Source organism: Ruegeria sp. CDSB113 (genome assembly GCF_059611045.1).
In genome coordinates, this window is sequence record NZ_JBXWOU010000015.1 from 57,672 (window position 1) to 113,857 (window position 56,186).

A 56,186-nucleotide genomic window follows, 5' to 3' on the forward strand; every position below is an offset into this window, starting at 1 on the left:
TACACAAAGAACCGCCGACGCAACCTGTTCCCCGGCGGAATTATTACGGTGCACTTGGTCGTTGTTCAAGTACCTGTTGCGGATGAAAAGACTGATGACGAAGCCACGCCTGCAACTACGTCAGCCGCTTTTAAGAGGCGCAGCGGACACACGTGTGGGACGACACATAGTTTTGCCACTACCTCGTCGCTAAGTCTTTGATTTTGAATCAACTGGAATTTCTCTGGCGCACCAGTTTTACCTTTTGCGACTCAAAAATCTTCCATCTGATCAGAGCGGCCCGATAGCTGTCTTTGGTCTCAAGCGCAGAGAAAGCCTGAAAACAGCCCCGAAGCGACGGATGCTGCAGATCGCAGAATGTCTGTTTCATGACGCGGGCGCGGAGAGTTGCTTTCCTCAAGAGCGTTGCGAACGGTGATCTTAGGTTTTCTTCACCATTGGTGAATAGAATCTGTACCGCACCTGCTCGGAGGCTCCATGCAACACAGTTTCAGCGATTTCCTCAGACATGGCGGCGACGGCCAATATGTGCTCGCACGGTGCGACGGCAGCATCGTTGGTCGCCGCGCGGGGCTATCGCTCAAATCGAATTTCCCAAACTACTCTGCTTTACGCGCCGATTTGAACGAACGTCTCGACCAGGTGATTTCCGAAAACACTCGGATGCTTCTGAACGCCCTTACACCGCCTGACACAGTACCAACTGTGTCCGCATCCGATCTGAGGGATGTATCAGACGCAAAGGCAGAGGCATTTGGCTCGTGGGATGCGCACTTAAAGAATATTTTCAACGAATACCAAAATCATCCGCAGCGATTTCGGCCATTGCGAACAGCAATGGAGGAACGTCTCGTACGGGCATTTGCAGGACTAATCAATCAGCTCCGGCAGGAAAACCTCGGGATTGAGCAATATATCTGGCGCTCGCAAGATGATGCCAAGGTACGTGACAACCACGCTGCATATGATGACCGTGTTTACCGATGGGACAATCCCCCAGAAGGCGGTCATCCGGGCGAGGCGCACAATTGTCGGTGCTATGCCGAACCTGTTTTGCCGGGAGTACAGAGCAATGTGGTGCTCGCTGATTTTGCACCCGCGGCCAATGGTGTCCCTGCTCTCGACCCAACTGATGCGATACGCGGCTTGCGAGCTCTGACTGGAATTGGCGTGGCGCTTCTTGCATCTGACGCGTTGCAAGACTGGACGGAAGCTATGCGTGATCAGCGTGTCGACGCGGCGGGCGCGCGACTTGGGGTCGATGTGACTACTGTCGAAGGCCGTCTGGCCGCAACCGCATATGCCCTCGTGCAGGAAGGAATCAGTAGCGGCGGTTATCCAGTCCTTCCCAAGAACCCCGATTTTGCGCGTATCGGCGCAGAGGCCGCAGCGATTTACGAGTTGATGAATCCCGGCACCATTCTGGAAACAGGCGTTGGCGGCGACCCCGCCAAGCAGCACGATTTGCAGGATTTTATTGAAGCCGCTGGTGAAGCATTTACACAAGGTGAATTAAGGCTTCAGGACGGCGAATTGGCACAAGGCTGGATCGAGGTATTCCCCGAACTGACGGAAGATGAACGCCGCTTGGGGCAACTGCCGGGCTTCACTCTGGAACGGATCGAACAATGGCTCGAAACGTACCCGATTGAAGAGCTTGGTCTGCCTAATCACACCGGATCGCTGATCCCTGATGATCCGGCCGACAACATCATCTCGACTCCGATCCCCGCGGAAACAGGGCCGAACATCGTTGCAGTCAGGCCAGGTGACCCGACAGCAATCAATCCCAATTCAGATGAGTCGGCACAACGCGGGCATCGGCGAGAAAATGAATCTGCCCAGATTTGGGGCAAAATGGCTTTGACATCATTCAGAACCCGGCGGTCGACGGGCCAAAACGTCCCGATTATTTGATCAACGGAGAGATTTACGATCGCTACGCACCGTCAACGGACAGCGCCCGAAATATTTGGGATACGGTTAAAGAAACAATCGACAAGGGACAGACTGAAAACGTTGTCATCGGTCTGCAAGATAGCGATGTAGATGAAAACGCCCTTGGACAACAGTTTGAAAACTGGCCCATTGAAGGGCTTGGCGATGTGATTATCATTCGCCCTGACGGAACAATTGGGAGGCAGTGATGGCAATCGAGTATAAAATTTATACTGACCTTGACGCCGAAACGTTGAAACGCCTCGCCGAGATTGCAGCCAAAGGCACGCAGGACCTTTGGGAGGACTGGTGGATTCGTGATGATTTGGGGCCTTTCCACGAAGAGATCATGGAGGAGTACGGTGTCCAAAAAAGATTCAGCACTTCAATGGGTTCCCGGCATTCAAAGGATCGGAACGTCGAGGCGCGCGCTAGATTAACAGAGTTTTTTGACTCCTTGCCAGGAAGGAAACTCATTTTGAACGGCGACAGCTTCGTCGAATATCGGGAGAGCTAAGAGCAGAGAGCAGCCATTGGTGAGGTCGCAGCAAAAGGCGGGTTTGTTGCGCATTGTCGTCGTCGCCGAATGGAAACTCGAATGGCACTTTACCGCAACCTTGGCGTGATTGGCCAGATCATAACGAACTGAGAACATTGCTGAAGCGGTTTTATGTGAAGCGATCTCTGGTTGAGTGGTGGCCAGGTTCCAAAGCAGCGTATCGCCTGAATGTATGAACTTAGAAGAGAGGCTAACGGCAGGAATGGGCTCGCAGCCGACATTCGGTCATTTCACTCAGACAATTGACGGGCACCTAGGGGTCAAGGTCGGCAACGCCGCTCTCCAGGGCGCGAGTGATCAACGAAGTAACAGGCGGCTTCGCCGTCTGGTCTACAAATCAGCCCTGATTTCCGAAAGGGAAGTCAGATCAAACTAAACTGTCTGCGAGAGTATGAAATGCGGGCGGCGTGTTAGTTGATGACGTAAAGGTCAAAATCAACTGATATCCAACATCGGGGGTGCCTTACGATGTCGAACGTTCACCCCGTTTTTGGTCCAACTGTGACGGTTGGGTCAGGTTCGTGTGACGTTCAACAGGATATGTGGAACGTCACTGATATTTGACTCAATTGACGGCCAAAACCTCAATAAACAGGTCAATCACGTCATTCAATTTTGACCCAAACGTCAAGCATTTCTGGCCCAAGGTGATTAATGGCAATTCATCAATGCTGAAGTTGATGTCTCATTTCTTGCCTGCTCCACCCAGCGACTGACAAACGCGGATTTGACCATCATGGAGTTGAGAAGGTTACTAAGCTCGAGGAAACTACGTCACGACTGAACGCGCGTTGGATGTCTTATCCTGAGCCTCCAAGCCTTGCCGATGTATCCTCCTTGGCATTGCCCTCAGCCATTCTGCCAAAAGCTTGTCGCCAACCTTCAGCAAGTTCTTTCATCTGAGACAAAACCTCGGCATCTTCTGGCGATATGCGACGAGTCAGCCGTGCGCGTGTAACAGCCAATACAGACCAATTCGGATTTGGCCTTTCAGCCAAGGTGATCCGATCACCGGCGCCAACTTCGCCAGGTTCGAGTACACGATAGTACCATCCGGTGCGGCCCGTCTTCTGAAACTGGTAAGGCATTTCCTTGCGCCCCGTATGTAGCCCAAGTTTCCAGCACGGCTGCCGCCCCTGGCTAATTTGAACTACCGCCGTCCCGAGTGACAGGATGTCGCCGATGCAGAGGTTTTCCTCGGTCAATCCTGTCGTAGAAATGTTCTCGCCAAACGCCGCCGGCATTGTGCCGGGTGCCATTAGGTCCTCTGCATGCCAAGCCGAATAGTGATCAAAATCATAATGATGGATGGCTTTGTCTTCACCACCATGCACGGTCAGGTCCGCCTGAGCGTCCCCGGAAAATCCAAGCGAGGTAATGGCTTGCCGCCCGTCCACCCGGCCTTTCTGAATGGCAGACGGTGGTTTACCTTCCCAGCGATCTCTGATGGCTCCAAGGAAAATGCCGTCGATGTTTGCCGACAGTTCTGGATGGTTCATCTAGCTTCCTCGTGCTCAATGCAGATCTTGTCTTTTTCGCCGGGCTCCAATGAAACACCCAACAATTTGCAAAAACCGTATTCCGTCGTGACATCGTGATGGGCGCAGGATTTGCATTGGCCGAACGATCGGCCTCCATTTGCGGCCAAAGCCAGACTGAGGCTTTGCATCAGCCCCTGCTCAAGCATGGCTTGGTTTTCTAAGGGCATATCTCCAATTGCCTGAGCAACAGGATTTGGCTGACGTACGATCTCGCCCCCTTCCTTTGTGAGTTCGTAGGAAATCGACCGTTGATCATGTTCTTTGCGATGCTCTTCTACATAGCCTTTGCGCGCCAAAGCTTTGAGCGTCTGTGACATCGTTCCACGGGTTGTACCGATGTATTCTGCAACATGCGACGGCGAGCGCGAGAACAGGTTCGCCTCAGCGAGGTACTCAAGCGCCATTCTCTGTGTCGGGTTCAAATCTCCCGCCCATCCTTCGGAAGCATCAATCCGGGCCAGACGGTTGATCAGTGTGCGTATGCGACGATCTGTTTTCATAACACTTTTAGTAGCGACTCGAAATTATAGTTGCAATGTATTTCTCATTATAGTAGCGACTCGCTATCTTTTATTTGGAGGCACCTATGAAACTTTCAACGCTCACTTCCACTCTGGCCTTGTTCATCGGCAGCACGGCTTTTGCTGATGAGAACCATGCCATTCATCAGGATGGCGCGATCATATCTTCGGCAGACGCCAGTAAAGTCTCGGACTTTGACATTCTGGCCGCGCACGCGCACCGCAATGGAAACACCGTCACTTTTCACATGACAACGAATGGAGTGGCTGGCGCCTCGGTTCCGGTGGCAACCGGAGAGGTCGGTGGATCTGACGTCTGGTCATATGTCTGGCCTACTTCTTTGGACCCTTCGGCCGTTGGGTTCGAAGGCGGCACAGGCATCCTTGCAATGGCCGCAACCAGTCATCCAGATTTTGACGACACACCGCTTTTTGACGAGAACGGCGACGGAGATCCGGCCAATGACGGCATCGAATGGCACAGCCACTGGGTTGTGTTGACCCCGACCGAAGCGTGCGGACCCGACGCGCTTGCCGTACGGGACATCCCCGAAGGTTCCACACCCAAGCTACCTGCGACATGGCCTGGGTTCCCGATCTTTCTGGACAGCCCAGGGTTTACACCGCTGTTCGACGGGCCCGAAATTACGGTGAATGCGGGCTTCGCCAGCGACGTTGAACTGGATGGTGTCGCTTACGACGGCGTTACATCAGCTTTGAGGGTTAACGCGAATATCCATGCGCCCTTGCTGTGCGTCACAGATGTTTTCGACGTCGCATCTGGCGACCTGAGCCTGCCGGGCAAACTTCACTGAAATTCGACCGTGCAGCCGCCGATCCCAAGGCGGCTGCCTGCTAAAGAGGACGAGAATATGCAAACACCAGAACTAGACGTATCGGAATGGTTCAACACAGACACACCCCTGACTTTAGGCGGCTTAAAAGGACGGGTCGTCGTCATTGAGGCATTTCAAATGTTGTGCCCAGGATGCGTCCTGCATGGCATTCCTTTGGCGCAGTCGATTCAGAGGACGTTTCCTGAAGAAAAGGTAGCCGTGATTGGCCTGCACACTGTTTTCGAGCATCACAGTGCCATGACACCGGTATCTCTGAAGGCTTTCTTACATGAATATCGCATCACCTTCCCTGTTGGCGTGGACAAACAGGGCGCAGGACCATTGCCGAACACGATGTCTCGCTTTGGCATGCGCGGAACACCAAGCCTTGTCCTGTTGGATCAGACGGGGCGGATCGTTGCGCATCACCTTGGCCAGGTTTCTGAACTGCAATTGGGATCAGAGATTGGCGGCCTTCTGACACAGGGGGCCGTGTCGACCAAAAGCGGTCCCATCACTGTCGGTCAAAGTGAAGACACAGCAGGTTGCTGCAATGTGTGAACGGGCCATGGTGCCCGAACACGGAAAGACAAATCGCCATTCCCGGTCGCCAGAACCCGGTTTTGCCAACCACGGCGACAGGAAACCCAAAACCGCGTTGCGTCGTTCATCCATGAACGCCAATCGGTATCGCGCAAGTTCCCGAAGGTCGGGAACTTGCCAATTGATTTCACTCAGCGGGTTCACCCGCGATGCTCAAACCAAGAGCCTTTGCGACGCCGGCACCATATGCGGGATCTGCCTTGAGACAGTTCGATATGTGGCGGATCTGGATTTCCTTCCTTGCAGCTCCAATCGCGCGGGCAGTGTTTTTGAACAACACTTTTTGTTGCTCCGGCGTCATCAGGCGGAACAAATCACCGGGTTGCGAGAAATAGTCATCATCCTCGCGGTGGTTCCAATGATCCGCAGCACCTTCGATGGACAAAGGTGGTTCAGAGAAATCCGGTTGCTCGGACCATTCGCCATGCATGTTGGGTTCATAGCCAATCCGAGATCCGGCATTGCCGTCGACCCTCATCGCGCCATCACGATGGTAGGAATGATACGGGCAACGAGGCGCATTCACCGGGATCTGGGAATGGTTGACACCCAACCGATATCGCTGAGTGTCGCCATAGGAAAACAGACGTCCCTGCAGCATCTTGTCCGGCGAAAAGCTGATACCAGGCACGATTGTAGACGGCGCGAAGGCAGCCTGTTCCACCTCGGCAAAGTAGTTCTCGGGGTTCCGGTTCAATTCCAGTTCGCCAACCTCAATCAGCGGATAGTCCTCATGCGGCCAGACCTTGGTCAAATCAAATGGGTTGAGGTGATACGTACCCGCATCCTTCTCTGGCATGACTTGGACATAGAGCGTCCATTTGGGAAAATCACCGTCTTCGATAGCGTCGAAAAGATCACGCTGATGGCTTTCACGGTCACCAGAGATGATCTGCGCGGCTTCCTCATCAGTGAGGTTTTTGATCCCTTGCTGGGTTTTGAAATGGAACTTGACCCAGAAACGTTCGTTATCCGAGTTGATAAAGCTGAATGTGTGGCTGCCAAAGCCGTGCATGTGTCGGTAGGTTGCAGGAAGCCCCCTATCAGACATGACAATCGTCACCTGAAGCAAAGCTTCGGGAAGGCTAGTCCAGAAGTCCCAATTGTTGTCCGCACTGCGCATGTTCGTTCGCGGATCACGTTTGACGGCATGATTAAGATCGGGAAACTTCAGCGGATCGTGAAGGAAAAACACAGGGGTATTGTTCCCAACCAGATCCCAATTGCCCTCTTCAGTGTAGAACTTTACCGCAAAGCCTCGGATGTCCCGTTCCGCATCCGCTGCGCCGCGTTCTCCTGCAACGGTCGAGAAGCGCAGGAAGAGATCCGTCTTCTTGCCAACATCAGAGAACAATTTGGCGCGTGTATAGCGGGTGATGTCGTGGGTCACTGTGAATGTACCGTAAGCGCCGGACCCTTTGGCATGCATCCGGCGTTCGGGGATCACTTCGCGATCAAAATGAGCCATCTTCTCGAGAAACCAAACATCCTGAAGCAGCGCAGGACCACGCGGCCCCGCCGTCAGAGTGTTTTGGTTGTCGGGCACTGGCGCGCCAAACGCGGTGGTCAGTTTCGGTTTGCTCGTCATGTCAATCTCCTGAGTTGATATTGGCAGGACAAAACCGAAAACCGCCGAATTACTCCAACTTATATAAATTATCCGATCGATAATCAGAGGTGATGCATGGTCAGAAAAACCTCAGTCACAGGTCTTTCACTCAGAGATCTTGAGTACATTCAAAGCATTGCCGAAGAAGGTCATTTTGGCCGGGCGGCTGATATCTGTGGGGTTTCACAACCTGCAATCAGCCAACAGGTATTGAAGCTGGAGGCCCGACTTGGATTCTCGATTTTCGAACGACAGGGACGGCATGTCTCTTTGACCGCAAATGGCCGGATAGTTTTGCAAAAAGCAGAAACCCTTCTGACAGAGGCCCGTGAACTGTTGGAATTGTCGAGGAGCCTGAGTGACAATCTGGAAGGTGAGTTAAAATTCGGAGTGCTTCCAACGCTTGGACCATACCTGCTCCCGCTCATCTTGAAGTCTCTCAAATCGGCTTATCCCAAGTTAAGGCTGTCACTGTTCGAAGAACCCACGCATGTTCTTGAAGAGATGCTCACCAAACGGTCGCTGGACGCTGCGCTGATCGCAACCGACCCAAAACAGCCTGCACTAAGCGCGCTTGAGCTGTTTCATGAACCATTTGTTTTTGCCTGTCCCAAGGATATGGATCTCAAACCCAATGAAAAGGTTCGCTGGTCCAAGGTTTTGTCCTCACAGCTCGTTCTGCTTTCTCAAGAACACTGCCTACGGGATCAGACCGTTGCGTTTTGCGACCGGATTGACCGACCAGGACAAAGAGTGGCCAGCAGTCTTGAGATGCTCCGGCAAATGGTCGCGCTGGGAGAGGGTTGCGCGCTTTTTCCGGCATTGTCTGTGAGTGGCCCCGACCGTTTCGGCGGCCTGACAACAACACATCCCATTGCGGATGGGGTGTTTGGCCGTTCCATCAGACTGGCATGGCGCGACAGTGACCCGCGCATGGGGTCGCTTGAACATTTAGGGACTTTCATTCAGACCCTTATGGCTGCCCCGGAAATGACGCGGTATTTGAACGGAAAAGCTTAGAACCTGACCAACCACGGAGAAGGCAAATTAGCATTTCTTTGAGGGCAAGCATGCATGACGCCATCAAAGAAACGCCGTTGGTCTGTCACTGCAGGGATTTCAGATAGGCCAGCAGGTCTGAGATTTGCTCCGGTTTCTTTATTCCAGGGAAGGACATTTTCGTGCCCGGCAGGTACTTTTTGGGAGACGCTAGGAACCCGGATAAGTGTTCTTCATCCCAAACAAATCCGACTTCCCCCATCGCTTTTGAGTATTTGTAGTCCTCAACGGCACCAGCTTCTCGGCCCCAAACACCAAACATCGTTGGGCCCACTTTTTTCTTACCTTCGTCAACTGCATGACATGCGGCACATTTTTTGAAAAATTTTTCGCCTGCCGCCGCGTCGCCTTCTGCGGTAACGCTTTGAGCACCCGCCAGCACTATTGTGATAGCCACAAGAATACCTCTCATGAGATCGTTCCTTCCCTTTGGTTACAGATAGTTGAGAGTTCAGACTTGGACCGAAACTGCAGCCGGTCTTGTTTTTCGGAACAGGTTGCGCATTTCCCGAATGCCAGCCCAGAAAAGAAAACCGATCTTCAGCAGTTCAGCGGCGACGTAGAACAGATGCAAAGAGCTATCCCCGACCGGTTGGCCCGCGATGATCGATACCGTTCGCGTGTTCAGCAATGGTAGGAGCCAAAGCCTTTGAAACCCGAACACGCAAAGGGCGGCAATTAAAGGCAACGATGATTTCTGCCGGGACGACAGTAGAAGAACTGCAATCAACAACGCGCAAAACGCTTCGAATACCCCAATCCACAGAAACTGCATCCGCCCAACGTCCAAGGCGACCGGCAATGTCAATGACGGGGCTTGGAACTTGGCCGGAGCCGCTATCAAGTTACCGCTAATTGCAGCGCCCATCCAAACAGAGATAATCGCAATCAGTGCGATGCGGGCGGCCTCAAAAAGAGGCTCGGCATGGGGCTGGCGGTTATTAAAGACAGAGATTTTGACAGGTCGTGTCACGCTCATGATCGCGCCCTCACTAGACAGGGTGTTTGGTTGATGCTTGTGTTACGCAACCTTTAACCGTGGGTTTAGAAGCCGCTCGCCAGTAGCCGTAGCCCATGATCCCGGCACCGGCGAATGCGTTGCCCAAGGTGACATACGTCAAATTGTGGGCGGCTCCGGCCAGGGTGATGCTGTCGGGGTGATCTGAGAGCAGCGCCAGTGAAAACACGGTCATGTTCGCAACGCTGTGTTCAAACCCCGCAGCAATAAATGCATAAAGACACCAGAAGATGACGATGCATTTGGTAACGTCGTCTTTTGCGCGCGCCGAACACCACAAGGCGAGACAAACCAGCCAATTGCAGAGGATCGCTTTGGCGAACAGCTCCAACTCGGTGCCGTGCATCTTCTTGGTGGCTACCTTGTAAATCAAAGCGTCTTCGCCTGCTGCCAAGATAAGTCCACCGCCGCCCGCGACGAATAGCAATGCCAGCAATATGGCCCCGATCAGATTTCCTGCCCAACTAACGAACCAGCACCGCAGCACGTCCGACCACGCAGTACTTTTGGCAAGCAATCCGTGCGTCATGTACATGGTGTGGCCCGTGAACAACTCGGCCCCGGCAAAAACCACAAGTGTCAGGGCTATGCCGAAGCTAGCCCCCATGACGATGGGACGGATGGATGGGTCCACGCCTTGCCCAACAGAAAAGATCAGCAAGATGCCCGCCCCAACAAACGCACCTGCTTTCACAGCGAGGATCAGAAAGGCAATTGGATCTGCTCGCAGGTTGACGCCTTTCTTTTGCGCCAGTTCTGCGAACCCAATGACTGTGTCAGCATAGGTCATTTCGTATTACACTCCACAGCTTGCGCAACCGGTCGCGTTCGACCTTTGGCCACTTGGATTTCCGAACAGGATCGGGATAGCCCAGAGACAGCTCAAGCCAACAGCGAGGTAGAGAAAGGCCATGCCCAGATCCTTCTGAGCCGAGACCAGGTAAGAGTTGCAGATCCTGACAGGTGCATGCGTGTACAGAAATCCCAGCACGCCCAGCATCGACAACGCATTCGCCTTCAGAAACCCCCTCAGGACCGGGCCAAGCCTTGGCCAGGACACCCTTAGAGGAACGCCCAACAACAGCGGCAAGCTTAGGTATTTGGCAATTTCGCCCGTCGATGTCAGCGCCCAATCGACATTTCGCGGAAGCATCCAGAACAGAAAGACGGTTAAGGCGACAAGGAGCAATGGAACCGCCCATTCGCGCCGGACTTGCCTGTTCCAAACGATCAAGACCCCGGCAAGAACCAGCAATGGCATCTGAACCAAGACATGCTGGATCGGGCTTTCAATGACCGCATAACGAAGTGCGACAGCTTCGGCAGCCGCGAGTAATGCAAGGCAAAGCAACTTCATGAGCTGTGCTCCTCCAAATGGGTCAGAACAGCGTCAATCGCATCAGTGTCAAACACCGCCGAAAAGCGGCCGTCTCTGTCAATCACATGGATTGCGGCATTGTGCTGAAACCCACCCCATTCATCCGGGATGACGGTCACGTCAAACAGCTTCAGCAATGCCGGCAACTCTTCCGGCCTCGGCCGCGCGACGGTCCAGATTTTGCCGTCCGCCTCATGGGCATCTCCATAAACTGCCATCTGCTCTGGCGTATCCCGCACGGGATCGAAACTGACCGAAATCATCCGGACGGGCACTTCGCGCAGCTCCAATTGATCCCGGATCTCGGCAAAATCCGCCGCTGCAACCTGGCAGATGTCGCCGCACACAGTGTAGATAAACTCGACCAGAACCACCTCTTCCCCTTGCGGCGACAGGGGCAGCAACTGACCTGACATATCTTCCAATTGCAGGGCCGGAACTGGACGTGGTGCGCGCACCACGTCCAATCTCCGTGCGGCTTCGCTGGTGAAAGCCTGCCCTCCATCTGTGGCATGCCAGAGCATTCCCAGGCCCATGCTTGCGACCAGAACCGATGGAAGAGCGCGCGCCATCATCAGCCGTTACTCCGACCAAGTCGCAAAACAAAGCGCAGAACAAAAGCCAATGTTGCCAACACGATCAGCACGCTGAACAAAGTGCCTATACGGTCGTGCATCAGCCATTCTTCATAGTGCACTGCCCAGCGACGTGGGATCGAAGCCGCGCCAGAGAAAAGAAACACCGTCACAAACCCTGCGGCACCCGCGAGGTAGGTCACAAAGGCGACACGGTCCAGCCCGCTCATCTGGGCGATGGTTTTACCGCGAACCAGCCAGGCCATGAAACCAAAGGCCATCGCCACCTCGCCCAGCAGCAGGTAGGTGTGAAAATGCCCCGGGACCCACATAGTGTTGTGCATCACCTTGTTCACGCTGATCATTCCATCGATCGACGCGGGGATTGAGCCAACCGCCCAGCCTGCCACGGACAAAACCAGCAGCGAGGACGTCAGATCCCAGGTCATTTTTGAGCCGCGCACGTAAAGGAATGTGGAAAACGCCGTGACCGCGATGAGGGGAATGCCGCTGAAGTACGAAACCAATTGCCCGACCACCAGCATCCAGGGTGGCATGACGACATCTTGCAGCAGGTGGTGCCAGTAAACAGCCATCACGAAGATCAGTACCGCATTCCAGGCTATCGCAAACAGGCGGCTCGATTTCCATGGCTTGCCGGTGTATTCCGGCAGGATCTCATAAACCGCCGTCACAGCCATATAGATCGAGGCATTGATGAATACGTGGCCAAAGAAATAGATCAGATTCTTGGCCAGCAGCGCGTTCACCTCAAAACCCGGCACCAGCAGGTGGACAAGGCTCGCCACCAGCACTGCTGCGCCCAGGATGATCCCGATCGAATTGAATACGGTCACTGCAGCTGCTGCGACGATGGTTGGCTGTGGAGGGTTCTTGTCCTCACGCCCAAGGATCAGGTTCCAGCCCAAGGCCCGTACAAGGCTTCCATAGCGGACATGAATCTGGCGACCGAGCTCCAGATAGTACAACAAAAATCCTACGCCGATCGAAACATATCCAAGCATAAACGCAGCCGCTGCACCTGCCTCCCACGCTCCGCCGGATATTGCCGGTAACGGATACAGGAATGTCCATGCGCCGCCATATCCGCCGATGAAGATCGAGCCCAAGATCAAGGCCACACCCAACAAAAACAGGGCAAGGAATGCCCAAAAAATTCTTGGCGTCAGAACTATGTGACGGCCGCAAAAATACCACATGATTGCAGCGCCAGACAGCGCTGCTGTGCCCACCATTCCGGCGCCGTGGGCCGTCAGCAACTGATAAAACAAAGCCGGATCCACTTCGATCCATTGGCCCTGTGCCGCGCGCATGATCAAGCCAAAGACCATCATCAAGGCAAAGACCGCGCCAGAAAGAATCATGGTCAGCTTAACTGCCCCGGCCTGGGGTTCAGTGGCGTTTGATTTTTCTACGACAAGTTCAGATACAGCGCTCATTTATTCCTCCACCGCGACGACTTCGAATTCGTTGACCATGTCCTGATGCGCCACTCCGCAGAATTCCATGCACAGGACTTGGTAAGTGCCGGGTTCTTCGAACGTGTAAGAAACTTCGGTTGTGTAACCGGGGATCACCTGGACCTGCGTCAGGAGGCGGAGGTCTGAAGTGTAAATGCCCAATCCGTGGGTAACATCTTCGGTCGTGGCGCTGAAATTGATGGGCCTTCCCGCAGGGATCTCAACTGTGTCGATATCCCACCACCACTGCCCGCTGGTGATAGAAACGGTGATGGCATCGTCTGTACTGGCCAAAGCATGCGGCCATGGTCGCAATGAGCCGACTGCCACGACAACTCCGACAATCGTCATTGCCCAGATCAAGCCTGCACGTTTCGAGTTCGCATTGGGTCCGGGTTCCGGCCCGTTCGAGGCACGCGCGGCCAACCAGAAGACAAGTGACAGCGCAGCCATCAGGATCAGCGAGACCAATAGTACAACAGGCTGCATGAGCCATCTCCTTATTAGGTATTCTAAATACCTATTATTGGTGTTGAAAAAAGATGTCAACAAAATAGGCATTTTCAAAACCTATTTTTTATGGGAGATATAGCCATGCAAATTACAAAGTTCTCCGACTATGCCTTGCGCATCCTGATCCACCTCGCCACCCATGAAGAAGGGTTAATGTCGACCCGTGAAATCGCGGCGATGCAAAACCTGCCCTTCAATCACCTGGCCAAGATCTCCCAGTGGCTTACACACGAGGGCTACGTAGAATCTGTGCGTGGACGCAACGGGGGTATGCGTATGGCCTTACCTCCCAATGCGATATCGATTGGCGGCCTGCTGCGTAAATCCGAACGCGGAACCCCTTTGGTGGAATGCATGAAGGAAGACGGTGGCTGTTGTGTAATGACGCCCGCTTGTGGGTTGCTACCAATTCTAAACGAAGCTCAGGAGGCGTTTTTTACTGCCTTGGACAGCAAGACATTGCAGGACGTTTTAGAAGGAAATCGTGGAATGAAAAACTTGATCCGAGCGCTAGAAGTTAGTCATGCACTGGCTTCAGGTCATTAATACGCAAAATGAAATCGTATAAATCACGATTTTTATTTAGCAGCGCCCGGCAAGGCACCTACAATCGCCTGCCCTTCCCATGCCTCGAATGCCATGGAAAGGTGCCATGCCTTGAATCCGATGTATCCAATAAGCAAGAGCAGGAGCATCAGGTACATCGCCCTGCGGAATCGTGGGTTTTCTTCAGCTTGGCGCATCTTCTGCATTCCAGTGTAAGTACAGTGTAAGCATTCGGATCTGAGCGTCACTCAAACGTCCGTCCCACGCCGGCATCACACCCTGTCGACCAAAATGGATGCTGTGATAGATGGCGTCCCGATCGCCCCCGTAGATCCAACTTTCATCACCCAAATCTGGCGCGCCGATTTCATACCCCCCGCGGCCGTCATCACCGTGACATGCCGCGCAGTTTTCTTCGAAAACCAATCTTCCATTTTCAGCTGCCGTCGCATCATGTTGCCGTCCAGACAGGGACAAGACAAATTCCGTGACCTCCTTGACCTGCTGCATATCGATCATGCCATCCGCACCAAAGGCAAGCATCTGTGCAATCCGTGTATCGTCATGCTGCGCATTAATTCCATATCGAATGGTAGCCTCTATCTCTTCCGGCGAGCCTGACCACAGCCAATGACCGTCCAACAGATTGGGAAAGCCAACCTGTCCTTTAAGATCATTCCTGTGACAAGCCGCACAATTGTCGGCGTAAAGCTTGGAAATCGCCGCGCTATACCGCGCCTCAAGCGTAGGGTCGGCGGCCAGTTCCTCAATATCCGCGGAAGCGAAAGGCGCGAACGTCATCTCTCGATCTGCATCAGCTTGCAGAAGTGCCGTCGTAACTTCTGCGCGCGAGGAATAGCCAAGCATTCCCTTCGCGTAGTTACGCACACTCGGGAAAGATGGATAAAACACCCAATACAGCGCTGCTATGATGATACTAATCCAAAGCGCCCATCGGGCAGCCCAGGGAACGGGTGTGTCCAACTCTTTGATGCCGTCCCATTCGTGGCCTGTCAGGTCGGTGCCGGAAACGGGATCCTTTTCCTTCATCGACATGGCTGATCCTCTTCACGATCGAGTGGGGATTGGGCGGCATCGTCGTAAACCTTCCGGCGCGAGGGCCAATAGGTCCAAACAGTTGCAGCTAAAAAGACGACCAGCAGGTAGATTGCGCCCCAAGTCTTGGAGAAAACGAGAACCGTATCATGTGTCATCGTTGAACCTCCTCAAGGTTTAACGAGTCCAGATCGGCCAATGTGCCAAGAACCTGAAGATAAGCCACAAGAGCATCCATTTCCGTCAGCTTGCCCGGTTGTCCGTCATAATCCCGAACCTGAACGTTTTCACCGTAACTTTCTTGTATTTCTCCTTCAAAGTACTGCTCAGCATCCGCCTGCCATGCAGCGTCCTTTTCGGCGTTTTCGATCTGGGCGTCCGTATAGGGCACACCAGCCCGGCTGAGCGCTGTCAGCGAGGCTGCCAAATGTCCTGTCTCAAGGCGCGCCTCGGACAAAAACGCATAACCCGGCATGATCGACCCCTCGACGAGTTCTCGCGGCGCTTCCAGATGCGCCACATGCCATGCGTCAGAGTATTTGCCCCCAATGCGCGCCAAGTCCGGCCCTGTACGTTTCGAGCCCCATTGAAACGGATGGTCATACATGCTTTCGGCAGCCAGACTGTAATGCCCATAGCGTTCGATGTCAGACCGTAGGGTCCGGATCATCTGGCTGTGGCAGGCATAGCAGCCCTCGCGCACATAGATATCGCGCCCCGCAAGTTCCAGCGGCGTATAGGGCCGCATGCCTTCGACCTTTTCCACCGTGTTTTCGATTGTGAACAACGGCGCGATTTCGACAATGCCACCGATCGATGCAACCATCAGGATTGCCATGGCAAACCCAAGTGAATGGCGTTCGAGTTTTTGGTGCTGAGTGCTCATGAGGATTTACTCCGCCGGCTGCGGGACCAACGGGCCGGCTTCCCGGGTTTGGGCTTTCTTCGGCCCACTCACAGTCATGTAAATATTGTAGGCACCGATGCAGGCTCCGATCAGATACAACAGCCCCCCAATCGCACGGGCAACATAGTAGGGATGCATCGCGATTACACTGTCGAGGAAAGAAAAGAGGAAAGCACCGTCCGCATCATAGGTCTGCCACATCAGCGATTGCGTGATGCCGCTGTTCCACATCGCGCCGACGTAAATCAGCGTTCCGCTCAGGGCGAGCCAGAAGTGCCATGCCTCCAGACGCAAGGAATACACCCCGTCCCGCTTCCATATCCAGGGCACCAGTTTGTACAGGGCTCCAAAGGTGATGAAGGCGACCCAACCCAAGGCGCCGGCATGCACGTGCCCAACCGTCCAGTCGGTGTAGTGGCTTAGCGAGTTTACCGGGCGGATCGCCATGAACGAACCTTCAAATGTCGACAGCCCATAGAACAGAATTGCGACCATCATGAACCGGACCGCCGGGTCCGTCCGGACCTTATCCCAGGCCCCGTTGATCGTGAGGATACCGTTGAAAACTGAGGCCCAACTGGGGACCAGCAGAATGATCGACATGGTCATGCCAAGATACTGAACCCAATCAGGCAGGGCTGTATAATGCAGGTGATGCGATCCGGCCCAGAGGTACAGAAAAGTAATCCCCCAGAACCCTACAATCGACATGCGGTAAGAATAGATCGGCCGGTTCACAGCTTTGGGCAGGAAGTAATAGAGCATCCCGAGGAATCCTGCCGTAAGCAGGAATCCAACCGCGTTATGCCCGTACCACCACTGTGTCATGGCATCCTGCGTCCCCGAAAAAAGCGAGTAACTTTTGGGGTAAGCGATGGAGACAGGGACCGAGAGGTTGTTCACCGTATGCAGCATCGCGATGACGACGATGAAAGCCAGATAGTACCAGTTGGCCACATAGATATGCGGCTCTGCCCGCCGAGAGAGAGTCTTTAGATACAGTGCGAGGTACCCAACCCATACAACCAGCAACAAAAGATCCGCATACCATTCCGGCTCCGCATATTCCTTGGATTGGGTAATGCCCAAGGGGTAGCCGGTCGCCGCAAGGACCATGAAAAGGTTATAGCCCCAAAACACCATCCAAGGCAGTGTTTCACTTGCCAGTCTTGCCCGAGATGTGCGCTGAACGACGTAGAACGAAGTTGCGATAAGGGCATTGCCGCCAAATCCAAAGATTACCGCAGACGTATGTACCGGACGCAACCGGCCAAAATTCGACCAGAACACATCCCCGTTCAATGCCGGAAAGGCCAGTTGCCAAGCCAGAATGTCTCCGACGGTAAAACCGACCAAGGCCCAAAATAGCGCAGCTATGACACCGTAACGCGTGACCTTTTCGTTGTACTCAAGCGGAATGACCCGGGCTTCTTCACTCAATCGGGTAATCATCCAGATCAACCCCCAACCAGCAAAGATGGCGATCATCCAGCCATGCAGCACATAGGCAAGAGGTACACCCCAACCAAGAATGGCCACTCCGCCGACCAGAACTATGGCAAGGGCGAACAGGACCAAAACGTTTTCGACAGTATTGTTATTCAGCATCTGGACTCTCCTGCCGGTGAAAACGCACTTCGAATGCGACATCACCTATTGAGTTCACAGAGTGAGTTTCCTGGGGTGCAAAGACCGCCGTTTCGCCCGCAGCCAACACCAAATCTTCTTTGTTGTCTCGACGCAGCAACAGCTGACCGGATTGCACGGCCAACTGACCCCAGACACCGGCTTTCGTGCTGTGATCCTTGCGCAGTTTTTCTGGCAGAGTGTCGTGCGTGAATTGCGAGGTCGCATAATGCACCACGCCTTCTGGAAGGACTTCTGTCATTTTGCGTCTCCATGGAAAAGCTCGGCATAGGCATGCCAGGTTGAATATCCTAGCAATGGGAAAACTACGGCCAGTCCTAGCAGGCCCGTTAGAATCCCCAACAAAGTCAGCGCGGTAATCACACTGCCCCAACACAGGCAAAGTCGAAAATTGTGAGTGGTGGCATTAAAACTCAGCCCCATGGCTGAGAAGCCATCGATCTTGCGGTCTACAAGCATCGGTAGCGAAAAGGCTGAGACAGCGAACCCCAACGATGCAAACAATCCGCCGATCAAAGATCCAGAGATCAACAAAGCCCAGCCCGACGGTGTGCTGATCATCAGCAGTAGAGTGTCGGTGAAACCAGAGAACGGGCGCAGACCATAAACAATGGCGAACATGACTGTCGCGGCACGTATCCAAGTCAGGGCAAACACCATGAGGATCGCGCCGACCAAAGCAATCTGCCCTTTCGATACAAGTGGTCCAGTGTCACCGCTCGCGACCGAATACAAACCAACGGTTGCAATGGGCCCAACAAGCACGCCTCCAGCCAAAAGTGGCAGCAGAACCCAACCTTGACCGCTGAGTACAAGGCCTGCGACACACACCCATCCCAACAGAACAAGCGCAATGCCGTAACACAGGGAATACACAAGGTTCGCCTTGAAATCGCGCCATCCCGCTCGCAACCAACGCTTCACGACTTGGATTGGCGGCTCGGGAATGATCTGCGCTTTGGAATACACCGGCATGGTCATGACAACACCGGCGGGGCACCCGCCTCGCGACGAAAGTTTTCGATCCCAAAGGTCAAACCTTTTCCGATCCGGTTGGCCAAATGAGTAAAAGCTTGAGCGGTATCTGGCAGCAAAACCTGATGCGCGGTTTTCTCAAACAGGTCGAGCCACATGGGGAAATGCTCAGGAAGAACATCCGAATTCGCCAGATGAACCTGCATCGGATTTCCGGAATATCCAGGTTCTCTTAGGATCGCACCGCGCCAAAACGAAGCGATCTTTTCTTCGTGCGTCCGCCAATCCTGAATGACCTCATTGAACACAGGTCCCAATTCTGGATGCGCCCTTACCTGCACGTAAAACCGGCAAACCAATATCCCAATTTCCTCAGCGGAAATTTCAAACATCTGTGGTTTGGCAACCGTCGCAGCTGGCATCAGAATCTACTCCATTTCAGGTTCCCGCTTTTTGTCTTCTTTAATAGGTATTGTCAATACCTATTAAAGGGCCGCTGTTACCCTGACGGATACCAAACCGGCCTCTTAGACGGATCGTCTCGCCGCGGATTCCGCGTAAGCTCCGCTTCGCAGGGAAAAAACATCATCCAGGGGTACTCTAACTCCTTCAGGCATCCGGGTTGGGTCGAACACCTTTTTGGTGCTTTCAGAGCGATCATCAGGTAGCTCAACCTGAATTGTCCCAAGATCAACCATGGTATGTGTCTCACTCCAAGGCACAGTCGGATCAGACACATTGTCAGCGGCGTTCGCGATCACCAACTTCAACGACCAACGGGCGGGACCATCACAGAGCTTTTCCAGGAACCTGTCATGAAGGAAATCATCCGAGAGGGTTTCCATCTCTTCCTTGGTCAATCCCAATCGCCCACTCTCCGGCTCCAGCAGAATTCGGGCAGAGATTTCCCTTCCACTCCAATCAAACCGATAAGCATGACCAGAGTGGTATTGTTCGGACGAATAACAACGGCAGGGCGCAACAGACTTCAGATATTGTTGGTGTGGCACCGTGTTGGGGTTTGCCTCATTAAAGCCTTCTACCAACTTCGGATCCGGGGCACCGGTGTCCGGATTAGGAATACGAGCGGCAAGAAAAGCCCGGAATTGTGCCGCAGAGTTGGCAAAGAAAACCGGGTTCGAAATTAACGTCAGAACCCAAGAGTCTGATCCTTTTCCGATCTCCAGCCCAATCCCGCGCACCGTAGGGCTTTTGTCACTGATGCCCGGTTTTCCACCCCCAACGGAAAAGCGCGCCGTAGCCTTGCATTCATTGTTCAACATCGGGATCTGAACTCTCGGCTCTTCCGCCGCAGGACAGAAACGTCCCTGTGCTGTAAACCCCTTTGCGTGTGACGCGCGATAGCCATTGTGACGGCCAAACGTTCCATTCAAAGCGTCGATCAGCTTTACTGCCTGTGACATGACTTTCTCCTTGGTCAGTTATCGAGCAGGCCGGGAAAGCCCTCTTTAAAATAGCTCTATTGCCCATGCATTTTGCTCATTGAGAATACGTATTTCCGGCAGCGCAGAGCATCACAGGAAATCAATTGACCCGCTGGTTTAGCGGACCCGAAGTTATTCTTTTTCGGACAACCGCTTTCCCACGCCATGTGCGTAGATCAACGATCGCGCTTGCAACATGGGATCATTGGATGGCGCAAAGCCTTCGCTCAAGATCAGCGGGTCAAAGTTGATCTCGTCACACCGCCCGTCGGCCTCGGTCATCACAGCAAACGCTGTGAAGCGAGCTGAAACGATTTCTGTGTGATCGCCGGTCCACTGAACAGAGGGATCTTCGACATCGTCATCAGTGTTGGCCAGAACGATAACCATATCCCAGGACACGCCACCGTTGGCGATATTGGCTTGCATGTTTTCAATGAAGAAATCGGGGTGGGTGTCAACAACGATACCCTCCTGCCCTGATGGGCGGAAATAGAACCGCACCGCGGTTTCCTGGCCCGTGTCATTCACAAGGAGGAAGGAATTCACACTGTTGAACGTTGTGCCCTCAAAAGGGCGAAGCGTCTTATCCAGCGCGCCATGGTATTCGCTGTAGGTCTTCAATGAAGGGTTGGCTGCTGCAAAAGCCTTGGTAGCCTCAGCTCCCGACCCTTTGGCGCGCAAGAGCTCAATAAATGCTTCGCTAGTGGGTACAGGGAAGAAATGCTCGGTATTCATGGCGATCACGTGCAGGTCATCATCCGGCGTGGTGATCTCCATGGATAACCCAAGCAACCCGTATTTGTCGTCTGCCGGGTTTGCCTTACCGCCCTTGTGAGACACCCGGGCGATAACCGTCGATTCATTGGTAAATAAGGGGCTGTTGGAGTACGTTTTGATAGCCTCGTCTACTGGCGCAAGCGTGCCCTCAACGCAAAATCCTTTAGTGTGATTTCGACGTTTACCTTCAGACACGCCGAACAAGTCTTCGAATGCAGTGAGACCTTTCTCAAAATCAAAGTCCCCTTCAGCGACGGCAGGTGCCGCCGCCACAGAAAAGCCAATAGCAATTATGCTGCGTCTGATCATTACATCCTCCATATGCATTTACTTCGCTAGCTAATATTTAGCTTCCTAATTATTTGCAAGTAAAAACTTCAGATGCTAAAAGGTGTTCGAGATCAAAAAATGAAAGTCGCCATCGTGCCCAAGACAATAAAGCCTGAGACCGGCGAAGATGTTCGGCTGGACAATCAGTTGTGTTTTGCGGTCTACGCCGCCTCGCACAAGATAGAGCAGCATTACCAAGTACTTTTGAAGGCTCAAGGGTTAACCTACACCCAATATCTGGTCCTGATGGCATTGTCCGAAGAGGATGAAGTTTCCATTTCCACTTTGGCTAAACGGCTTGACGTTTCCGGGGCAACAATGACGCCGCTGTTGCGGCGCCTTGAGGAAAAAGATCTGTTACGGCGTGAGACCCGGGACGGCAACGAGCGTCAGAAGATTGTTACTCTGACCGAAACAGGGCGCAGCATCTGGATAAAAAGCTGCGGGATATCATCAGAAGTCTTTTCCCAAATTGGCCTTACTCAACATGAGGCAGACGACATCATCCGAATTTGCAAGAAAATCGCAGGCAAGTAATCCGTTGTCGAAATGCGAATGGCATCACAGATTTTCTCTAAAGTTTTCCAAATATTAACTCAGTACCTTCAAAACAGTGTCCGCTTTTTGCTTTGTGCGCCACAACCCTGACGAAAGCGCTCCTGCTACGCCAAATAATGAACATCAGCGGCGGAATGTTATGTGAAGCGATCTCTGGTTGAGTTGTGGCTATTCAGTGGGATCTTTTCGAAAGGCTGTCTCGCGGACTCAGCCGCCTTTTGCTGATGCAGATTTTGCTTACACAGAAACCGTTCGCGCATGCGGCACGCTTTCCGTTCCGGTGTAGCAAGCGTCGCCAAAGCAGTCGTTGGACGGGACCACCGGATCGCAAATTGAAACCGTTTTTTGCTGTGCGGTGGCGGAACCAACAGGGAGCGGGACAGAGCACGCAATCGCTGCAAATTTTCAAAGACTGCCTTCATCCGAATTTGACCCTTTGGATGTACGCCTGAAGCAAAGTAATTGAGATCGTTGCACTAGGCCAAAGTACTTATTTTGTGTTTAGGTTTGAAGCAGAAATTGGGTCTGCGTGATGCAACGAGGTCAAGACTGTATTGGTTTATCGACAACTTTATCGCCCAATATCTTTACCTCAGCACGCGCCCGACTTCGATATGTGCCATTCGAAAGCTGTTTGGAGACACCCCTGTTTTGGATTTGAAAAACCGCGTGAAATGGCCTTGTGCCGAAAACCCTAGAAGCTCCGATATCTCGGCAATCGTCACGCTCGGGTCACTAAGAAGATGTGATGCGCGTTCGCAGCACAGAGTATCGAGATAGGTGCGCGGCGAAAGTCCAGTACATTGGCGAAAGCGTGCATAAAACTGCGACCGCGATAGCCCGACCCCCTGCGCGACTAAATTTAGATCCAGTTCTTTAGAAGGTTCTTGCCGAAAGGCCTTAATAGCCTTGCGAATACGGTGGTCGCTTACAAACGAACGATCCGAACTATGCTCTGACATGACTTCGGTGCTTGAACATTGAAGGACCAACCAGACCAGATCACGCAAAAATGTATCAAACTCTTCATCATCACTGTGTAGGTCGGCCAATTGATCAGCTAGCTGGGCAGCCTTCTCTTGCAATTGAGAGCTTGTCGTTGCCGTTGCCCTGGCAAATGGCAGGTCCTTCGATCCTGTCAAGATTTGGTTTCCGTGTTCACCAAACCAAAGCGGATCAATATAGAGCGCCAAGAGGAGCGTTGGATCATTTCCTGAAGGGCGCTGATTTGAATGCACGACCCAAGGGTTGACCAGCACCAATTGCGCGTCCGTCAGCTTCGCACTTTTCCCTTCTACCTGATATGTCGTATCCGGGCCTGACAGTTTGATCAGCGCGTGGACTTGAGAATGCGCATGATCCAGCACCGGTTCCGTCGCGGACAACAAGGCAACGCGCCCAAACGCCCCCACGGCAATTCCCAATGCGTCAGCCATTTCTACCCCCACATGCGCCGCAAATAATCGGACAAAAAGGTAAATACCACGAAGCAGGGGCAAAGACCACTTTGGCTATATGTGCAACCCTGATGACAGCAACATTACTAAATCCATGTGCAGATACATGGAAATGATAAGGAAAAAGACCTTGGCCAAATTGCCTGAATTCTTGAAGACAGACTGTTACGTCGGCGGCGACTGGGTAAGCGCTGGATCGGACGCACGTTTTGACGTTTTGGACCCGGCAAATGGCGAGGTCTTGGCATCCGTCCCTCGTATGGACGACTCGGATACCGACGCCGCTATTGCTGCCGCGCAAGATGCCTATGAGGGTTGGAGCAACCGCACAGCTGCCGACCGGGCGCGCGTACTAAATGCATGGGCTGCAGCAATGCGCGACAACGCCGAAGATCTCGCCCGACTCATGACACTGGAGCAGGGCAAACCACTGTCAGAGGCGCGTGTCGAAGTCGAATATGCCGCCAGTTTCTTTAGCTGGTTCGCCGAGGAAGGCCGCAGGCTCTACGGCGATATTATACCGCCGCATCGTACGGATGCGCGCATTCTTGTCACCCGCAATTCGCTTGGCGTTGTTGGGGGTATCACGCCGTGGAACTTCCCTTCGGCGATGGTGACACGCAAAGCCGCACCCGCCTTGGCCGCTGGCAATTGCATGGTTCTGAAACCGGCAGAAGCCACGCCGTTGTCCGCGTTGGCGATTGCCGCTTTGGGCGAACAAGTTGGCGTCCCGGCGGGGGTTTTCAACGTCGTCACCGGTGATCGCGAAGATGCGCCGTTGATCGGCAAGGCTTTGATCGACAACCCTAGTGTTCGCAAAATCGGGTTCACCGGCTCTACCGCTGTGGGCAAACAACTGATGCGCGATTGCGCCGGTGATCTGACAAAGGTCAGTCTTGAGCTGGGTGGAAACGCCGCTTTCATCGTCTTTGACGACGCCGATATTGAGGCCGCCCTTGAAGGAGTTCAAATCTGTAAGTTTCGCAACGCTGGCCAAACCTGCATCGCGGCCAATCGCATCCTTGTGCAGGACAGTATCCATGACAAGTTTGTAGCCGCGCTTTGTGCCAAGGCATCAGAGATCGAAATCGGTCACGGACTAGAGGATAGCGTTTCACAAGGGCCGTTGATCGACACACGCGGGCTGGAAAAGGTTGAACGACTTGTCGCTGATGCAATGGGTAAAGGGGCCACGCTTCAACTTGGTGGACAGCGCCACGCAACCGGCGGAACCAACTATCAGCCGACCGTCATGACCGGTGTCACGTCTGCCATGGATATCGCGCATCAAGAGGTCTTTGGTCCCGTCGCGGCGATCACCAGCTTCAAAGACGAAGCGGAGGCTATCGCGGTGGCAAATGACACTCCCTATGGGTTGGCAGGTTATTTCTACAGTCGCGATGTGGGTCGGATATTCCGTGTCGCGGATACGCTGAAAACCGGCATTGTCGGCGTGAATACTGGTCTTATCTCAACCGAAGTCGCCCCCTTTGGCGGCGTCAAGGAAAGCGGCATGGGGCGCGAGGGGTCCAAGTACGGCATCGAAGACTGGACCGAGCTGAAATATATCTGCCTTGCCGGTCTGGGAGCTGCGTCATGATCGTCGAAGAACGCATTTACACCCTGCATGTAGGCAAAGTTCCTGAGTATCTGAAGCTTTACGAAGCCGAAGGTTTGGAGGTTCAAACCCGCATTCTAGGCAATCTATTGGGATATTACCAGGTCGAGTTCGGCCCACAACACCAGATCGTTCACATGTGGGGCTATGATGATCTGTCGGATCGCCAGACCCGTCGCAAGGCGCTGATGCAGGATTCTGAATGGACCAACTACATCAAGAAAATCAGGCCTTTGGTTCGACATCAGGAAAACAAACTGCTGCTGCCCGCACCTTTCATGCAGGCACGCGGATAGAGATTGGGGGGTAAGGCGATGGACTTATATTTGTTTGAAGACAACCTGTCGGACGGTCAGAAAGTTACTTTTGGCGACACGATTGCACGGGCAATCTATGTGACGGCAGGTGAAGTGCATGTCGATGGAACGCTGCACCCAGTGGACGAAGGTTTTGTCACCGATGGTTCCGTTACGCTGACAGCCGGATCGGAAGGCGCATCGCTGTGGCGTTGGGATTTGACCGATGCTGCGCCCCTTCATGCCCCGCAACACACCGCAGAGAAACTGTCGGGAGAGGTTCCCGGGCATCTGGCTGCGCCGGGAAACTTCCTTCGCCTCGACAGCGTGACCTTTCCACCCTCGGGCACAGCCCTGCTACACACGCATCAAGGCCCTGGCATTAGATGCTTGCGTGAAGGGAGCATTCGAATAGACACCGGTGGGATATCATCTGCATTCGGCCCCGGCGGCGCGTGGTTTGAAATTGGTCCGCAACCGGTGTTTGCGCAAGCCGATCACAACATGCAGAGCCGGTTTATCCGTGCAATGGTTTTGCCGGACGCGCTGCGCGGCAAATCTTCGATCCATTATGAGAACGAAGAGGATCGCGCCAAACCAAAATCCCAGAGCTATCGCAATTTCGGCGAGATCGGGTTGTCGTTGTGAACGCCTTGACCCAGAATAAGACCCTAACTGGGGCGCAGGTTCTGGTCGAGTGCCTCCGTCAGCAGGCGGTAGATCAGTGTTTTCTGGTGCCGGGCGAGAGCTATCTGGCGGTTCTGGATGCGCTCACGGATGCGCCAGAGATTGACTTGACCGTGTGCCGTCAGGAAGGCGGGGCCGCGATGATGGCAGACGCCTATGGCAAACTAACCGGCCGTCCCGGCATCTGCATGGTCACGCGCGGGCCTGGGGCTACCAATGCCTCGGCCGGATTACACATCGCCCGGCAGGACGCCACACCGATGATCCTGTTCGTCGGTCAAGTGGCTCGCGACATGCGCGAACGCGAAGCATTTCAGGAAATCGACTTTCGTCGCATGTTCGGACAGGTCGCAAAATGGGTGGCCGAGGTGGATACGCCTGATCGGATGGCCGAGATGGTCTCGCGCGCATTTCACGTTGCTATGTCCGGACGTCCCGGCCCGGTGGTTCTGGCCCTGCCCGAAGATATGCTGGTGGAGCAGACAGTGAATAATCCGCCGCGGCTACCAGTAGCGCACCCAGCGCGTGCGACCGTTACTGCGGGTGATGCCACCACACTGCTCGACGCATTGGAAACGTCCACCAACCCGATGATCGTCGTCGGTGGTGGGGCTTGGTCAAATCAGGCGCGGCTGGACCTTCAGGACTTCGCCACCAAATGGTCGGTGCCCGTTGCGGCGTCTTTCCGGTGCCAGGATTTCTTTGACAATACCCACCCGCTCTATGCTGGAGATGCCGGTATCGGGATCAACCCCAAGCTGGCCGCGCGGATTAAATCTGCCGATGTGTTGATCCTGCTGGGCACCCGGTTCAGCGAGATGGAATCGAGTGGTTACAGCTTGATCGACATTCCAAAGCCCGCCCAACACCTCATTCACATCTATCCCGACCCGGATGAGATTGGTCGGGTTTATGTGCCCGATTTGGGTATCGCCGCACCGGCATTGGAAACGATCTCTAACTTGCTGGAGCATTCTGCGCCCAAGCATTCCGCCGCAAATCGGCAGGCGTATGCTGAAGAATGCAACGTGGATTATCGCGCGTGGTCGAGCCTGCCAGAGGGGCGCGGCGAATTGGCGATGGCCGAGATTATGCAGCAGCTGAAAAACACGTTGCCGGATGATGCCATCGTGACCAACGGTGCAGGTAATTACACGGTTTGGGTCCATCGGTTCCTGAACTTTCGCAGGTACCGCACTCAGCTCGCGCCGATATCCGGGTCCATGGGCTATGGCTTGCCAGCAGCCGTAGCAGCGGCGCGGACACACCCTGATCGTCAGGTGGTCTGCTTTGCTGGAGACGGATGTTTCCTGATGCACGGGCAAGAGCTTGCAACTGCTGCAAAGTATGCCGCCAACCTGACCGTGATCGTGGTAAACAACGGGATGTACGGCACAATTCGGATGCATCAGGAACGCAATTATCCAGGTCGTATCAGCGCGACTGATCTTGAAAACCCGGATTTTTCTATGCTGGCGCAATCTTATGGCTGTCACGGTGAAACTGTAACGCGCACTGATCAGTTCACGGAGGCTTGGGAACGAGCCTGCGCTCATGCAGGGCCAAGCCTGATCGAACTTCAAGTCGACCCCGAACTGATCACACCGACACTTACAATCGAAGATTTGCGCAGTGCCGCGCGAGGCAGCTGAATAAATCACGACAGGACAGGAACACGAAAATGGACCAGAGGAATGTAGTCATCATCACCGGCGGGGCCATGGGCATTGGGCGTGCAATCGCGGATCGGTTTGCCAAGGACGGATTAGCCGTTGTGATTGCCGATGTGTCGGGCGCTTCAGAGGCGGCGGCTGAGATTGCTGCAACTGGAGCCAAGGCGATCGGGGTAACCTGCGACATCTCAGATCCAGCATCCTGCGAGGCCATGGCTGCTGAGGCGGTGAGTGCCTTTGGCCGCATCGATACTCTGGTGAATAACGCGGGGCTGTATTCCACGCTGAAATTGACGGAGTTCACAGATATCACACCAGAAGAATGGCAGCGCGTGCTGAACGTGAATGTCATGGGGCAGGCGCTGGTTACAGCCGCAGTACTGCCAGCAATGCAGGCACAGGGCGGCGGCGCAATCGTGAACATGTCGTCGGGCACCCCGTTCAAAGGTGTTCCCTACCTGCTGCACTATGTCGCCAGCAAAGGGGCGATCAACGCAATGACCAAAGCATTGGCCAAAGAACTGGGGTCGGCAGGTATTCGCGTCAACGGCGTTGCCCCCGGCTTCACCATCTCTGACGGGGTCAAAGCAAACCCGCACCAGATTGAAAAGCTCAAGGATATCTCGGTTCAGGCGCGGGTCATTGCGCGTGACCAACTGCCCGAAGACGTCGTGGGTGCTGTGGTCTTCCTTGCATCCCAAGACGCAGCATTCATGACCGGCCAGACGCTGGTTGTCGATGGCGGAGCCTATTTTCACTGACCAACAAAACAATCCAAAAAGGGGAGAAATCCAATGAAACGTCGTACTTTTCTGAAAACCACTTCGCTTACCGTTGCGGCATTGGCAACACCGGGCCTTGTTCGGGCTGCCGGGTCGAAAGCACTGCGCATCGGGACAATCACACCGGGCAGTCACTTCTGGACTCAAACCATGGACCGTGTCGGAAAATCCATGGCCGAAAAGAGCGGTGGCGCGTTCGAGGCACAGATCTTCCCTTCAGGCCAATTGGGCAATGAAGCGACCATGATCCAGCAACTTCAGTCTGGTGGGTTGGATATGGGTTTCCTGACCGTGGCCGAGTTTTCCAACCGACTGGATGATATGGCAGCCTTGTTTGCCCCCTATCTGGTGCAGGATGTCGGCAAGGCCTCCAAGCTGCTGACCGGCCCCACGGCGACAGGAATGCTGGATCAGTACAAGACCTTGGGCATGAAAGGCCTTGGTTTTGGCTTGGGTGGTATGCGTCACCTGATTTCACGCGATCCCGGGCTGACCTCGGCTGACCTGGCCGGGCGTAAATATCGCATCACGCCATTCGCTCCGTTGCGCGATTTCTATGAGCTGATGGACGTGGCCCCGACGCCTGTACCGTTGCCAGGCCTGTTTGACGCCTTGGCCAATGGACAGGTTGATGGCGCGGATATCGACCTTGAACTGGCCTGGAAGTTAAAACTCTATGATCAGGCCCCGAACCTGACGATTACCAGCCAGATGATGTTCCCCGTGGTTGCTGTTGTTTCAGGCAAATACTGGGCAGCACTGGATGACGCAGAAAAAGAGATGCTGTCGCAATCGGTTTCCGATCAGATCGATTGGCTTTTTGCCCAATACATTGAGTTTGAGCCGAAATGGCTGAATGATCTCAAAGGAACCGGAATGAACGTCTCTGACGCTGAGCCAGGTTTCTTTGGCGATACAATTCCCGAGTGGAATGCCATCTGGGAACCCAAAGCACCCTCCATCGCCGCGTTGCGGGCTGAGGCAGAGGCGCTGGCCTGATTACATGGGCCGCCCGCGCGAGACTGCGGGCGGCCTTTGCGCCTTGCTTGGAATAGGGTAATCGAATGAAGTTCATCCTGATTGCATCGGATCGCATCGCCAGAATCGAGGCTGTAGTGCTGAAGGTTCTGGTAGCAGCGGTACTGCTGTTGATGATCCTGAATGTCACCAGCCGCGCGGTAAACTGGTCACTCTACTGGGTGGACGAACTAGCCATCAATCTGATGGTCATTTTCGCCTTTGTCGGGTCCAGCCTGATGTTCGCCCAACGGCGCAATTTTGCTGTTACACTCCTAACGGACGCGGTTTCTCCGGCAATCCGCCGCCGCATGTCCATCGCTGTGCAATGCGTCAATCTGGGATTTGCCCTGTTTCTGGCTTATGCCTGCTGGGTCTGGTTTGACCCGGCGACGCTGGCCTTGCACGGATTTGATCTGGGCGTTTTTTTCGAAAACACATTCAACAGCGTCTATCAGGAGGTCACCAATACAATCGGTGTGCGTCGACTGTGGTTCTTTCTGATCATGCCGCTATTTGCCTTCACCCTGACGGTCCACAGCACAGCCTGCCTGCTGCGTGATCTGGCCAGCACCACCAAACAAGGCGAAACGCCATGATTACTGCGCTTGCTTTTGCTGTTCTGCTTTTCATAGGCGCGCCAATCGGCATCGTTCTGGCCGTTTCCGCGACTGTCTATGTGCTAGATACCGGCAATACTGCTTTGATCGGGTCCTATGCGCTGCAACTGCAATCCGGCATTGGCAAATATGGCCTGCTGGCGATCCCTCTGTTCATGATGGTGGGCGAGATGATGAACGGTGGTGGCATCACATCCCGGCTGATCGGCATGGCACGCGCCGTGGTGGGCACGATGAAAGGCGGGCTGGTCTATGTGAATATTCTTGCAAACATGATGATGGCCTCCATTCTGGGGTCGGCTACGGCGCAGATTTCGATCATGTCCAAGGTGATGGTCCCGGAAATGGAGAGTGCGGGGTATCAAAAAACCTTCGCTGTTGCCACAACCACATCGGCAGGGCTGCTGTCGCCAATCATCCCTCCTTCGATGATGTTCGTCGTCTATGGCGTTCTGGCGCAAATCTCGATCGGGGATCTGTTTATCGCGGGCATTGTCCCGGGCTTGCTGATGGCATTGGGGTTCATGGGGGTAATCTTTGTGATCGGCCTTTTCAACCCGTTCCCAGTAGCGCCTCCGTTAACCCACGCTGAACGGTTAGAGCTATTCCGTGACGGATTGCTGACACTTGTGATTCCGGCCTCGATTATCGGCAGCATCCTGTTAGGCATCGCCACCCCAACGGAATCTGCCGCCATTGCCGCTGTCATGGCCTATCTGATCGGCAGGTTCGTCACCCGTGAACTGGCAGACCGAGACATCCCAAAAATGTTGCTGACTGCAGGATCAAACGCAGCATTGGTGTTATTCATGGTCGCCACCGCCAATGTATTCAGTTGGATTTTGATCTACGGCCAGATCCCGCAAAGCCTTGCCGAATGGGTTGTTACCGTGGCTGAACATCCCATCCTGTTCCTGTTGTTGGTTAACTTGATCATGCTGGCTGTCGGAATGATCATCGACGGTATCCCGGCGTTGATTATGGTCGTGCCGATCATTTTGCCCGTCGCAACGACTGTCTACGGGATTGATCCCTATCACTTGGGGGTTGTCCTTTGTCTGAACCTGACGCTTGGCCTAGTGACACCACCCGTCGGCGTTGCACTCTACGTGGCCGCAACGGTATCAAATGTGAAGGCTGGCGCAATCTTCAAATCCGCAATGCCTTTCGTCGCGGTGGCAGGGGTGGTTGTGGTCCTGATCAGCGTGTTTCCAGGGTTGATCATCCGCTAAGAACGGCAATGTCTGCAATGTCGTTCATTGTGCTCCCTCGGGTTTGATGCAGCATTTGCCACATTGGTTTATTGCAAATGGAGTTCTCGGTGCTTTTCGATCAAACGGCGGTATACGTAACAGCAATTTTCATTATTGCTGGGATCATAAAAGGCACCGTAGGGATCGGTCTGCCCACAGTATCTGTTGCTTTGATGAGTCAATTTATACCCCCTCACATGGCTATCGCGGTTGTCGTCTTCCCGCTCCTTTTCTCGAACTTCTGGCAGATCATTCGTACGAAAGTTAGCCTTAGGACAGTGCGGGATTATTGGCTTTTGATCACGCTACTTGCGCTGTCTCTTTGGTTTACAACCTTTTTTTCCGTGCAGGTATCTACGGAGTTTCTTCTTGGGGTTATCGGCACCGCCATCGTTATTTTCGCGATTTCTAGTCTAGCCAAATCGCCCCCTAAATTGCCGGATGGCTATAACTCCGTTACCCAAGCCATAGCAGGATTATCTGCAGGGGTTCTTGGCGGTTTCACGAGCATATGGTCGCCTCCTATTGTCACGTTCTTGATCGCAAGACGTGTCGACAACGAAGAATTTGTGCGGGCGGCAGGTCTTTTTATTTTTGTCGGTTCGGTCCCTCTAGCCATAGGTTTTTGGCATACGGGGCTTTTGAACGGTAGCACTGCATCGCTTTCTGCTATGATGGTGCTACCTACTTTGCTTGGCTTCTCAATTGGGGAACATATTCGGCGGCGCTTACACCCTGAAAAGTATAGAAGTGTCCTGCTTTGGGTTTTCCTCTTCATGGGAATAAATTTGCTGCGCAGAGCCATTCTTTAATATGGCAGGCATATGTTCAGCCTAACTAGATGAATGCTTTGTCCCGCAACTTTCGAATTCATGGTTTGAGACTTGCTGCGCGATGCATGAACAGCTGCTATTCCCTTTGCAAGGCAGCATGAAATTTGACGCCGTTGCAGTAGATTCTGTGTTGCGAGCGCGTGCAGCGAGATTTGGACACTTCCGGTGTGGGCTCCCACCCGCCGTTAAAGCCAATCGCCAATATTTGACTTTTTATTGATGCGACCCGCCCATTGCCCCATAGAGGTGGGGCGCAGGGTGCTTGTCGGGCCACGCGCCCGAAGGGCAGGCAGCAAATGCCAAGCGAAGGGTCTTCGTGAAATTCCCCCGGCAGACAGCATGCACAACGGGGACCCATGTCAATCCAACCTCCGAACCTACGGGCCGCGCCAGAGGCCACAGACCGGGCAGGCCTGCGCGTCATAAAGCGCGCCGCGTTGTTCCTGATGGGTCCCTTCTATTTCTTCTTCATCGCCTTTGTTCCCCTGCTTTGCGGAAAACGGCGAGGCTTTCGCGGCTGGTACTGGCGACTAGTCAAACGCGCATGTTCGCGGCTCTTATGGCTGCTGAGCATCCGGACAGATATTTCGGAGGCCGACACGGCCACGCTGGTCGACGACACCGGCAGCATCATCGTGATCAATCACCGCAGCCACCTAGATGGCTTTGCTCTGATGGACGTGGTGCCCGACGCCAAGTGGATCACCTTCGCCGCCAAAAAGGAACTGTGCGACGCGGTCCTCCTGCGCCGAGGGTTTAAAGGCGCGGGCCTGGTGGAGATTGACCGCAAAAGCGGCACGGTGGCGCTTGAGACACTCACGGCTGCCGTGCACGCAATGCCCGCGCGCTGCTCTGTGGTGCTTTTCCCTGAGGGCACGCGCACTAAGTCCGAAAGCCTTGGGGCGTTTAAGGCGGGTGCGGTATTGGCTGCGCGCGCTACTGGCCGTACAATACGGCCCATCGTCATCCACGCCTCGGACCGCCTGCTGCCCCGCGGCAAACACCTACCCAAAAGCGGTACAATCCGCGTCGAGGTCTTGCCGTCATTCGAATGTGATCTTTCTGCTTCAGTGGACGAGGATGTGGCACGCCTGAGAGGCGACATGATGGCAGTTTTTGATGATTGGGTGGGTCGGTAATTCTTGAAAGTTCATTTTACGCCGCGCCAGGAGATGGCCTGGAACGATACCGCTCATTGTTAGCTTTGCGCGCATACTAGTCACCCCGACGCATTGCAGCATTTGGCAGAACGGGCTCTTTCCCGACTTTTGCCGCGCTTGAGCTCAATGACAGCTGCCGGGACGCGTCAAAACGATGGAAGAGCCTGAGTCGCAAATGGAAAAACCTGTGCGCCTATGAAAAGCCGAACGATTCAAAATCAGCGACAGTACCTTTCCTTTTTTGACCTCACATCTTTCATCCAACACCCAAACCGAATTCGTTGACCCTGCCTCACGTCATCGGGCGCGATATTTAGCAAGCTCACTCCAACACAATTCAAGAGCATCCGACGTGTTCTGCGACTTACGCGCCGCGCAAATGTTCCACGTAAGGTTTTGTTTCATCGACACGGGTTTGATTGTCTTTGCACGGATCAGCCCTGCGAACGTGTCCGACATCCCTCCCACAATGAAGTCAGGCTCCGCCAACAATCCGGACAGGAGGTTGTAGTCGTCGCATTCGATATGTGGCTGGGCATTGACCTTTTCGACGGCCTCGGCATCGCCACCAAGTGACTTTATCAAGGTTGCTTTCCAGTGTTTGTGAAGATGCGGCGATGCAAAAGGATAATCGAATATACCAGCTATAGTTTGCGGGCCGCGCTGGTGAACCCCATGATCGCGATGAGCAACAAACTGGATTTGCTGTCTTTCCATCACCATGATCTCGACATCTTCGGCTTCAGGTGTGTAGGTCAGATCGCCGAGGAATACGTCGAATTCTCCCGCCTGCAAAAAGTCGAGCGGGCGTGCGTAGGCGCTTACCAGAATTCGGAAGCGCAAGTCAGGCATCACTTGCCGCACTGATCGCAAGACGGGCAGGATCAGGGTCCTCGTGGTCAGAGGCCCGCAACCGATCAGCAAAGTGCCCGGCCCGGTTTCGCGCAAACCGGCCACACGTGTCGCATATCGGTTCAGGTCTTCGCGCAGCTCCTGGGCGATTGGAAAGAACTCCTGCCCCGCGCGTGTCAGTGTGCTGCTGTTTCGGCTTCGATGAAACAAAACAAGTCCCGTATGGCCCTCGGCCTGCCCGACATAGCGGGACAATGACGCGTTGGACACACCCATGACACGGGCTGCATTTTGGAAGCTGCCGGTTTCAGCCAATGCAAGAAAGGCGGTTAATGCTTTTTCGTTCATCATGTGGTCAATTTCATTTCAGGTTTCGTTTTTTAGATTTCATAATATGAAATCCTGGTAAAGCTCTGTTGCGACGCGAAAGTTTCGACCGCTATCCCTGATGGACCCTTCGATACTCCCACCATCGATATCGTCTTCTACGTCCACAGAGGTAAAAATGTTCATTCTTCGATCTGTTGCGGTTTCCGCCACGCTGGCCACAGCTTCGGTTTGTGCCATGCCAGTTTTGGCCGAAACCGACCAACCCAATATCCTTGTCATAATGGCCGACGATGTCGGCTGGGCCAGTCTGGGCAGCTACCATCAGGGTGTAAAAAGCATCAAAACCCCCAACCTTGATCAGCTTGCTGCGGATGGCATGCGTCTGACGGATTACTATGCGCAGCCAAGCTGTACCGCCGGACGGTCTGCCTTTATCACCGGACAATTTCCGGTTCGAACTGGGATGCACACAGTTGGCCTGCCCGGAGACCCTGAAAAAGGTCTGAGCGAAAATGACCCTACTCTAGCCAACATGCTAAAATCTCTGGGCTACACAACTGGTCAATTTGGCAAGAACCATCTGGGCGATATGAACAAGTTCCTGCCAACAGTGAAAGGTTTTGACGAATACTGGGGCTGGCTCTATCACCTGAACGCGATGGAATACACATCCGATCCGGACTGGCCGAAAGATCAGAAATTCAACGACACTTTTGGCCCCCGGAACATCATCCACGCCTACGCAACGAATACCATGGATGAAACTATTGATCCGCGCTGGGGTTTGGTCGGAAAGCAACGCATCATCGACGATGGTCCCGCTCCGCCCGAGCGGCAGAAGACGCTCGACAATGAAGTAACAGCGCACACACTGGACTTCATCAACCGCGCGGTTGACAATGAAACGCCTTTCTTCGTTTGGATGGCCCCGGCGCGCGCGCATGTCTGGACCCATCTGAGCCCCGAATACGAAGCCATGTTGGGTGACGGGCGCGGTTTGCAGGATGTGGTCATGAAGGAGCTTGACGACAACGTGGGCAAAGTCATGGCTCGGTTGGACGAACTGGGCGTCTCAGAAAACACAATTGTCGTATTCACCTCGGATAATGGCCCTGAAACCATGACCTGGCCCGACGGGGGAACGACGCCATTCCATGGTGAAAAAGGGACAACCTGGGAGGGTGGTTTTCGCGTTCCTGCCATCATTCGTTGGCCCGGAAAAGTCCCAGCCGGAACCGTGAGCAATGGTATTTTTGCCGGTCTTGACTGGATGCCCACTCTTGTTGCCGCCGCTGGCGGCCCGAACGATCTGCCCGGATCATTACTCCAAGGCTACGAGGGCTATCAGGTGCATTTGGATGGGTTCAACCAACTGTCGTTTTTGACTGGGGACAGCGACAGCAACCGGGATGAGATCATCTACTACGAAGGTCCGGACTTGCAAGCGGTGCGGCATGGTGACTGGAAAGCGCACTTCACGATACAAACCGAAGGTTGGGCGGGACCCAAAGAAGAACTGAACGCACCCCTACTATTCAACCTGCGCCGCGATCCCTACGAAAAAGCGGCGGAGGAATCGGGGATGTATACACGGTGGATGGGCAACAAGATGTGGGCATTTGGTCCTGCTGCCAAAATCGTCCAAAACCACCTGTCTACGTTCAAGGAATATCCTCCACGGGGATCGGACATAACCAACCAGGGCCATGTCGAGGAGCAAATTTCGACCGAAGGGGGGATGTCGCAGTAGAAATCAATACTCGGGAGGCATCAATCGTTGCCTCCCGATCCATACTAGAATTTGCGCGAAAACACCTGCTTCCAAGCGTCCGCTTAACACAGTAATTTCAACTATTCGCCGCATCAGTCAATTTGGGCTCTTTTCTACCGTTCTCTGCTTTTCGTATCGGTGACTGGAGGCTCGTCTTGCCCCGTTTCAGTGGACGGTTTGAAAGGACCCGGCTGAGGATCTGTTGCGAAGTTTTGACCGGCCATAGTGATAGCGATGTACCGGCGGGCTAAGCCGCCAGCTCCGCGAATTGCCGAAACGGACAGACTCCGGGCGTGATTTGGCCTTTGCGGATCATGGGCGCCACTTCGATTCCTTCGAGCGTTGCCGCCGCTGAAGAGAATGACTTGAACCCCAGTGTTGGCCGAATGCGTTTCTTGATGAAACGATGATCCTGTTCCACGATGTTGTTGAGGTATTTCCGCCTGACCATCTCGATTGGGATCGGGCAATCAAAGCCTTTCAGCATCTTGTTGATTGCTTTGATACCAGCGGTGTTCGCACCGCTTTTGTCGATGACGATCTTTCGTGGAAGACCATTGCATTCCAGCATTCGAGCAAAGAACTTTGTGGCAGCCGGCTTATTCCGACGATGTGAAAGCATGAAATCGAGCGTTTTGCCGTGTTTGTCGACGGCTCGGTAGAGGTACACCCAAGCGCCTTTTACCTTGATGTAGGTCTCGTCCATCCGCCACGAGCGGTCACACGATGCCTTTCGCCTGCGCGCTACGTCTGCAATTACTCTGGCGTATTTTGTCACCCAGCGGTTCAGCGTAGTGTGATCTACCACAACGCCACGCTCGACCATGATTTCTTCAAGATCGCGGTACGACACACCGTATCGGACGTAGAAGAAGATTGCGAACAGGATCACATCCTTCGGATATTGCGCGCCTTTGAAAGAAATCATGAACCAACCTTCTTCTGAATGATGCCGTTCGCCACACAGGCGCTAACGCCATGAAGGTCAATGGTCAAAAGTTGGCAACAGAGCCACCTAAATAACATCGTGGAACAAGATCACAGGATTATCAAAAGACGAACCCGCCCTATGCTTGGCTTCAAGTCTTTTGAACCTGCATCTGCAACTCTTTCAGGTATCGAAGTCGAGCACATGATCCGAAAAGGCCAATTCACGCCTGGACTCTGTCCATTTCTACAGTTCGCAGAACTGGCTGCCTAACCCATCGACACAACAGCGGGTTTCTGAACAACCGCAAACTTTGCAACGGAACCCACACAATTTCGTTCCGACAAGTATAAGTTCATATTGGACTTTAAGGTAGTAAAGATTAAAGTCCTATAATGATCATTATATCTCCCTTTTGCCTACTGCATCGGTAACTCGGAAGTAGTGCGAATTTTCTTAATTTCGACTTGTCATTTGAAACCGATAGCAACAACCTTTTTTCCCGGTTTAGCACGAAACTAACCTAGGTGGCTCGCGATCTGCTCTATCAGTCGCTGAGCATCCTCCTCTGATACTCCCTGCAACCGGATCCGAATACGAACTTCATCTGGAGACAGTTCGGCTTGTACACTCCCTCCTCCAGCTAACTTAACCGGCGTTAATGGTTTTACTAGCTGCGGGCGTCCTCCACGGGCCTTCTTGTCCTTGGGCGAACGAGACAAACTCATTGCGTTTTCAAGAACGTCCCACTCTGTTTTTGGGTCAAAAACCTCTGCCTCTGCAAGTGCCTGACGAAGTTTGCTCTGGGCACCCCCTCTCAGCGCCGACGCGAGCTTCAATCCCGCTTTTTCCGAAAGTGCCACAGGATGCTGGAGCAAGTCACCAAGTGCTTCATGGACCATCGCAAAGCTGCGAACTTTAGATCTTTTGGCTTTGGAGGCGGCCGCAAACAAGACATCGACTGCGGCCTCAGTCGACTCGAATATCCCCTGCCCTACGGCTAAAACTGCGATACGTCCGCGTTCGTATGGGCTTAGGTTAGAGCGTAGCTCGTTTTCCTCAACCATCGACACGTAAGCCCCCTGCCCCGAACCGGCGCCTCTTACGAAGGCTGGAATGCTAGCAAATCGATCATCAGTTTTGGACAAACGACGAAACGCGTCCAAGCGCCTGAAACCCGAGATAAGGCCAAAACCATTGCCTTCGCGCGTCACTTCAATTGGTGTACGCAGCCCATTTGTTTTCAAAGACTCCAGGAGCTCCGCCATAGCCTCTTCGTCTTCGACCATCCGATCTCGTCGAATGTATTCGGCATCTATCAGCTCGATCGGCAGCATTTCAGCCACCAAACCAGCATCCTTTGCGTCCCGCCACCTTGCAGCGTCGCTCTGATCTTTGGCTAATTCGACACGGTCTGTAACAGTTGCCATTCCGCTTAAGGACGCAGCCTCAGCTGCTACCTGGGCAATCGGGGGTGTAGATGTTGTACCGTCAAACGGATTCAAAGAAGGTTTCGCGGCGAAACCCACCTCCAACTCTTCCAATTCCGCTGTGTTTGGAACAGCAAGTCTTCTACGTTTAGCCATTCGACTCTCCTCCCAATTGGGCATCACGCCACCAACAACCTATTAGAACTTCTTTGAATTCCGCGTATGTACGATCAAAAGTTTCACGTCCACGGACATAGGTTTCGCGGTTAAAATCTCTGTAGTCAGCCTCGTAAATACCATTCACTTGTTCACCGGCCTGCCCGACCAAAGCAGTGAAATCCTGTCGGTAAGCGTTCATGAAGTCGCCAAAGTACGCTTGGATCACGTTCGCCATATCTGTCTGTTGGCTGGCATCAAATCGGGTAATGATTGCCCGAACGACATCCCATTCGAACTTCAACTCTGGCAATCCGGCTGCTCGTTGGGCGGTATTTTCCCCATCTTCAATACTTGCGAACGTCGTATAGAGCATGTCGAAGAACCGGCCGGTTGAATCGAACTCCAGGAACGACGCTCCAAGCGGAACCAAGAGGATGTCCGCTGCAGCCAATGCGTTGATCGTTAGGTACCCAAGAGCAGGAGGGGTATCAACAAAAACGATGTCGTAATCGTTTAGAACACCTTCGTTCTCGAGAAAATTGGTGAGGCCATCCCACAATGGCCAACTTCTTAACCCCATACGCCACACCGGGATCTGGAACTCTGCCCAATACAAATTCAGTTGGGCGCCAATAAGGTCGATATTGGGCCAATGGGTTTTTTGAATAACGTCGGTTGGAGTAGTTTTTAGCGCTTCTTGCAGTGTTTCATCCAATGGGATTTCGGCCTGCCCCCCAGCCTGCCTGACGCGGTTTTCCTCTTGAACAGCCCTCGCGTAATCTTTTGCTATCAGCGGAAATACGGTTTGCCACTCGTCCGCAACCGATCCGCCAAGAATTGACGTCATCGATCCCTGGCTATCCAAATCAACTACAAGAACTTTGTAACCATCCAATGCCGCAGACATAGCGAGGTGAGCAGCGGTTGAAGTTTTGCCAACCCCGCCTTTGAAGTTTGCTACTGATACAACTTTCGCAGGCAGGCCCTCCGGGCGATATGGCAAGTATTCTTTGGTGCTGACACCTTCTGCCGCAAAGTGTTTTCGAAGGATTAGAACCTCTTCAAGAGTAAACCACTTTGACCCTGCTTCTCCTTCTCCTTGTGGAAGCTCTGTATTAGCTTTGAGAACACGTCTTAGGTGAGCAGGCGCTACAGGAATAAGGTATTTGGTGATTTCCCAAATAGAAAAACGACGTAAACGTTTTTCACCGTCGGGCGCATAGCCTCTCCGGGCTAAATCTTCGCGTCCTTTTGCACAGAAAGTGGCAGCTTTTGCGAATCGCGAAGTTCCAATAGGATCTGGCAACTTCGCTGCTGCTTTTTCTGGATCGAGATTAAGATAAGGAGGCAGGGGAGGTTGGTTAGTCTTATTCACTGTCGATTCCTCAGGTAATGTTCGCCTTGCCGGCGTATATGGTGCAATGTAGCGAACATTTGGGTGGGAGGCTATCCTTCCATTTCGATTTTTCCACAGAAGTTGGGGCGACCACTAGGTTTCGCAGCGAAACTCAAACAATCAATAAAAATGAACGCAACAAATCGTTTAGTTTATTTGTAATATTTAGAATCTTTGGGATGAAAAAATATATTATAGTCAATAGCTTAACTTACATTGGGTATCCGTTTACAGGGTGTAAAGGACCCTAATACGGGATCATAGGTACCCAAACACAGGTTCTATGGTGTCAAGTTACGGTAAATAGGGGGCCGATTCTCAGGACGGTGCTTTTCAAAGCGGAAAAGGCTCTAATACGCGGTTCAGCGCATGGAAGTATCCTTGTTCTTTGCTTCGAGGGAATCCCATTTTAGGTGTTTCTGTGGATAACCTCAGGACCGCTTCCAATAGGTACCCATCCACGGGATTGAACAAATCCTGTATTTGGGCACCCAAATTAGATTGCAACTCAGGTACCTATCATGCAAACAATAAGGAAACGAGCAGCCAGGCAGAATCATGCCGGATACACAAGTTGACATGGACAATCTCTCAGGCGCGTTACGCCGTGAGACAGTGAAGAAGAACGTTGCCGCGATTCACATCAGTGGCAAGCTGTCGTTGTTGCAACGCAAGTTGTCGAACGTTTTATTGTTGAATGCTTATGATGCTTTAACGTCCGCGCCTACCCATACAATTGATGCCAGAACATTGGCAATGATGGTTGGGTATAATTCAAACGACTTTGACACGCTGCGTGCAAGCTTGCGGGCTCTGGCGGAAACGGTCGCGGAATGGGATATGCTAGACGAACAGGGGCGCCAAGAATGGGGTGTCTCATCTTTGTTGAGTTTTGCCAAACTGAAGAATGGTATCTGTGAATACGCATATTCACCAGCATTGGCTCAGAAACTCTATGATCCGAAGATATATGCGTTAATAAATGTCCAGATTCAGAGAAATTTCAGTTCTGGGCACGGTTTAGCGCTTTATGAAAATTGCTATCGATTTGTCCGGACAGGGTCGACGGGTTGGTGGGCGCTGGATGTCTTTAGGAAACTCATGGGGGTCGACGGGAGCGATTACTACGGCAGCTTCAAGCACCTAAATGCCAAGATCATTAAACCAGCTGTCGCCGAAGTTAACAAAAGTTCTGATATTCTCATTGAGCCTGAATTCCAAAAGAAAGGACGAACGGTTACAGATATCCGGTTCCTGATAAAGGGTAACCCGCAGAAAGCGATGTTTGAGATTGATGATGAAGATGGCGTCCGAAATCTCACAATCTACAAGACGCTACGCCAGCAGGGCGTGTCCGACAGGTTGGCACGTCAATGGATTTCTGAGCATGGCGAAGACTATGTTCGGGAAAAGCTCGAATATGCCAGGGGCAAGGATGGCATAAAGTCAACTCTTGGTTTTCTTTCCGCTGCCTTGCGGGACAACTATCAAGCGCCAGAAAAGAAAACGTCGGCGGTGCCAGACCCATCAGTGGGTGAAGCAGCAAAACGCAGGACTGCAGAACAAGAGCAGCAGGACAAGGAATACGAAGCAAGGACTGCCGAGCGAACCGAACGTGCGCGGCGGTTGGCAATTGTTGAGGACCTGGTTTCGCGGCGAAACCCAACGCAACGCGATGCCGACAAGCGGCTCTTTCTATCGGACCTTGATAATGATCTTGACCGAGAACATTTCAGGGCTCATGGGTGGCGATCAGGGTTGAACGCCACAAAGATATTTGAGTTCTGGGAGGAGCTTGAACCAGACGCATTCACGTGAGCGTTGTTTCAATAACGCGTATCCAAGGCTATTGCTTTTTGAGCGCAGATTTTAAAGCGTCACCAAATGCGCTGTGGTGCGCGTTTTCTACAGATTTTGCGTATTGCGCCGGTTTCCCTTTTGAGCGGTAGGAGCGCTTATCTGAACCCTTGCCGTCCTGTTCTGGAAGCGCCGAGGCTCCGCCATCCTTGCGCATGGTCAGGCCAATACGTTTGCGTTGCACGTCAACCTCGACCACGGTGACTTTGACCACCTGGCCCGTTTTTACCACCTCATGCGGGTCTTTGACAAACCTATCCGCAAGTTGACTGACATGGACCAAACCGTCCTGATGCACGCCCACGTCGACAAAAGCGCCAAACGCGGCCACGTTGGTGACTGTCCCTTCCAGCACCATTCCTGGTTTTAGATCGGTAATCTCTTCGACCCCATCGGTAAACGAGGCGGTCACGAAACTAGGGCGGGGATCACGACCTGGCTTTTCCAGCTCTGAGAAAATGTCTTGCACAGTCGGAAGGCCAAAATCTTCATCCACAAACTGTTCTACACGCAGCCCTTTCAAGGCACCGTCATGCCCCATGATTTGGCGAATATCACAACCACAGGCTGATACGACCCGTTTCGCAATTTTGTATGCTTCTGGATGCACCGAGGACGCGTCCAAGGGTTCCACGCCATCCCGTATCCGCAAAAAACCTGCGCACTGTTCGTAGGCGCGCGGCCCAAGACGCGCGACGCGCAGCAACTCCTTACGGGATTGGAACGCGCCGTTCAGATCACGATGCATGACAATAGCCTCTGCAAGTCCGGGCCCAAGACCAGAAACGTGTGAGAGTAGGGGGGCAGAGGCCGTATTCAGATCCACACCCACAGCATTCACAACGTCTTCGATTACGGAAGCCAGTGACTGTGACAGGCGATGTTGATCAACGTCGTGCTGGTATTGACCGACGCCAATGGATTTTGGTTCGATCTTTACCAGTTCTGCCAGCGGATCCTGCAGGCGGCGGGCAATCGAAACAGCGCCACGCAGCGATACATCCAGGTCCGGAAATTCACGCGCGGCCAATTCTGATGCCGAATAGACCGAAGCTCCGGCCTCTGAAACGACAACCTTGGTTGGGGCTTTGACGCCCTTCGGCAGCAGTTTTAACGTGTCAGCAACCATCTTTTCGGTCTCGCGGCTCGCTGTGCCGTTGCCGATAGCGATGAGGTCGATCCTATGGGCTGAGATCAAGCGCAGGATCGCCGCCTGCGATCCGCGCAAATCATTCTTGGGTTGGAATGGGTACAAGGTTTCCGTCGCAACCACCTTGCCTGTTGCATCAACGACTGCGGCTTTGACGCCGGTTCGAATTCCAGGGTCCAACCCCAAGGTAGCCCGCGCGCCGGCAGGTGCGGAGAACAATAAGTCTTTGAGATTGCGGGAAAAAACATGAATTGCTTCGTCTTGTGCACGGCTGCGTAAATCGGCCATCAACTCGACCATCATCGAAAGGGACAGTTTTACCCGCCACGTCCAGCCGGCAACTTTCCGCAGCCATTTATCACCGGGTGCATCGTTGCGTGTCTGCAGATGAGCAGCCACCATAGCTTCGGCTCGCGCGGCGCCAGCCTCGGGCTCGGGGGCGATGTCCAGCGTCACGATCCCCTCTTTCGACGCTCGTAACATTGCCAGGGCGCGGTGCGATGGGGTCTTGGCCCAAAGCTCCGAATGATCGAAGTAGTCGCTGAACTTGGCACCTTCTTGCTGTTTACCGTCGATCACTTTCGAGGTCAGCAAAGCCTCGCGTTGCATGAAATTTCGCAACTCACCCAGAAGGGCGGCGTTTTCAGTCAACCGTTCAGTGATTATGTCCCGAGCGCCATTCAATGCGTCCTTTGTCGTGGGAACCGCTTCACTAATGTAACCCTTTGCCAGCCCTTCGGGATCTGCGGAACGGTTCGATAGGATTGCATCGGCAAGCGGTTCCAGCCCGTTTTCGCGCGCAATCATCGCCTTGGTGCGACGCTTGGGCTTGTAGGGCAGGTAGACGTCTTCCAGTTGGGCTTTGGTGTCTGCCTGTGCGATGGATTTCGCCAACTCGTCGGTCAACTTGTCCTGATCCTTGATTGAACTCAGGATGGTTGCGCGCCGCGCCTCTAGTTCGCGCAGATAGGTCAAACGGTCCGACAAAGTTCGAAGTTGCGTGTCATCCAACCCGCCAGTCACCTCTTTGCGGTAACGTGCCACGAATGGTACCGTGGCCCCTTCGTCCAGCAATTTTACCGCTGCTCCGACCTGTTCAGGGCGGGCGTTGATTTCGGTGGCGATGGTGCGGGCGATGCGGTCCAAGGGGGCCTCCTGAATTCAATTGGGAGGAACTTCTTAGCCAGCCGCACCGCTAAGGGGAAGAGAAGATCGCGGGCCTTACACCTGTTCGGCCAAAACCAGCAAATCTTCGTGTAGGGTTTTCGCGATCTCAACGTATCCACGGGCAGTGTTGCGTGCGCGCGCAGCGAAACGTCTTTGCGATGGCAAGCGTGCACCCTGATCGACGATATCGGCAAACAGACGTTCGGCGCGATCATCATTTGCTGCGGCACGACCACCGCTGAACTGGGCGGGGTCAAAGGCCAGAATGATCTCGCCGTGATAGGGCGCGCCGCCTTGGCCCTCGGCAAACTCCATGCTTTCCAGGCTGGTCAGGTCGTCGATCAACGGACCGGCCAACAGCTCGATCATGGTTGACAGTGCAGACCCTTTGTAGCTGCCGAAGGTCAGCATCGCCCCCTCCATCGCAGTTTGCGGATCGTTGGTCGGATTGCCGTCCTTGTCTATGGCCACACCTTCGGGCAGAGGCTTACCCGCCCTGTGATAAAGCTCAATCTCACCACGGGCAAAGGCGCTGGTGGCAAAATCAAACGTAAACGGGTCCTTGCCCTGACGCGGCCAGCTGAAAGCCAGCGGGTTCGTACCCAGACTGCCCCGAGTCCCCCCAGCCGGTGCGACCCAGCTGTGGCTGGGCACCATCGCCATCGCGGCCAGACCTTCTGAAGACAGACTTTCCACTTCGGGCCAAAGGGCCGAGAAGTGAAAACAGCGATTGATTGCCATTGCAGCGATGCCGTGGGTGCGGGTCTTTTCGATCAGCACAGGCAATGCTTCGCGAAAAGCCAGCAAAGACATGCCGCCGCGCGCATCGACACGGACAATGGCATTATCCGAAGGCGCAACATCCGGGGCCACATGCCCGTCAATCTTGCCCGCCTTCATGGTGTCATTGCACATGAACAGGCGGAACAACCCATGAGATTGGCAATCGTCGACCTGGCAGGTCGTCAATACATCGGCAATGGCGGCCGCGTGTTCCGGGCCAAACCCCGACTTGGTCAGGATGGACAGGCTGAGGTTCCGGATCTCGTCCGGTGTCAGTTTGACCGTGTCGCTCATGCCGCGCGTCTCCCTTGTCTGAGGTCATACAAGGGATAGCGTGGCGGTGCGTGTAATGGGAACCCGCTTTATTGGATTGGTTCAGGTTTAACCCTGTGCTTCGGCTTGCAAATAGGCGATCACATTCACGATATCGGATTCCTTTTTCAGGCCGCGAAACTGCATCTTGTTGCCGGGAACTGTGCCTTTGGGATCCGCCAGAAAGGCGGTCAGGGTGTCGGTTGTCCAGACGATACCCGACCCCTTTAGAGGTTCCGAGAACTTAAATCCGTCAGCCTGACCCGCCGTAGCGCCGATAATGCGGTGAAGCGATGGGCCCACCGTATGGCGGTTTTCGTCCAACTTGTGGCAAGCGCTGCATTTACGGAACACCTTCTTACCTGCTTTGACGTCACCTTCGATAGCAACGGCGGCAGTTACGGCGGTGGCGGCAGGTTCGGCTTGGGCTTTCTTTTCGTCCAGGTTAAATATCAGGCGCGCTGTGATGGGTACGGTCCGGGTGATGCCGGGCAGGTCGGCCAATTCCATCAACTTTTCCACACCAGCATCGACGCCTGCATCTTCTGTACTGATGAACACCATGTCATTTGTTGAAACCAAGACGGATGTTTCAGACAGGCGCGCCACAAACATCTCGGCATCAAACGCTACATCTGTGCCTGCCAGCGAAAGCATCGCTTCGACATCGACAATCGTGGTTTCCCCAACGCTCAGGGCTGTTAGGTCTGCCATGTCGAATTGCGCCGTCAGCGATGCGCTGCCAGCTTTGCGGAACACGTATTCAACCATTCGTTCGTTGCGAATGTCGATATTGGTTTCCACCGACGAAAGGTCAATTTCAATATCGGCCTTGCCATCCGGGCCGACTTGCCCAGAGAGATTTGTGAAGGAATTAACTTCACCCACGGTATCTTTTTTGATCGAACCATAGGCCAGATGCGAACCTTCGGGGGCCAACGTCCAAGTTTGGGACAAAACAGGGGTTGCAACAATCGCCGACGCGATTGTGACTGCCTTCAACAGAAGTTTCATTTCTTTCCTCCTCGGGTTATGTCAGTCCTGACCCCGCGGGCCCAGTCCGTGAAAAGCAAACACACACAGGTCGCGATTTATTCGATGAGTCCCGATATTTCCTCCGAACAGGCCGTGCGCGGCGCAATCCAGACGCATTCCAAACGGGTCTGGCGGTTTGGTCTTGCACTTTCAGGGGCGTCGGATGTTGCCGATGATTTATTGCAATCGACGTGTCTGCGTGCGTTGGAGCGTCATCATCAGGTCACATCGTATGATCGGCTGGACAGTTGGCTGATGACGATCTGCCGCTCGATCTGGTTGAACGAGGTGCGCGCACGCTCTGTGCGCAAGGCGCAGGCTCTGTCCGTGACGCCAGAGGCCGAATTAGTTGCGACCGGACCGGATTCAGAAACGAATATTTTCGCCGCTGAGGTGTTTACACAAGTAATGGAGTTGCCAGAAGCGCAGCGGGAGACAGTCATGCTTGTGTTTGTTGAAGGATACAGCTACCGCGAAGCCGCCGCGTTGCTGGAGGTGCCAATAGGCACTATCATGAGCCGGTTGTCCAACGCCCGGCAGAAACTGAAAAACGTGATGCAGCATGATGCGGCAGACACCGTTCGACGGAGTGGCAAATGAAGTTTTCCGACGAGACGCTGAGGGCGTATCTGGAAGGCAATGCGGATGCGGCCGAGGCCGCCGCAATCGAAGCGGCGATCGAAATCGATCTTGCGCTGGAACAACGCCTGATGACACTGGACCCGCTGGCACCTGTGGTTCAATCAGTGTTCGAAAACATTCCCGCGGCCGCGCCGCAGATTGAATTGCCGCAACCAATGCCGGTCAGTACGGTCCGCACCTCGGGCGGCCCCTGGCGCTTGATGGCAGTTGCGGCGTCAGTGGCCGTCGTGGCCGTGTCCGCAACTTTCTGGGCCACACGTCCCGAGCCGATGGGGTGGGCCGAACAGGCGGCAATCTACCAGTCACTTTATTCGCCGGACACGATTGCATCGCTGGACAATTCTCCGGCTGCGCTTGATGCGCAATTTGCGCGGGCTGAGGCACAGCTGGGCCGGTCGCTTAACCGGGATGCGCTTGAAACGCTGCCCGGATTGGAATTGAAACGCGCTCAGGTTCTGTCTTTTAAGGGGAAACCTCTTATTCAGGTGGTCTTTGCGGATGATCAGGGTCAGCCGCTGGCGTTTTGTGTGATCCGCCAGGGTGAGGGTGCGCCGGCAAAGGATGTCAAGCTTGCGGCGATAAGTGGTGTTGCCACTGCGACATGGGCGCAGAATGGATATGGCTATATGCTAATCGGCAGCAGCGAGCAGACCGATCTTGACCAGCAACTGGACATTCTGACCACAACATTTGCCGGTTGACCGGGGCAGGGCGAAATACGCCTTGTGAACCGCACGAAATATCCGAAATATAGTGGGCATGACGACGAAACCTGTGATGCCGGATCCGGATGACGACGACGATGTGGTTGGTCCTCCCAGCATTTATGACACAGACCCGCCTGAGGATGATGATCTTTGGTTCCTCCCCCCGGATGAGGACCTCGCGAAGGATGTATTTCTGCCGCCCGGTCCGGTGGTCGATCGCCGCCTGCTGTTTGATCCAAGGGACTGGCGCGCGGCGCAGGCCGAGCTGTCTTATGAACTGGCCGAACTGGCGGCCACATTCGGGGCGTTGGACGAACGTTTGCGCGCAGGGCCGACAGGGTGGGGACACCGGCTGGCGCTGATGGATGTGTCTGATCTGGGCTGGTGGACAGGGGATCGGATCGGTGTCGACCGACTTGCGTTGTGGGTCGGATTACGGATTGGCGCAACCGGCGATGATGTCCAGGCGATGTTCCGTGCGGCCTGGGCCGTGCGCCGTCTGACGTCGGGGGCCGGACCAGCAGAGGGCGGCTGGCCAAACGGTTTGACGGCGTTTCTGGATCGCATGGCACAGGGCATCGAAGATACGCCGGAATCCGTCGCGGATCTGGTCGAGGTCATGCAGAACGCGGAAGGCTTGCATCCCGTCACGCAGGCCGCAATCGGGTTTCATGCCTGGCGCGCCCTGTCAGAAGGCGCTGGTCAGGACACAGAGGCCGCAGTCATTGCAGCCCGCCTTGCTGCGTCGATGGGGCGGGGCGGGGCGATCTTCATGCCGCTGGCGCTGTCTGGTCCGGGGGCGTTGCGCGGGGTTGGCGAGCCGCAGGAAAAACTCTCGGCCTGGATCAGGGGGGCAGGGCAGTCGATATTGGCGGCTTTGTTGCACCTGGATCGGGTCAGCGCCTGGGATCAGCGCGCCCGCGAGGCGACAAGTGACCTGAGCGGCCGCACGCCACCGCGCCTGATCGACGCGCTGACCGCATGGCCCATGGTGTCGGCACCGCTTGCCGAAGACCTGACGCAAGCGTCGCGCGCTGCGGTACAACGCAATATCGACCGTTTTATGGGCCGCGGTTTGGTCCGAGAAGTAACGGGGCAGGGGCGTTACCGGGTCTGGACGGCTGCGCTGTGATCTTTGAACAGCCCGCGATATGTCCGGGCGGCAAAACGTGAAACCCAAATCTTGTTGGTGTACTCTTTTGTCGTGTTGTCAGGCGACACATAATTCTGCCACCAGCGACAGAACCTTGCCATTTTCGCCTCACTTCCTTCATCCAGCACTTAGACCGATTTCATTGATCCTGACTTCCTTTTGGGAAAATTAAGGATGATTTGCAGACCAGACGCCGAAGGCGCCTGTTCCTGCTGATCTGCCACGTGGCGAACGCGGATGGTGGCGAGGCAATGCTATTCGACAATGGTGGTGCGGCCCGCAGGCGCAGCCGAGGACACGGTGTTGTCTAATAGGGTTGCCCGAGGGGGAAGGCAGCGTCTTACCCCTGATGGCCAGGGGCGTTTGGCTTGTCCAAATCCCGCTGGCCCCAAAACAAGTGCGGCGGAGCAGGCCGCGCCTTTACTATTTGCGCCAGAACGCGTTGTTATTCTAATGAATCGGGCGGATTCCGGACTTTCGCTGCAACCGCAAAAAAGCATTCGCAGTCTCGGTTAGCGGCCATTCAACAGTGCTTGCCATGAATTGACTTTTGGTGCAAAGGAAGCTTTCGCTTGGATCTATGTTAGCTGCTTGGGCGCTCTAATACGGAAAACGCGAGACGTTTGCCCCCGACATTCTCAGCAGGATGTACGATTGCCGATTTCGAGGTTTTGAAAACCATTTCGCGATCAAGACTCAGTTCGGGCGTCACTTATTCAAGAGTTTTCAATGGCTTTTATCAATAAGTCGGAAGTCATTAAGGTGTTGTTTAATATACATAGTATCTTCAGGTACGGAGAATTCAATGGCGCTCTGAATAAGTATTCTTACTAAATATACAAATTCCGAGCTCATTTTACGGTGCTATGTTAGCGTTATCGCTTTGAGATTGACGCTTGATCCCACCGGTTAACCGGCATCCAGCACAATTTGCGAAGCAGTTCGTGCTGTCGACCCAAGCGGTCCGGCAGCCAAGGAACATACACTGGAGGAATTATGTCCCTATTGCAGACCATTACCCGTAGAGCTGCCCTGCTTTCTGTTGCCGCCGTCGCATTGACCGCGGGAACCGCAAATGCGGGCGATGTAAAAATTGGGTTCCTGCTGAAAACCATGCAGGAAGAACGCTACAAGCGTGACCGCGCTGCATTTACTGCGAAAGCAGAGGAGTTGGGCGCTGAAGTCATCTTTGATTCAGCAAACAATGATGAACTGACCCAGCTGGCGAAATTCGAAAACATGCTTGCCAAGGGTGCAGAGGTTATTGTGTTGCAGCCTGTGAATACTGGTACTGCCGGAAGCATGGTTAGCATGGCCAACAGCGAGGGCGTCCGCGTCGTTGGGTATGACTCAATGCTGGTGGACGGGCCGTTGGATGCGATGGTTATGCAGGACAGCTGGGCTGTCGGTCGCCTGCAGGGCGAAGCCATGGTTGAATGGCTCACCGACAAGAACGGAGAGGTATCCGGAAAGATCGCTCTAATTCAAGGCCAGCCTGGCGACTCCAACGCTATTGCCATGAGCAGCGGCGTTCTGGAAATCGTTGAGGCCAATCCAGGATTGGAACTGGTGACCAACCAGGCACACGAAGGGTGGTCGTCGGAAAAGGCCATGGCAACTGCTGAAAACACGCTGACCTCAAACAGCAACGGCATTGATGCCTTTATCGCCAACAACAGTGGCATGGCCCGAGGTGTTATCGCGGCGCTGGAAGCACAGGGTCTGGCGTCATCAGATAAGGTGTTTGTCGCTGGTTCTGACGCCGATCTGGCCAATATCCAATACGTTGCGCAAGGCAAGCAGGCGGTTGAAATCTGGAAGCAGATCGATCCGCTGGCCGAAACTGCGGCAGAAGTGGCCGTGGCATTGGCAAAGAACCCGGACACGGCACCGGCTGACTTGGTTGAAGTCGACAAGGTCATCAACAACGGCTTTGCGGATGTGCCGACGATCGTGACCCCGATCACGCTTGTGACACAGGGCAACATTGATGACACCATCATCGCTGGCGGCTTCTATTCCAAGGAAGAAGTCTACGGGAACTGATCACCGGGTCTGTTTCCTGAAGGAGGGCGTTTCGCCATTTAGCTCCCAATGCGTGTACTCCCCGCGCGCGGTTTCATGGTGCCCTCCTTCCTTAGATACCTCGGTCAAAGTTGCCGCGCAGGGTGGGGATTGTCTGAAACACCTTTCTGAATGTGATGGGAAAAAACATGTCTGAAGTCGTCCTGAAAATGCAGGGTATCATCAAGGATTTTCCCGGTGTTCGCGCCCTGAACAATGTCAACTTCGAAGCCCGCTCTGGCGAACTTCTGGCGTTAATGGGGGAAAACGGAGCGGGCAAATCCACGTTGATGAAAGTGCTCAGTGGGGTTTGGCCCTATCCAACCTACGAAGGCGATATCTATTTGCGGGGCGAGAGGGTTCGCTTTGCCAACACTAAGGAAGCCGAGGCCGCCGGAATTGGCATCATCTATCAGGAACTCAATCTGATCCCCGGCTTATCCGTTGCGGAAAACATATTTCTTGATCGGCAGTTCACCGATGCCAAGGGCCGGATCAATTGGAACCAGACCTTTGCGGAAACACAGAAGCTGCTGACCGAGTTGGGTATCAATGACATTCGACCGACGGATTTGGTGCAGAACATCACCGTGGGCAAGCAGCAAATGGTCGAGATCGCCAAGGCTCTGTCCCTAAAGGCGGAAATCCTTGTGCTGGATGAACCGACCTCTGCCCTTACGGACAAGGAAGTCAAAGATCTTTTCCGCATCATCCGCAAGCTGAAGGCAGATGGTGTCTGCATGTGCTACATCTCGCACAAAATGGAAGAGATTGAGCAGATTGCCGACCGGATTGCAGTTCTGCGTGATGGTCAAACCATCGGTGAAGTTACTCCGATCGCAGATATCACTCTTGATCAAATCATTGCCCGAATGGTTGGCCGCGATATCAAAGACATGTTCCCCAAGGTCGATTTCACCCCAGGTGAAGTGACCCTGGAAGTTAACGATCTGTCTGTCACGAACCCCGATATGCCGGGGAGTTATTTGGTTAAGAATGCCAGCTTTGTTGCCCGCAAGGGTGAAATTCTGGGTATCTCGGGGCTGATGGGCGCGGGTCGAACCGAATTGGTTGGTGGCGTGTTCGGCGCCTACCCGGACCAGACCACGGGCGAGGTTAAGCTGAACGGGCAGAAGCTGGAGATCAAATCGCCGAAAGACGCGATTGAAGCCGGCATTGCCTTGCTGACCGAAGATCGCAAGGCACTGGGTCTGTTTCTGGACAAGTCCATTTCGTTCAACACGACGATTTCGTCGCTTGAGACGATCAGCTCGAAAGTTCTGGGCATCATCAACACCCAGCAAGAGCGCAAAGTCGTTAAGGAATACGTCGATCAGCTCGGTGTGAAAACGCCGTCAATTGACACGGTTATCGGCACGCTCAGCGGGGGTAACCAACAAAAGGTCATTCTGGGTAAATGGCTGAATTCCAAGCCGGATGTTTTTATTCTGGATGAACCCACGCGCGGGATCGATATCGGCGCCAAGGTCGAGATTTACAAGTTGCTGAACGAGTTGGTCCAGCAAGGTGTCACCGTCATCATGATTTCATCAGAACTGCCCGAGGTATTGGGCATGTGCGATCGGATTCTGGTGATGTGCGAAGGCGAAATTGTGTCGAACTTTGAACGGGACGACGCAAAGAAAGAAGCAATCATGGCGTATGCCACCGGCAGCGCATAAGGGAGGAAGCAAATGAGTGCTGACAGCAACGTTGCAGGTATTGGCGTCAACGGCGCCAAGGAAAACCACCTGATAAACTTCATCAAGGACAACGCGACGCTGATTGCGCTGATCGTGCTTGTCGTAGGGCTTAGCTTTGCCGACGATGCGTTCTTTACCGCGCGCAACCTCAGCAACCTGTCCCGACAGGTGACCATCATCGGGATCATCGCCGTAGGTATGACCATGGTCATCCTTATTGCCGGTATAGACCTTTCCGTGGGCTCTGTCGTCGGCTTATCGGCTGTGGTGTGTACACTGATGATGCAATACGGAGTGCCAACAGTACTGGCGGTTCCGGCTACCCTTTTGGTCGTTGGCGTTGGTATCGGCGCGTGGAACGGGTTCTGGATAGCCAAGTTCAACATACCACCCTTCATCATAACCCTTGGCATGCTGACCATCGCACGTGGTTTGGCACTGACCTTGACCAACGGCAGTTCTGTACCGGTAACGAGTGACGTGTTTCCGCTAATTGGTGGTGCTTACATCCCACCGATGATGTCCAGTATCGTGCTGATCGTGTGTGCTGCGCTCGCTGTCTATTCGATCTTCCGGGACGTTCAGCAAAGCAGGGCACATGGCGTCGAAGTCAACATGCAAGAGTTGTTGGTCAATGGTGCCGTTATGATCGGAGGCTTTGCTTTGGCCTTCCACGTGTTCACCAGCTACAAAGGTATTCCTGTTCCCGTTGCGATCTTTGCAGTCATAGCGTTTGCCGGGATCTACACACTCAATAGCACCCGCTTTGGCCGCCGCCTCTACGCACTTGGCGGAAACGAAGATGCGGCACGCTTGTCCGGTATCAATGTCGTTCGCACCAAGATGATCGTTTACACAGTCATCTCGGTACTGTCGGCACTGGCCGGGATTATCCTTGCCTCGCGTTTGAATGGCGCTTCCCCCAACCTGGGTACCATGTTCGAACTGGACGCGATTGCCGCAGTTGTCATTGGCGGCACAAGTCTGGCGGGTGGCTCGGGCAGGGTGAGCGGAACCATCATCGGTGCCTTGCTGATCGGCGTTCTGAACAACGGCATGAGCCTGCTGGGAGTGGTGACGTTCTATCAGCTGATCATCAAAGGCCTGATCATCATCCTCGCCGTGTGGTTCGATGTGATGCAGAAAAAGAAATGAGGTGGACCAGCCCCCGGTTAGCGTACCGGGGGCACCGCCAAAATCCCCGAAATCCTGTATGACAATTGGGAGGTGAGCGATGGTACCGTCCATTATAGCAACCTTACGCACAAATGGCCTCAGAGCGTTGGGCTTGGCCGGCCTTCTATCGGCATCTTTGCCTACGATTGTGACAGCGCAAGACGACGTTACAATCGGATTCCTGCTCAAGACCATGCAGGAAGATAGATATCAGACTGACAAATCTTTGTTCACTGCACGTGCGGAATCCCAAGGGGCAAACGTGATATTCGACAGCAGCGGCAATGATCCATTGCGCCAGTTGCAGCAGGTCGAGGAAATGCTGGATCTCGGAGTGGACGTCTTGGTTCTGCAACCCGTCAACACCGCGACTGCCGGAGCCCTTGTTGATTTGGCCCATGATAAGGGCGTCAAGGTTGTCGGATATGACTCGATGCTTCAGGGCGGTCCACTTGATGTCATGGTTATGCAGGACAGCTGGGCTGTGGGGCAGTTGCAGGCCGAGGCCATGGTTGCCTGGTTGAATGATACACATGGTGGGGTGGCAGGTCGCATCGCCCTGATCCGAGGTCAACCCGGCGACGCCAATGCTGAAGCACTGAGTAGCGGCGTGCTTAAGGTCATTGCGGATTATCCGGGGATAGAACTTGTCGCTGATCGCAGCCACGTTGACTGGTCTTCAGACATGGCGCGAGACACTACCGAAAATCTACTGGTCGAATATGACAACGATATCGATGCCTTTATCGCCAATAACAGCGGGCTTGCATTCGGTGTTCTGGCGGCATTGTCAGACGAGGATCTGGCATCAACGGATCAGGTTTTTGTCGCCGGATCAGATGCTGACTTGAGAAATGTCAGGCTGGTCGCCACCGACGTACAAGCGCTGGAGATCTGGAAACAGATAAAACCGTTGGCTTATCGGGCGGCCGATATCGCCGTCAATATCGCGCAATCACCGGACGCGGAAATCACTGACCTGATTGGTGAACATACACTGATAGACAACGGCTTCGCGGAAATCCCGACGGTAATTACCCCCGTCCTTGCAGTAACGAAAGACACGATCGATGCCACCGTAATCGAAGGTGGGTTCTATACCAGCGAGCAAATCTATCAGAACTGAAGCTGCTATAGTGGCGTTGGCGTCAGTCGGAAAAGCAGAGCAAACATGTAAGGGACCGAAATGTCGGACAAGATCAATGTCGCAGTACTTGGCCCGATCCCAAGGGACAAGATCACCAGCTACCAAGGTGAGAAATTCGAAAAGTTTGGCTGCGCGGTTTACACGGCGGTCTGCATGTCCTCACTGGCTGGTCAGGGATCAAAAATAAATGTGGTCAGCCACGTACGGGAAACAGACGTCGAAAATATCCGGGGCATACTGTCCGAATTTCGCCATCTGGATGTCAGCCATATTACTGGCGATGCGGATCAGGGTGCAGTGATTGATCTGGTCTATGTCGACCAGAACCGGCGCAACGAGAAGCAAACGGGTTTCATGAATCCAATCTTGCCAGAAGATATTGAAGACCTGATGGATTGCGATGCCTTCGTTTTCGTTCCGATAACCGACTTTGAAGTGCCGCTGGAGACAATCCGTTACATCAAGACTAACAGCGATGGTCTGGTTGTGTTTGATGCGCATGGCCCCACCAGCGGCTGCTCGGCGCATGGCGAACGGTATCACAAATTCTGGATCGACCGAGATCGGTGGCTTCCACATATCGATCTGCTGAAGATGAACCTGGAAGAAGCTCAATGCAGTTGGTTCAAGGGTGAATACGGTTCAGATGAACTGCAAGACATAAGCGAACTAACGATGGACCAGCTGCCCAAGTTTGCGCGGCACTGCCTGGATCTTGGTGTCAAAGCGCTCTACGTCACGCTGGATCAGCATGGGTGCGCCGTCTACCACAAAGACGAAACCGGCCGGATGCGTGAGCACTTGGTCAAACGCGTGCTTGTCGAGGATGTAGTCGACACCACCGGCTGTGGCGATAGCTTTGCTGGCGGCTTGGCCTTTGGCTACCTCAAGACCCGCGATTTCGTCAAAGCCTGCCAGTTCGGCAACTGTGCAGGGGCGCAGCGCTGCTCGAGCAGCGAGTTGAACGTCTACGGATCATTGGAAGAAACCGAACGTCAGATTGCCGAAACCTACGGCGACTGAACTTTTCGAAACATCACCGAATGGAGCCTGACATGCAGACAATGCTGAGCAGTAGCGATTGGCTGATCGAAGAAACGCAATTCAGTTTAGACGATGCGAACTTCAAGGAGACCATTTTCACGGTCGGCAA

General features: G+C 53.9%; 58 protein-coding genes and 1 pseudogene (1 of these 59 only partly in view). 30 read left to right on the top strand and 29 right to left on the bottom strand.

Annotation, left to right across the window (positions count from 1 at the left end):
• Nucleotides 1-208 precede the first annotated feature (208 nt).
• On the bottom strand, nt 209-370 hold the full coding sequence (locus AC2FIS_RS20215; RefSeq protein WP_496775103.1) for a hypothetical protein: 162 nt from the start codon (nt 368-370) through the stop codon (nt 209-211).
• Nucleotides 371-477: 107 nt separating this feature from the next.
• Between AC2FIS_RS20215 and AC2FIS_RS20220 the strand changes: the two genes are divergently transcribed.
• The 3 genes from AC2FIS_RS20220 to AC2FIS_RS20230 are packed head-to-tail and all read left to right on the top strand — an operon-like array spanning nt 478 to nt 2,455.
• Complete coding sequence (locus AC2FIS_RS20220; protein WP_496775104.1) at nt 478-1,917, top strand: phage minor head protein; 1,440 nt, start codon at nt 478-480, stop codon at nt 1,915-1,917.
• On the top strand, nt 1,914-2,147 hold the full coding sequence (locus tag AC2FIS_RS20225; protein ID WP_496775105.1) for a CdiA C-terminal domain-containing protein: 234 nt from the start codon (nt 1,914-1,916) through the stop codon (nt 2,145-2,147). The genes AC2FIS_RS20220 and AC2FIS_RS20225 overlap by 4 nt, the downstream gene beginning before the upstream one ends.
• Entirely contained in the window at nt 2,147-2,455 is a 309-nt protein-coding gene (locus AC2FIS_RS20230) for a CDI system immunity component (protein WP_496775106.1), read from the top strand. Before AC2FIS_RS20225 ends, AC2FIS_RS20230 begins: the two co-directional genes overlap by 1 nt.
• Nucleotides 2,456-3,297: 842 nt before the next feature.
• On the opposite strand, the gene AC2FIS_RS20235 is transcribed toward AC2FIS_RS20230, so the two are convergent.
• Together AC2FIS_RS20235 and AC2FIS_RS20240 are read right to left on the bottom strand one after the other, a co-directional pair.
• Nucleotides 3,298-3,996: an MOSC domain-containing protein gene (locus tag AC2FIS_RS20235; protein WP_496775107.1), complete on the bottom strand. Its 699-nt coding sequence runs from the start codon at nt 3,994-3,996 to the stop codon at nt 3,298-3,300.
• A complete protein-coding gene (locus AC2FIS_RS20240) occupies nt 3,993-4,538 on the bottom strand; it encodes a MarR family winged helix-turn-helix transcriptional regulator (protein ID WP_496775108.1) in 546 nt (181 codons plus the stop codon). Before AC2FIS_RS20240 ends, AC2FIS_RS20235 begins: the two co-directional genes overlap by 4 nt.
• Before the next feature lie 86 nt (nt 4,539-4,624).
• Between AC2FIS_RS20240 and AC2FIS_RS20245 the strand changes: the two genes are divergently transcribed.
• On the top strand, nt 4,625-5,374 hold the full coding sequence (locus tag AC2FIS_RS20245) for a hypothetical protein (RefSeq protein ID WP_496775109.1): 750 nt from the start codon (nt 4,625-4,627) through the stop codon (nt 5,372-5,374).
• Between the two features lie 57 nt (nt 5,375-5,431).
• Complete coding sequence (locus AC2FIS_RS20250; protein ID WP_496775110.1) at nt 5,432-5,956, top strand: redoxin family protein; 525 nt, start codon at nt 5,432-5,434, stop codon at nt 5,954-5,956.
• Nucleotides 5,957-6,125: 169 nt separating this feature from the next.
• Here AC2FIS_RS20250 and AC2FIS_RS20255 read toward each other — a convergent pair whose 3' ends face one another.
• Nucleotides 6,126-7,586 (bottom strand): catalase, encoded by a 1,461-nt coding sequence (locus tag AC2FIS_RS20255; protein WP_496775111.1) that lies wholly within the window; start codon nt 7,584-7,586, stop codon nt 6,126-6,128.
• 96 nt (nt 7,587-7,682) lie between these two features.
• Here AC2FIS_RS20255 and AC2FIS_RS20260 point away from each other — a divergent pair, with 96 nt between their 5' ends.
• Complete coding sequence (locus tag AC2FIS_RS20260) at nt 7,683-8,627, top strand: hydrogen peroxide-inducible genes activator (protein ID WP_496775112.1); 945 nt, start codon at nt 7,683-7,685, stop codon at nt 8,625-8,627.
• 85 nt (nt 8,628-8,712) lie between these two features.
• On the opposite strand, the gene AC2FIS_RS20265 is transcribed toward AC2FIS_RS20260, so the two are convergent.
• Genes AC2FIS_RS20265 through AC2FIS_RS20295 form a run of 7 tightly spaced genes read right to left on the bottom strand, consistent with a single transcriptional unit; the run spans nt 8,713 to nt 13,607 of the window.
• Nucleotides 8,713-9,078, bottom strand: coding sequence for a c-type cytochrome (locus tag AC2FIS_RS20265; RefSeq protein ID WP_496775113.1), 366 nt, complete (start codon nt 9,076-9,078; stop codon nt 8,713-8,715).
• 39 nt (nt 9,079-9,117) lie between these two features.
• Entirely contained in the window at nt 9,118-9,645 is a 528-nt protein-coding gene (locus tag AC2FIS_RS20270; RefSeq protein ID WP_496775114.1) for a hypothetical protein, read from the bottom strand.
• 13 nt (nt 9,646-9,658) lie between these two features.
• The gene (locus tag AC2FIS_RS20275; protein ID WP_496775115.1) at nt 9,659-10,474 is read right to left on the bottom strand and encodes a formate/nitrite transporter family protein; all 816 of its coding nucleotides are present in this window, start codon (nt 10,472-10,474) and stop codon (nt 9,659-9,661) included.
• Nucleotides 10,475-10,480: 6 nt separating this feature from the next.
• Entirely contained in the window at nt 10,481-11,041 is a 561-nt protein-coding gene (locus AC2FIS_RS20280) for a hypothetical protein (RefSeq protein ID WP_496775116.1), read from the bottom strand.
• Nucleotides 11,038-11,634, bottom strand: a complete 597-nt coding sequence (locus AC2FIS_RS20285) for an SCO family protein (RefSeq protein WP_496775117.1) — start codon at nt 11,632-11,634, stop codon at nt 11,038-11,040. Before AC2FIS_RS20285 ends, AC2FIS_RS20280 begins: the two co-directional genes overlap by 4 nt.
• A gap of 2 nt (nt 11,635-11,636) precedes the next feature.
• Nucleotides 11,637-13,097, bottom strand: coding sequence for a cbb3-type cytochrome c oxidase subunit I (locus AC2FIS_RS20290; protein WP_496775118.1), 1,461 nt, complete (start codon nt 13,095-13,097; stop codon nt 11,637-11,639).
• Nucleotides 13,098-13,607, bottom strand: a complete 510-nt coding sequence (locus AC2FIS_RS20295; RefSeq protein WP_496775119.1) for a cupredoxin domain-containing protein — start codon at nt 13,605-13,607, stop codon at nt 13,098-13,100. It lies immediately after the preceding gene.
• Between the two features lie 105 nt (nt 13,608-13,712).
• Here AC2FIS_RS20295 and AC2FIS_RS20300 point away from each other — a divergent pair, with 105 nt between their 5' ends.
• Nucleotides 13,713-14,177 carry an RrF2 family transcriptional regulator gene (locus tag AC2FIS_RS20300; protein ID WP_298849303.1) on the top strand — a complete coding sequence of 155 codons (465 nt, stop codon included), beginning with the start codon at nt 13,713-13,715 and terminating at the stop codon, nt 14,175-14,177.
• Between the two features lie 32 nt (nt 14,178-14,209).
• Here the strand turns inward: AC2FIS_RS20300 and AC2FIS_RS20305 are convergent, their stop codons facing one another.
• From AC2FIS_RS20305 to AC2FIS_RS20350, 10 genes are all read right to left on the bottom strand, one after another.
• Nucleotides 14,210-14,374 (bottom strand): hypothetical protein, encoded by a 165-nt coding sequence (locus AC2FIS_RS20305; RefSeq protein ID WP_496775120.1) that lies wholly within the window; start codon nt 14,372-14,374, stop codon nt 14,210-14,212.
• Nucleotides 14,361-15,233 carry a cytochrome-c oxidase, cbb3-type subunit III gene (gene ccoP / locus AC2FIS_RS20310; protein ID WP_496775121.1) on the bottom strand — a complete coding sequence of 291 codons (873 nt, stop codon included), beginning with the start codon at nt 15,231-15,233 and terminating at the stop codon, nt 14,361-14,363. The genes AC2FIS_RS20305 and ccoP overlap by 14 nt, the downstream gene beginning before the upstream one ends.
• Nucleotides 15,224-15,391 carry a cbb3-type cytochrome c oxidase subunit 3 gene (locus AC2FIS_RS20315; protein ID WP_496775122.1) on the bottom strand — a complete coding sequence of 56 codons (168 nt, stop codon included), beginning with the start codon at nt 15,389-15,391 and terminating at the stop codon, nt 15,224-15,226. Before AC2FIS_RS20315 ends, ccoP begins: the two co-directional genes overlap by 10 nt.
• Nucleotides 15,388-16,119, bottom strand: a complete 732-nt coding sequence (gene ccoO, locus AC2FIS_RS20320; protein WP_496775123.1) for a cytochrome-c oxidase, cbb3-type subunit II — start codon at nt 16,117-16,119, stop codon at nt 15,388-15,390. Before ccoO ends, AC2FIS_RS20315 begins: the two co-directional genes overlap by 4 nt.
• A gap of 6 nt (nt 16,120-16,125) precedes the next feature.
• Nucleotides 16,126-17,748, bottom strand: a complete 1,623-nt coding sequence (ccoN, locus tag AC2FIS_RS20325; RefSeq protein ID WP_496775124.1) for a cytochrome-c oxidase, cbb3-type subunit I — start codon at nt 17,746-17,748, stop codon at nt 16,126-16,128.
• Nucleotides 17,738-18,028, bottom strand: a complete 291-nt coding sequence (locus tag AC2FIS_RS20330) for a TehB family protein (RefSeq protein WP_496775125.1) — start codon at nt 18,026-18,028, stop codon at nt 17,738-17,740. The genes ccoN and AC2FIS_RS20330 overlap by 11 nt, the downstream gene beginning before the upstream one ends.
• Nucleotides 18,025-18,768 (bottom strand): DUF2189 domain-containing protein, encoded by a 744-nt coding sequence (locus AC2FIS_RS20335; RefSeq protein ID WP_496775126.1) that lies wholly within the window; start codon nt 18,766-18,768, stop codon nt 18,025-18,027. The genes AC2FIS_RS20330 and AC2FIS_RS20335 overlap by 4 nt, the downstream gene beginning before the upstream one ends.
• On the bottom strand, nt 18,765-19,154 hold the full coding sequence (locus AC2FIS_RS20340; protein WP_496775127.1) for a group III truncated hemoglobin: 390 nt from the start codon (nt 19,152-19,154) through the stop codon (nt 18,765-18,767). Before AC2FIS_RS20340 ends, AC2FIS_RS20335 begins: the two co-directional genes overlap by 4 nt.
• Before the next feature lie 135 nt (nt 19,155-19,289).
• On the bottom strand, nt 19,290-20,186 hold the full coding sequence (locus AC2FIS_RS20345; protein WP_496775128.1) for a catalase: 897 nt from the start codon (nt 20,184-20,186) through the stop codon (nt 19,290-19,292).
• 153 nt (nt 20,187-20,339) lie between these two features.
• Nucleotides 20,340-21,308 (bottom strand): catalase, encoded by a 969-nt coding sequence (locus AC2FIS_RS20350; protein ID WP_496775129.1) that lies wholly within the window; start codon nt 21,306-21,308, stop codon nt 20,340-20,342.
• Between the two features lie 87 nt (nt 21,309-21,395).
• On the opposite strand from AC2FIS_RS20350, the gene AC2FIS_RS20355 reads away from it, so the two are divergent.
• The gene (locus AC2FIS_RS20355; RefSeq protein WP_496775130.1) at nt 21,396-21,854 is read left to right on the top strand and encodes a MarR family winged helix-turn-helix transcriptional regulator; all 459 of its coding nucleotides are present in this window, start codon (nt 21,396-21,398) and stop codon (nt 21,852-21,854) included.
• Nucleotides 21,855-22,462: 608 nt separating this feature from the next.
• Here AC2FIS_RS20355 and AC2FIS_RS20360 read toward each other — a convergent pair.
• Nucleotides 22,463-23,311, bottom strand: a complete 849-nt coding sequence (locus AC2FIS_RS20360) for a helix-turn-helix domain-containing protein (RefSeq protein ID WP_496775131.1) — start codon at nt 23,309-23,311, stop codon at nt 22,463-22,465.
• 127 nt (nt 23,312-23,438) lie between these two features.
• Here AC2FIS_RS20360 and AC2FIS_RS20365 point away from each other — a divergent pair, with 127 nt between their 5' ends.
• The 10 genes from AC2FIS_RS20365 (at nt 23,439) to AC2FIS_RS20410 (ending at nt 33,250) form a co-directional block, all read left to right on the top strand.
• Nucleotides 23,439-24,932, top strand: a complete 1,494-nt coding sequence (locus AC2FIS_RS20365) for an NAD-dependent succinate-semialdehyde dehydrogenase (protein WP_496775132.1) — start codon at nt 23,439-23,441, stop codon at nt 24,930-24,932.
• On the top strand, nt 24,929-25,246 hold the full coding sequence (locus tag AC2FIS_RS20370; protein WP_496775133.1) for an NIPSNAP family protein: 318 nt from the start codon (nt 24,929-24,931) through the stop codon (nt 25,244-25,246). Before AC2FIS_RS20365 ends, AC2FIS_RS20370 begins: the two co-directional genes overlap by 4 nt.
• An 18-nt stretch (nt 25,247-25,264) precedes the next feature.
• Complete coding sequence (locus AC2FIS_RS20375; protein ID WP_496775134.1) at nt 25,265-25,894, top strand: hypothetical protein; 630 nt, start codon at nt 25,265-25,267, stop codon at nt 25,892-25,894.
• A 5-nt stretch (nt 25,895-25,899) separates the two neighbouring features.
• Nucleotides 25,900-27,585: a thiamine pyrophosphate-binding protein gene (locus AC2FIS_RS20380; protein WP_496775135.1), complete on the top strand. Its 1,686-nt coding sequence runs from the start codon at nt 25,900-25,902 to the stop codon at nt 27,583-27,585.
• Nucleotides 27,586-27,614: 29 nt separating this feature from the next.
• Nucleotides 27,615-28,367, top strand: a complete 753-nt coding sequence (locus AC2FIS_RS20385) for an SDR family NAD(P)-dependent oxidoreductase (protein WP_496775136.1) — start codon at nt 27,615-27,617, stop codon at nt 28,365-28,367.
• 33 nt (nt 28,368-28,400) lie between these two features.
• On the top strand, nt 28,401-29,387 hold the full coding sequence (locus tag AC2FIS_RS20390; RefSeq protein ID WP_496775137.1) for a TRAP transporter substrate-binding protein: 987 nt from the start codon (nt 28,401-28,403) through the stop codon (nt 29,385-29,387).
• Between the two features lie 65 nt (nt 29,388-29,452).
• Complete coding sequence (locus AC2FIS_RS20395; RefSeq protein WP_496775138.1) at nt 29,453-30,004, top strand: TRAP transporter small permease; 552 nt, start codon at nt 29,453-29,455, stop codon at nt 30,002-30,004.
• Entirely contained in the window at nt 30,001-31,257 is a 1,257-nt protein-coding gene (locus tag AC2FIS_RS20400; protein WP_496775139.1) for a TRAP transporter large permease, read from the top strand. The genes AC2FIS_RS20395 and AC2FIS_RS20400 overlap by 4 nt, the downstream gene beginning before the upstream one ends.
• A 77-nt stretch (nt 31,258-31,334) precedes the next feature.
• On the top strand, nt 31,335-32,090 hold the full coding sequence (locus tag AC2FIS_RS20405; protein ID WP_496775140.1) for a sulfite exporter TauE/SafE family protein: 756 nt from the start codon (nt 31,335-31,337) through the stop codon (nt 32,088-32,090).
• A gap of 377 nt (nt 32,091-32,467) precedes the next feature.
• Nucleotides 32,468-33,250 (top strand): lysophospholipid acyltransferase family protein, encoded by a 783-nt coding sequence (locus tag AC2FIS_RS20410; RefSeq protein ID WP_496775141.1) that lies wholly within the window; start codon nt 32,468-32,470, stop codon nt 33,248-33,250.
• Nucleotides 33,251-33,568: 318 nt separating this feature from the next.
• Here AC2FIS_RS20410 and AC2FIS_RS20415 read toward each other — a convergent pair whose 3' ends face one another.
• Nucleotides 33,569-34,474, bottom strand: coding sequence for a LysR family transcriptional regulator (locus AC2FIS_RS20415; protein WP_496775142.1), 906 nt, complete (start codon nt 34,472-34,474; stop codon nt 33,569-33,571).
• Between the two features lie 154 nt (nt 34,475-34,628).
• On the opposite strand from AC2FIS_RS20415, the gene AC2FIS_RS20420 reads away from it, so the two are divergent.
• Complete coding sequence (locus AC2FIS_RS20420) at nt 34,629-36,203, top strand: arylsulfatase (protein ID WP_496775143.1); 1,575 nt, start codon at nt 34,629-34,631, stop codon at nt 36,201-36,203.
• Nucleotides 36,204-36,471: 268 nt separating this feature from the next.
• Here AC2FIS_RS20420 and AC2FIS_RS20425 read toward each other — a convergent pair whose 3' ends face one another.
• Nucleotides 36,472-37,152: an IS6 family transposase gene (locus AC2FIS_RS20425; RefSeq protein ID WP_496775144.1), complete on the bottom strand. Its 681-nt coding sequence runs from the start codon at nt 37,150-37,152 to the stop codon at nt 36,472-36,474.
• A 75-nt stretch (nt 37,153-37,227) separates the two neighbouring features.
• Between AC2FIS_RS20425 and AC2FIS_RS20430 the strand changes: the two are divergent.
• Nucleotides 37,228-37,425, top strand: a pseudogene (locus AC2FIS_RS20430) (DDE-type integrase/transposase/recombinase); the annotation flags it as partial.
• Nucleotides 37,426-37,670: 245 nt separating this feature from the next.
• On the opposite strand, the gene AC2FIS_RS20435 reads toward AC2FIS_RS20430, so the two are convergent.
• Nucleotides 37,671-38,738, bottom strand: coding sequence for a ParB/RepB/Spo0J family partition protein (locus AC2FIS_RS20435; RefSeq protein ID WP_496775145.1), 1,068 nt, complete (start codon nt 38,736-38,738; stop codon nt 37,671-37,673).
• Entirely contained in the window at nt 38,731-40,116 is a 1,386-nt protein-coding gene (locus AC2FIS_RS20440; protein WP_496775146.1) for an AAA family ATPase, read from the bottom strand. Before AC2FIS_RS20440 ends, AC2FIS_RS20435 begins: the two co-directional genes overlap by 8 nt.
• Before the next feature lie 579 nt (nt 40,117-40,695).
• Between AC2FIS_RS20440 and AC2FIS_RS20445 the strand changes: the two genes are divergently transcribed.
• Entirely contained in the window at nt 40,696-41,955 is a 1,260-nt protein-coding gene (locus AC2FIS_RS20445) for a replication initiation protein (RefSeq protein WP_496724792.1), read from the top strand.
• Between the two features lie 28 nt (nt 41,956-41,983).
• Here the strand turns inward: AC2FIS_RS20445 and AC2FIS_RS20450 are convergent, their stop codons facing one another.
• The 3 genes from AC2FIS_RS20450 to AC2FIS_RS20460 all read right to left on the bottom strand — a co-directional run bounded on the left by AC2FIS_RS20450 (nt 41,984) and on the right by AC2FIS_RS20460 (nt 46,420).
• Nucleotides 41,984-44,290 carry a Tex family protein gene (locus AC2FIS_RS20450; protein WP_496775147.1) on the bottom strand — a complete coding sequence of 769 codons (2,307 nt, stop codon included), beginning with the start codon at nt 44,288-44,290 and terminating at the stop codon, nt 41,984-41,986.
• Nucleotides 44,291-44,365: 75 nt separating this feature from the next.
• The gene (locus AC2FIS_RS20455; RefSeq protein WP_496775148.1) at nt 44,366-45,388 is read right to left on the bottom strand and encodes an Ldh family oxidoreductase; all 1,023 of its coding nucleotides are present in this window, start codon (nt 45,386-45,388) and stop codon (nt 44,366-44,368) included.
• A gap of 87 nt (nt 45,389-45,475) precedes the next feature.
• Nucleotides 45,476-46,420, bottom strand: a complete 945-nt coding sequence (locus AC2FIS_RS20460; RefSeq protein WP_496775149.1) for a c-type cytochrome — start codon at nt 46,418-46,420, stop codon at nt 45,476-45,478.
• 18 nt (nt 46,421-46,438) lie between these two features.
• Between AC2FIS_RS20460 and AC2FIS_RS20465 the strand changes: the two genes are divergently transcribed.
• From AC2FIS_RS20465 to AC2FIS_RS20505, 9 genes are all read left to right on the top strand, one after another.
• Entirely contained in the window at nt 46,439-47,041 is a 603-nt protein-coding gene (locus tag AC2FIS_RS20465; protein ID WP_496775150.1) for an RNA polymerase sigma factor, read from the top strand.
• Nucleotides 47,038-47,784, top strand: coding sequence for an anti-sigma factor family protein (locus AC2FIS_RS20470; protein ID WP_496775151.1), 747 nt, complete (start codon nt 47,038-47,040; stop codon nt 47,782-47,784). Before AC2FIS_RS20465 ends, AC2FIS_RS20470 begins: the two co-directional genes overlap by 4 nt.
• 58 nt (nt 47,785-47,842) lie before the next feature.
• The gene (locus tag AC2FIS_RS20475; RefSeq protein WP_496775152.1) at nt 47,843-48,922 is read left to right on the top strand and encodes a helix-turn-helix domain-containing protein; all 1,080 of its coding nucleotides are present in this window, start codon (nt 47,843-47,845) and stop codon (nt 48,920-48,922) included.
• A 1,017-nt stretch (nt 48,923-49,939) separates the two neighbouring features.
• Complete coding sequence (locus AC2FIS_RS20480; protein ID WP_199528512.1) at nt 49,940-50,989, top strand: sugar ABC transporter substrate-binding protein; 1,050 nt, start codon at nt 49,940-49,942, stop codon at nt 50,987-50,989.
• 167 nt (nt 50,990-51,156) lie between these two features.
• A complete protein-coding gene (locus AC2FIS_RS20485; protein WP_113789752.1) occupies nt 51,157-52,689 on the top strand; it encodes a sugar ABC transporter ATP-binding protein in 1,533 nt (510 codons plus the stop codon).
• Nucleotides 52,690-52,701: 12 nt separating this feature from the next.
• Nucleotides 52,702-53,865, top strand: a complete 1,164-nt coding sequence (locus AC2FIS_RS20490) for a sugar ABC transporter permease (protein ID WP_496775153.1) — start codon at nt 52,702-52,704, stop codon at nt 53,863-53,865.
• Between the two features lie 169 nt (nt 53,866-54,034).
• A complete protein-coding gene (locus tag AC2FIS_RS20495) occupies nt 54,035-55,012 on the top strand; it encodes a substrate-binding domain-containing protein (protein ID WP_496775154.1) in 978 nt (325 codons plus the stop codon).
• 60 nt (nt 55,013-55,072) lie between these two features.
• Nucleotides 55,073-56,056: a carbohydrate kinase family protein gene (locus tag AC2FIS_RS20500; RefSeq protein WP_496775155.1), complete on the top strand. Its 984-nt coding sequence runs from the start codon at nt 55,073-55,075 to the stop codon at nt 56,054-56,056.
• 32 nt (nt 56,057-56,088) lie between these two features.
• A protein-coding gene (locus AC2FIS_RS20505; protein WP_496775156.1) for a glycoside hydrolase family 65 protein crosses the window boundary here: on the top strand, nt 56,089-56,186 show its start. 2,251 nt of this gene lie beyond the right edge of the window; 98 of the gene's 2,349 nt are visible here — the first part of the coding sequence; it begins with the start codon at nt 56,089-56,091; its stop codon lies beyond the right edge, outside the window.

Bases quoted from the DNA above. Each gene is read 5' to 3' on its own strand.
- AC2FIS_RS20250 (WP_496775110.1), top strand. From the start codon at position 5,432: ATGCAAACACCAGAACTAGACGTATCGGAATGGTTCAACACAGACACA.
- AC2FIS_RS20370 (WP_496775133.1), top strand. From the start codon at position 24,929: ATGATCGTCGAAGAACGCATTTACACCCTGCATGTAGGCAAAGTTCCT.
- ccoP (WP_496775121.1), bottom strand. From the start codon at position 15,233: ATGTCGATGAAGGAAAAGGATCCCGTTTCCGGCACCGACCTGACAGGC.
- AC2FIS_RS20275 (WP_496775115.1), bottom strand. From the start codon at position 10,474: ATGACCTATGCTGACACAGTCATTGGGTTCGCAGAACTGGCGCAAAAG.
- AC2FIS_RS20315 (WP_496775122.1), bottom strand. From the start codon at position 15,391: ATGACACATGATACGGTTCTCGTTTTCTCCAAGACTTGGGGCGCAATC.
- AC2FIS_RS20290 (WP_496775118.1), bottom strand. From the start codon at position 13,097: ATGAGCGCTGTATCTGAACTTGTCGTAGAAAAATCAAACGCCACTGAA.
- AC2FIS_RS20270 (WP_496775114.1), bottom strand. From the start codon at position 9,645: ATGAGCGTGACACGACCTGTCAAAATCTCTGTCTTTAATAACCGCCAG.
- AC2FIS_RS20445 (WP_496724792.1), top strand. From the start codon at position 40,696: ATGCCGGATACACAAGTTGACATGGACAATCTCTCAGGCGCGTTACGC.
- AC2FIS_RS20305 (WP_496775120.1), bottom strand. From the start codon at position 14,374: ATGCGCCAAGCTGAAGAAAACCCACGATTCCGCAGGGCGATGTACCTG.
- AC2FIS_RS20415 (WP_496775142.1), bottom strand. From the start codon at position 34,474: ATGATGAACGAAAAAGCATTAACCGCCTTTCTTGCATTGGCTGAAACC.
- AC2FIS_RS20475 (WP_496775152.1), top strand. From the start codon at position 47,843: ATGACGACGAAACCTGTGATGCCGGATCCGGATGACGACGACGATGTG.
- AC2FIS_RS20260 (WP_496775112.1), top strand. From the start codon at position 7,683: ATGGTCAGAAAAACCTCAGTCACAGGTCTTTCACTCAGAGATCTTGAG.
- AC2FIS_RS20285 (WP_496775117.1), bottom strand. From the start codon at position 11,634: ATGGCGCGCGCTCTTCCATCGGTTCTGGTCGCAAGCATGGGCCTGGGA.
- AC2FIS_RS20215 (WP_496775103.1), bottom strand. From the start codon at position 370: ATGAAACAGACATTCTGCGATCTGCAGCATCCGTCGCTTCGGGGCTGT.
- AC2FIS_RS20460 (WP_496775149.1), bottom strand. From the start codon at position 46,420: ATGAAACTTCTGTTGAAGGCAGTCACAATCGCGTCGGCGATTGTTGCA.
- AC2FIS_RS20245 (WP_496775109.1), top strand. From the start codon at position 4,625: ATGAAACTTTCAACGCTCACTTCCACTCTGGCCTTGTTCATCGGCAGC.
- AC2FIS_RS20350 (WP_496775129.1), bottom strand. From the start codon at position 21,308: ATGGAGGATGTAATGATCAGACGCAGCATAATTGCTATTGGCTTTTCT.
- AC2FIS_RS20220 (WP_496775104.1), top strand. From the start codon at position 478: ATGCAACACAGTTTCAGCGATTTCCTCAGACATGGCGGCGACGGCCAA.
- AC2FIS_RS20240 (WP_496775108.1), bottom strand. From the start codon at position 4,538: ATGAAAACAGATCGTCGCATACGCACACTGATCAACCGTCTGGCCCGG.
- AC2FIS_RS20265 (WP_496775113.1), bottom strand. From the start codon at position 9,078: ATGAGAGGTATTCTTGTGGCTATCACAATAGTGCTGGCGGGTGCTCAA.
- ccoN (WP_496775124.1), bottom strand. From the start codon at position 17,748: ATGCTGAATAACAATACTGTCGAAAACGTTTTGGTCCTGTTCGCCCTT.
- AC2FIS_RS20295 (WP_496775119.1), bottom strand. From the start codon at position 13,607: ATGCAGCCTGTTGTACTATTGGTCTCGCTGATCCTGATGGCTGCGCTG.
- AC2FIS_RS20360 (WP_496775131.1), bottom strand. From the start codon at position 23,311: ATGGCTGACGCATTGGGAATTGCCGTGGGGGCGTTTGGGCGCGTTGCC.
- AC2FIS_RS20465 (WP_496775150.1), top strand. From the start codon at position 46,439: ATGTCAGTCCTGACCCCGCGGGCCCAGTCCGTGAAAAGCAAACACACA.
- AC2FIS_RS20490 (WP_496775153.1), top strand. From the start codon at position 52,702: ATGAGTGCTGACAGCAACGTTGCAGGTATTGGCGTCAACGGCGCCAAG.
- AC2FIS_RS20435 (WP_496775145.1), bottom strand. From the start codon at position 38,738: ATGGCTAAACGTAGAAGACTTGCTGTTCCAAACACAGCGGAATTGGAA.
- AC2FIS_RS20385 (WP_496775136.1), top strand. From the start codon at position 27,615: ATGGACCAGAGGAATGTAGTCATCATCACCGGCGGGGCCATGGGCATT.
- AC2FIS_RS20500 (WP_496775155.1), top strand. From the start codon at position 55,073: ATGTCGGACAAGATCAATGTCGCAGTACTTGGCCCGATCCCAAGGGAC.
- AC2FIS_RS20300 (WP_298849303.1), top strand. From the start codon at position 13,713: ATGCAAATTACAAAGTTCTCCGACTATGCCTTGCGCATCCTGATCCAC.
- AC2FIS_RS20400 (WP_496775139.1), top strand. From the start codon at position 30,001: ATGATTACTGCGCTTGCTTTTGCTGTTCTGCTTTTCATAGGCGCGCCA.
- AC2FIS_RS20390 (WP_496775137.1), top strand. From the start codon at position 28,401: ATGAAACGTCGTACTTTTCTGAAAACCACTTCGCTTACCGTTGCGGCA.
- AC2FIS_RS20420 (WP_496775143.1), top strand. From the start codon at position 34,629: ATGTTCATTCTTCGATCTGTTGCGGTTTCCGCCACGCTGGCCACAGCT.
- AC2FIS_RS20470 (WP_496775151.1), top strand. From the start codon at position 47,038: ATGAAGTTTTCCGACGAGACGCTGAGGGCGTATCTGGAAGGCAATGCG.
- AC2FIS_RS20375 (WP_496775134.1), top strand. From the start codon at position 25,265: ATGGACTTATATTTGTTTGAAGACAACCTGTCGGACGGTCAGAAAGTT.
- AC2FIS_RS20455 (WP_496775148.1), bottom strand. From the start codon at position 45,388: ATGAGCGACACGGTCAAACTGACACCGGACGAGATCCGGAACCTCAGC.
- AC2FIS_RS20405 (WP_496775140.1), top strand. From the start codon at position 31,335: ATGGAGTTCTCGGTGCTTTTCGATCAAACGGCGGTATACGTAACAGCA.
- AC2FIS_RS20365 (WP_496775132.1), top strand. From the start codon at position 23,439: ATGGAAATGATAAGGAAAAAGACCTTGGCCAAATTGCCTGAATTCTTG.
- AC2FIS_RS20255 (WP_496775111.1), bottom strand. From the start codon at position 7,586: ATGACGAGCAAACCGAAACTGACCACCGCGTTTGGCGCGCCAGTGCCC.
- AC2FIS_RS20280 (WP_496775116.1), bottom strand. From the start codon at position 11,041: ATGAAGTTGCTTTGCCTTGCATTACTCGCGGCTGCCGAAGCTGTCGCA.
- AC2FIS_RS20395 (WP_496775138.1), top strand. From the start codon at position 29,453: ATGAAGTTCATCCTGATTGCATCGGATCGCATCGCCAGAATCGAGGCT.
- AC2FIS_RS20345 (WP_496775128.1), bottom strand. From the start codon at position 20,186: ATGTCACAGGCAGTAAAGCTGATCGACGCTTTGAATGGAACGTTTGGC.
- AC2FIS_RS20335 (WP_496775126.1), bottom strand. From the start codon at position 18,768: ATGACCATGCCGGTGTATTCCAAAGCGCAGATCATTCCCGAGCCGCCA.
- AC2FIS_RS20485 (WP_113789752.1), top strand. From the start codon at position 51,157: ATGTCTGAAGTCGTCCTGAAAATGCAGGGTATCATCAAGGATTTTCCC.
- AC2FIS_RS20410 (WP_496775141.1), top strand. From the start codon at position 32,468: ATGTCAATCCAACCTCCGAACCTACGGGCCGCGCCAGAGGCCACAGAC.
- AC2FIS_RS20425 (WP_496775144.1), bottom strand. From the start codon at position 37,152: ATGATTTCTTTCAAAGGCGCGCAATATCCGAAGGATGTGATCCTGTTC.
- AC2FIS_RS20235 (WP_496775107.1), bottom strand. From the start codon at position 3,996: ATGAACCATCCAGAACTGTCGGCAAACATCGACGGCATTTTCCTTGGA.
- AC2FIS_RS20330 (WP_496775125.1), bottom strand. From the start codon at position 18,028: ATGACAGAAGTCCTTCCAGAAGGCGTGGTGCATTATGCGACCTCGCAA.
- AC2FIS_RS20340 (WP_496775127.1), bottom strand. From the start codon at position 19,154: ATGTTTGAAATTTCCGCTGAGGAAATTGGGATATTGGTTTGCCGGTTT.
- AC2FIS_RS20230 (WP_496775106.1), top strand. From the start codon at position 2,147: ATGGCAATCGAGTATAAAATTTATACTGACCTTGACGCCGAAACGTTG.
- AC2FIS_RS20355 (WP_496775130.1), top strand. From the start codon at position 21,396: ATGAAAGTCGCCATCGTGCCCAAGACAATAAAGCCTGAGACCGGCGAA.
- ccoO (WP_496775123.1), bottom strand. From the start codon at position 16,119: ATGAGCACTCAGCACCAAAAACTCGAACGCCATTCACTTGGGTTTGCC.
- AC2FIS_RS20480 (WP_199528512.1), top strand. From the start codon at position 49,940: ATGTCCCTATTGCAGACCATTACCCGTAGAGCTGCCCTGCTTTCTGTT.